Source organism: Vibrio chagasii, assembly GCF_024347355.1.
In the GTDB taxonomy this organism is placed as follows: Bacteria; Pseudomonadota; Gammaproteobacteria; order Enterobacterales; family Vibrionaceae; genus Vibrio; species Vibrio chagasii.
Genome location: NZ_AP025465.1, coordinates 3,171,935 through 3,229,605 on the forward strand (window position 1 = coordinate 3,171,935; position 57,671 = coordinate 3,229,605).

Below are 57,671 nucleotides of genomic sequence, written 5' to 3' on the forward strand. Positions count from 1 at the left end.
GCAAACTCAGCCAAGGTCGCGCGCTGATGTTGTCCTTCATCTACGTGCAAGGCATGGCGCTAACTTACACCCTACTGGGTTTGGTGGTTGCCTCTGCGGGTATGCAATTCCAAGCTGCGATGCAACATCCTTATGTGCTGATTGCGTTGAGCGTTCTATTCGTAGCATTAGCGATGTCGATGTTCGGCGTATATAACCTACAACTGCCGAGCAGTGTCCAAACTTGGCTGAATAACCAAAGCAACAAGCAGCAAGGTGGCAATACCTTGGGCGTGTTCGCGATGGGTGCTATCTCTGGCTTGGTATGTTCACCTTGTACTACGGCACCACTCTCGGGTGCGCTGCTGTATGTTGCTCAAAGTGGCGACCTATTTACCGGTGCGATTGCTCTGTATGCATTAGCTATGGGTATGGGCATTCCGCTAATCTTGGTTGCGGTATTTGGCAATAAGCTACTGCCAAAAGCAGGCAGCTGGATGGATAAAGTGAAGGTCGTATTCGGCTTTATCTTGTTGGCAGCACCAATCTTCCTACTAGAACGCATCATCCCAGAACTATGGGCAACGGTGCTTTGGTCTGCCCTTGGCTTCATCGCCTTCGGTTGGTTGTATCACAGCAAGAACGCACTGCCATTTGGTGGTTGGAAGCAGAGCGCTGTGGGCATCATCGCAATGCTTGGTCTGTTTGCTTCTGCTCAACCTGCACTAAATTACTGGTTTGCAGAAAAGAGCGTTGTAGTGGAACAACAGATCCAGTTTGCTCGAATTAACACCGTTGAAGAGCTTGAAATCCAGCTCATCGAAGCGAAGAAACTAGGCAAGCCAGTGATGCTCGACTTCTACGCCGATTGGTGTGTGGCGTGTAAAGAGTTTGAGAAGTACACCTTCCATCAAGCAGACGTCGAGAACAAACTGTCTGACTTCGTGTTACTTCAAGCAGACGTGACGCGAAACATGCCTCAAAACATTGAATTGCTGAAGCAACTGCAAGTACTTGGCTTACCAACCATTGAGTTCTGGGATAGCGAGGGTAACCATGTTCCAAATGCTCGTGTGACTGGTTTTATGCCTGCCGATGTATTCCTAAAACACATGCAAGACCACCAGCTATAACGGCAACATTGGTCGGAATGTAACACCAAACAAAGCCGCACCGCCCCTCATAACGAGATGGCAGTGCGGCTTTTTTGTGATTATAGGAAACACTTTCCAAGAACAGGGATAAAAGTCGATATGGTTCAGACTTTTAATGCATAGATATTGTCCACATACTCAATCAGGATGATAATAAATATTAACTAAATTGTTAAAAGTATGGACGTCATGGACTCGACCTACACCATCATCATTGCAGATGACCACCCTCTCTTCCGCAACGCCCTATTTCAGTCGGTTCATATGGCGATCAGCGGTGCGAACCTACTTGAGGCCGACTCTCTCGACGCGTTACTGACTCTGCTTAAAAAAGAAGATGAACCCGACCTGCTGCTGCTCGACCTAAAAATGCCGGGAGCCAATGGAATGTCTGGTCTGATTCAACTTCGTGCGGAATACCCAGATCTACCGATTGTCGTGATCTCAGCGAGTGAAGACGCTAGCGTTGTCACTCAAGTGAAAAGCCATGGTGCGTTTGGCTTTATTCCAAAGTCGAGTGACATGCGTGAATTGGTGAGTGCACTCAATCAAGTGCTGAATGGCGACCCCTTCTTCCCTGAAGGGCTGATTACCAACAATACTGCCTGTAGCGACCTTGCGGAAAAAATTGCCACACTGACGCCTCAGCAATACAAGGTATTAGGGATGCTTTCTGACGGCCTGCTGAACAAGCAAATCGCCTATGAATTGAATGTTTCGGAAGCGACCATCAAAGCGCATATGACAGCCATCTTCCGTAAACTGGATGTGAAAAACCGAACTCAAGCAGTTATCTTGCTACAAGAAGTCCATAACTAGGCTTCACTCATATCCTCTTCTAAAGTCGTCTTAGGCAAACACAAACCCAGCTTGACGACTTTATGATCCTCTATCTCTGCAACCACCCAATTGATGTCATGCCACTCGAAGCTATCGCCCAATACTGGGTGCGCGCCAAGCTCGCGATCAGCCAATTGTTTTAACGTCATGTCGCGCTCTTCTTCCGAGCCAAGCTCAATGCCATAGCAGTCACTCACCGCAGCAATCGACAAGCCAACCTCAAGGAAGAAATCACCAAAGAATCGCGCAGCCTCTTCAGCCTCAGGCGCTTCACTGAACAACTCACTTAAGCTATCTAAGTCTTTGTCTTGACCAAGCACACAAAGAATATCGTTCGCTTCCAATACTGTACTGCCCGATGGATGAAGCAAGGCGTCCTGTCGAAACAGTGCGGTAATACGTGTTCCTTCCGGCATCGATAAGCGCTTAAGCGGCTCACCGACACACCACTTCTCTTCTTTCAACTTGTAGACAAACATCTCCCACTCACTGGTCGGGTAGATCTCGATACCAGTGCGTGAAACAGGTGTCGGCGTTGGAGGCAGCGTCACTTGAGCCAATCTCGCGACTTTCATTAAGCTGCCGCCTTGAACAATCAGCGACACCATAACCACGAAGAAGGCGATATTGAAATACAGCTGAGCATTAGGCAGGCCAGCCATCATCGGGAACACCGCCAAAATGATCGGCACCGCGCCACGTAACCCAACCCAAGAAACAAACCAACGCTCCTTGGTGGTAAAACGTCGAAATGGTAGCAAACCTAACCAAACCGACAGCGGACGAGCAAACAAAATCATACCGAAAGCCAATGCTAGCGCAGGCAGAGCAATGTCCATCAGTGTCGATGGTGTGACCAATAAACCCAACACCAAGAACATCACGATTTGGCTTAACCACGTCATGCCATCAAGGACATTGAGAATCGAGTGTCGAGAGCGTGTTGGACGATTACCAATAAACAAGCCCACAAGGTAAATAGACAAGATACCACTGCCGCCAAGCATGTTAGAGAAAGCAAACAGAGCCACACCGCCGCTCAGTACCAGAATCGAGTAAAGACCATCAGCCAACTGTATTCGGTTGATTAGACTCCACAGAACCCAACCGCCACCAAGACCAATAAGGGTACCAACACCAAATTGCATCGCGAAGCTTTTCAGCAGGAAGTTCATCCCCATCTCGACATCTGGGGTGCCAAGTAGTGCGATTAAGGTCACCGTTAGGAAGACCGCCATTGGGTCGTTGGTACCGGACTCTATCTCTAAGGTTGACCCAACACGCTCGTTGAGGCTCTGTCCTTTGAGCAGAGAAAATACCGCCGCAGCATCAGTCGAGCCCACAATCGCGCCCACTAGAATGCCTTGCATCAGTGATAAGTCGAATAGCCAAGCCGCCATTAAGCCGGTGAGAGTCGCAGTACAAGCTACACCTATCGTGGCTAACGACAGCGAAGGCCAAAACGCGACCTTAAAACTCGCCACCTTAGTGCGCATACCACCATCAAGCAGTATCACGGCAAGCGCGAGGTTACTCACCAAGTAAGTTAATGAATAGTCGTCAAAATTGATGCCGCCGGGGCCATCTTCGCCCGCCAACATACCAACAAACAAAAAGATCAAAAGAATCGGAACGCCCAATCGTGAGGACACTTGTGAGAAAAGCACACTGATGGCGATAAGCACGGCACCAGTTAAAAATAAGTGATTAATAGTTATTGCGTCCAATTCGTTCCCCCAAAGAATAAAACTCGTGATTAAAGCATGTCGAATTTCTGCTATTAAGCAAGAAAAGGGCTCTAAAAGCAGCGTAATTACTATAACAAACTTATATTTCCCTTCGTGTCATATGCAGGACTAAATAATGATTCTCTGTCATTTAGTTGTTAAATTTTATTACTCCCTCACTAATTCATCCCTTTTTGTTAGACCTTTGGCCAATTTAACAACCTTGTAACATCACATTTTTATATGGTTTTGTCTCCTAACTCCCATATTTCAGTGGATTAGGGCTAATACCGTCCCGACTAAAGTTGCACAGATCCCTTGACTTATCCTTGCTACATTTCAAATCGTAACATTACGTTAACACAACGACATTCTACGGAAACGGAATAAAGGAGAAGGCAATGGCGTTCGAATCTACGGAACATGCTCAAGCCTACTGGAAGGAAAACTTGGGAATTATGGGAACACTGCTCGCGATCTGGTTCGCAGTGTCTTACGGCGCAGGCATCTTATTTGTTGATGCCCTCAACACCATTCAGTTTGGCGGGTTTAAGCTCGGCTTTTGGTTCGCTCAACAAGGTTCGATATACACCTTCGTGGCGCTGATATTCATTTACGTTGTCCGCATGAATGCGCTCGACAAAAAATACAACGTACAGGAAGACTAGAGGCTAGAACATGGATATTCAAACTTGGACGTTTATTCTCGTCGGTATCACTTTCGCACTGTATATCGGCATCGCAATCTGGGCTCGCGCAGGGTCTACGAGTGAATTCTACGTTGCGGGCGGTGGTGTACACCCAGTAGCAAACGGTATGGCGACAGCCGCTGACTGGATGTCGGCAGCGTCATTCATCTCAATGGCAGGTATCATCTCATTCGTTGGTTACGACGGTGCGGTTTACCTAATGGGCTGGACAGGTGGTTATGTACTACTTGCGCTATGTTTAGCACCTTACCTACGTAAGTTCGGTCAGTTTACGGTTCCTGATTTTATCGGCGAACGTTACTACTCGAAAACAGCACGTATGGTAGCGGTATTCTGTGCAATCTTCGTATCATTCACATACGTTGCAGGTCAAATGCGTGGTGTGGGCGTAGTATTCTCTCGTTTCCTAGAGGTCGACATTAACCTAGGTATCATCATTGGTATGGGTATTGTGTTCTTCTACGCAGTACTTGGTGGCATGAAAGGCATCACTTATACGCAGGTAGCTCAATTCTGTGTCCTCATTTTCGCCTTCCTTGTTCCAGCAATCTTCACGTCAATCATGATGACAGGTAACCCGCTTCCACAAGTTGGTATGGGTTCAACGATTTCAGGCACAGACGTTTACCTACTCGATAAACTGGATGGACTGACTGAAGAGCTCGGATTTACCGCCTATACCGAAGGTAACAAGAGCATGGTGGATGTATTCTTCATCTGTGCAGCTCTAATGGTGGGTACTGCAGGTCTTCCACACGTAATCATCCGTTTCTTCACAGTACCGAAAGTACGTGATGCTCGTATCTCAGCAGGTTGGGCACTACTGTTCATCTCATTGCTATACACAACAGCACCAGGCGTTGCAGCATTCGCTCGTGTAAACATGATTGAAACGATTAACGGCCCAGACATGCAAGGTGTCGCAGCAGCAGACGCACCTAGCTGGTACAAAAACTGGGAAAGCACTGGTCTAGTAGGTTGGGAAGATAAGAACGGCGATGACAAAATGTTCTACTCGGGCGATGAGCGCAACGAGATGAAGATTAACCGTGACATCATCGTACTGGCTTCTCCAGAACTAGCAAAACTACCAAACTGGGTTGTTGCGCTACTGGCAGCCGGTGGCCTAGCAGCCGCACTATCAACAGCCGCTGGTCTACTATTGGTTATCTCAACATCGATTTCACATGACTTGTTGAAGAAAGGCTTCAGACCAAACATGACCGACAAGCAGGAGCTACTAGCCGCTCGTTTGGCAGCAATGGTCGCGATTATCGGTGCAGGTTACTTGGGTATTAACCCACCAGGCTTCGTAGCTCAGGTGGTAGCGTTTGCCTTCGGCTTAGCCGCAGCATCCTTCTTCCCAGCAATTATCCTAGGTATCTTCTACAAGAAGATGAACAAGGAAGGTGCGATTGCAGGTATGTTGACAGGTATTGCCTTCACAGCAAGCTACATCATCTACTTCAAGTTCATTAACCCAGCAGCAAGCACACCTGAAAACTGGTGGTTTGGTATCAGCCCAGAAGGCATCGGTACACTAGGTATGTGTCTAAACTTCGTAGTTTCAATTGCGGTAAACAAAGTGACTGCTGAAGTACCACAAGACGTACAAGAGATGGTTGAAAACATCCGTTACCCTAAGGGTGCTGGTGAAGCTCACGACCACTAAGCATGACCACGAAACAAAGATGTTTAGCAAAAATGAATCAGTACTTACATTGTAGGGATTAGGTACTGAATCTCAGAAAGCCGATACGTTATGTATCGGCTTTTTTCTTTTGCCTACCGTTTTATAAAAACAGAAACAAAGGGTTGTTTTTAAAATATTATTTGATAATAATTATCATTAACATCCAGTAAAGAGATGAAAATGATGATGAAAGAGCAGCAGGTTCTCTATTCGAGGTTCTACAAAGCGCAGGATCGCTTTACTTCCTCAGAGCAAGTTCACGGTCACGAGCCGTTTGTCATTCGAGACTACATCGAGTGTGCACAAACGCTTGCCGCATACTATGAAAAACACGCCGCACAAGAAAACATCTTGCTATGCGAGCTGTACCTGCGCCAAGTTTTCTTCCATCTGATTGAAGCGATTGAGTCTCCTGAGCGCAGTTTTACCTTTCGTCATATCTGCCTAGACTCAATTCACTCACCACTATTTTATCTAAAACGCCACTACTGCCAGCAACCACATGGCCAAGCGCGTTTTTTGAATCTCAGCCAGACACTACAACAAGTCCAAGCCCCACTTGGCTAACAAGGATAAAAGATGACCCTACAATATCGAATTGAAAAAGACAGCATGGGGGAAGTAAAAGTCCCAGCTGATGCACTCTACCAAGCACAAACTCAACGTGCCGCAGATAACTTCGCGTTTAGCTCCCACAAAATGCCCACCAGCTTTATCCAAGCACTGGCGTTAATCAAACAAGCTGCTGCTGACACCAATGCTCAATTAGGTTTATTGGAAGGCGATATTGCCAATGCGATCGCCGATGCGAGCCAAGAGATCATTGATGGCAAACATCTCGATCAATTCCCGATCGATGTCTACCAAACCGGCTCTGGTACTAGCTCTAACATGAACGCCAACGAAGTGATTGCAACACTCGCTTCCAGAAGTTTGCAAGGCGACGTGAACCCGAACGATCACGTCAATATGGGCCAAAGCAGTAACGATGTGGTGCCAACCGCGATCCAAGTCAGTGTCGCACTCACTGCGGAAAACAAGCTGCTACCAGCACTAAGTCACTTGTCTGAAGCACTGAGCGTTAAACAGCAAGAGCTTGCTGAGGTCGTGAAAACCGGCCGTACTCACCTAATGGATGCGATGCCGATTACCTTTGCTCAAGAGTTGGGTGGCTGGAAGTTCCAGATTGAACACGCTAAACAAGCGATTGAAAGCACCCTGCCTGCTATTAAAGCGCTTGCTCAAGGTGGAACGGCGGTTGGCACAGGCATCAATGCTGATCCCCGCTTTGCCGATAAGTTTGCAAGTAACCTGTCGCAGTCGACAAAGATCAGCTTTAACTCGAGTGAAAACTTCTTTTTTAACCTCAGCAGTCAAGACGCGATCGTTGCCTTTTCGGGTCAGCTCAAAACTGCAGCAGTTGCGATCATGAAGATCGCAAACGATCTTCGCTGGATGAACTCTGGCCCATTAGCTGGCTTAGGAGAAATTGAATTGCAGGCGCTACAGCCAGGCTCATCGATCATGCCGGGCAAAGTGAACCCTGTAATACCAGAAGCCGCAGCAATGGCCGCTGCGCAGGTGATTGGTAACGACACCACCATTACAGTAGCTGGCCAGTCTGGCAACTTCCAACTGAATGTGATGCTGCCAGTGATTGCTCATAACGTATTAGAAAGTATCGAGCTTTTAGCTAACAGCTCTGTTGCGCTGGCAGATAGAGCAATTGCGACTTTCACTGTACGCCAAGACAATCTTGATTTAGCGCTTTCAAAGAATCCAATTTTGGTGACTGCACTTAATCCTGTGATTGGTTACCTAAAGGCAGCAGATATTGCCAAGAAAGCTTACAAAGAGGGTTTACCTATCCTTGATGTTGCAGAAAGAGAAACCGATCTTAGCCGAGAAGAACTCAGCAAGCTGCTTGACCCAACTGCTCTCACTCAAGGTGGTATCGCAGGTTAAAACCAGTAACTCATAACAAGTCTACCGGATCGAAAAAGGCCTCATCAGAGGCCTTATTAGGATCTAATAATGACTTAAACTAACTCACGCGATTCAATACTGCTCTGAGTTTTAGCGGTTTCACTGGCTTGGCAATAAAGCTAAAGCTGTTGGCCTTTATCGCCGCCAACATGTCATCGGTTCTGTCGGCACTAATGATGACCCCTTCAAAGGAATCTCCAAGGCGCAAGCGACACTGTTGCAACACCTCAAGCCCTGTTCGCCCATTATCGAGGCGGTAATCAGAAAAAATCACATCGGGTTTCCAGTCACCATCGAGGCACTTCAAACTCTCGACCAAATCAACTGCCGTTTTAACCTCACAACCCCAGCGACCAATCAGGTTCTCCATACCAACCAAAATCTCTCGTTCATTATCAACACACAAGATTTTAAGGTGCTCGATGTCACTGCTCGCCACTGTCGCTGCTACTTGTACAACCGGAGCCACTTGTTCCGCTCTTGCTAAGGTTATAGAGAAAACACTGCCTTGCCCCGGCCATGAGCGCATCGATATTTGATGACCAAGCACATGAGCAATACCTTTAGAAATAGCGAGCCCCAGCCCTAAACCTTGATCGGAACGCACTTGGCTACCACGAGTGAACTCTTCGAAGATCTCTTGTTGCTTGTCTTCATCAATACCGGTTCCGTTATCCCACACATCGATTCGCACCTGCCCCCTGACTCGTCTTGCTCCGAGCACTACTTTCCCCTCTGGGTTATAGCGGAAGGCGTTAGTCAAAAAGTTCTGAATCACTCGTCTCAGCAACTTAGGGTCAGATTGAATAAACAGGGATGATGGGATCATCTTGAAATCAATTTTTTGCTGCGTCGCTAAGGCGCTAAATTCAGCATTCAAGTTAGCGAGCACATCATGCACCGCAATGGCGTGAATGTTGGTTTCCAGTTTGCCGGACTCTAATCGTGAGATATCCAACAAATCACCAATCAAGTCCTCTGCCGCACCCAGTGCACTTTCAATATGGGATGAAAGCTGCTTCACCTCTTGCTCTTTTGCTACCTCCGAAAGTGACGAAGCAAACAAGCGCGCCGCATTCAGTGGCTGCATCAAATCGTGGCTTACTGCGGCCAAGAAACGACTCTTAGATTGCGATTCTTGATCAGAAATTTGTGTCGCCTTGACCAAGCGATGGTTCAGTTTTTCGAGTTCTTGAGTTCGTTCGTGCACTCTTGATTCCAAGCTTTCATTGGCGTCTTTTAGCGCCTGTTCTGCTTGTCTGAATACCGTGATATCGGTAAAGCTCATCACAAAGCCGCCGCTCGGCATTGGATTACCTTGCACCTCAATCACGCGACCATCAGGACGAATGCGAGAAGAGGTGTGTCGTGTGCCTTGCTCCAAGTGATAAACACGGCGACGCACATGATCTTCAGGGTCACCCGGACCACACAACCCTTGCTGAGCATTGTGGCGAATCACATCGGAGATCGGCCTGCCCACTTGTATCAAACCAGCAGGGAATTCAAACAGTTCTAAGTAACGCTGATTCCATGCCACCAGCCTCATCTGTTTATCAACCACTGCAATACCTTGACCAATATGCTCAATCGCACCTTGTAGCAAGCCACGGCTGAAATCGTACAACTCAGAGGCTTCATCAACGATGGTTGCCACTTCTTCAAGCTGCATATTTCTGCCCTGCAGAGCAGAAGTGAGTACTAACTTAGCGGAGGAGGCTCCAAACACACCCGCCAGTACACGCTCAGCATGTCGAATCAAGCTTGCTGGCGCTTGTTGATTAGGAAGCAGCGGTTGACCGTGTTGCTGCCAGTAACTTTGGATAGCGCTTTTCGCTCGCTTTCGACCAACAAACCGCGACGCCAGCATCTCTAGTTCAGCCACGGTTACACGGCTTTGATAAAGGCTAATGTTCTCATTTTCAGGCAGCGGCGTACCAACAAATGCCGCCGATTGTAAGCGCTCACTTAGGCTTGGCCTGGTCGAAATAGAAACCACGGCATAACACAAAGTATTGAGCACAATACTCAGGACTATCCCCCAGTTTGAACTGCTAATATCCCAACTACTGAGTAACTCTGGTGGTGTGATGACCCACAGCAGCAAGTTACTTTGACTGTCGCCAGCCAACATACTGGTTTGACTCATCAAGGTAATGAGCCAAATCACCGAGCCAACCATTAAACCGACATAAACACCCTTGCGATTACCCGGGCGCCAGTACAAACCACCAATCAGTGCCGGAGCAAATTGAGCAATCGCCGCAAACGAAAGGAAGCCAATCGCAGACAAGGAATGAATGGTATCGAGCGCCTGATAGAACAACCAAGCACCAAGTAGAAGCAATAAAATAAGCCCACGACGAATCACCAATAGCAACCCAGAGAAGTGGCGATGAGTCCTTTGGGTAAGTCGCATGCGGCGCAGCAATAGCGGCATCACTAAATCGTTCGACACCATGATCGCCAACGCGATGGTCGACACAATTACCATACCACTAGCAGCAGATGTACCACCAAGGAACGCAAGCAAGGCAATATGATTGGCGCCTTCAGCCATCGGCAGACTGATCACATACGTATCTGCAGGCATGCTCGGAAGCAGTCCTTGCCCAGCCCATGCAATTGGCAGAACGAACAGCCCCATCAAAATCAGATAAAGCGGAAATAACCAACGAGCGGTGTGCAGATCTTGAGGACGTTCATTCTCAACGACCATGGTATGGAACTGACGCGGTAAGCAGACAATCGCCAACATGGTCAAAACAGTATGGATAATTAAGGTCGGAATATTCGGCGATTCATAAGTGCTCGCCGCCACGTCGAGCAGGTCAATCTTGTCGCTGCTCATCGCCAAATACATGATAAATAGGCCAACAATCAAAAATGCCGCCAGCTTAACGATCGACTCAAACGCCACCGCCATCATCATGCCACGGTGGTGTTCCGTATTGTCTATGTGCCTTGTACCAAACAGCATGGTAAAAATGGCCAGCGCACCGACCACAAACCAAGAAACATGGTAATCCTGATAGCCAAAATCTTGAGCCAGACTCGGGGCAACGATATCCAACCCCATGGTGATACCACGTAGTTGTAAGGCGATATAAGGCAGAATACCGATCACTGCGATAACCGTCACCGCTACCGCTAAACCTTGAGATTTACCATAGCGAGCCGCAATGAAATCGGCAATTGAGGTAATATGTTCCCGCTTCGCGATCAGAATCAGTCGCGCTAAGATCCGCCACCCAAGGGTGAAGACCAAAATCGGTGCAAGATAGATGGGTAAGAAAGACCAAGGGTTATTGCTCGCCTGACCCACCGTTCCATAGAAGGTCCAAGAGGTACAATACACCGCAATAGAGAGGCTATAGATCCACGGTCGCCAACGCGATAGCCAACGAACCTGCCTGTCTCCATACCAAGCGATCAGAAATAACACGCCCAAGTAGGCTAAAGAGACTGGAATTACTACCCATCCTTGCATTGAAAACCCTTTCTTCATCCATAAAAAACCTCTCCATAAGGGAGAGGTTTCATTTAACTAAGGATGAGTCATTAACTCAATCGCATCGCTTAAATTCTGTGCTTTAGACTCTAATAATCACGATTGGTTATCAGCTATGAACTTCTGACTCGGGTTGATTAACTTCAACCACAGAGCTTCTTTCATCAAGCTTGATAAACAGGGCAATTACACCCATCGCAGCCATTCCCCAGAAGATATTCGCGCCCCACAGTTCGTAGCCCCAGCCACTTAGGGTCGTCATTAATGCGATAAAGGCGCCAAGTGGTATCGCATTGTACAGAGCCTGCAATGCCACCATTTTGTTCGACTCTTGAGACTGAATGTATTGAATAGCAGCGATGTGTGCCATGGCGAATGTCACCCCGTGCAACAGCTGAGCCACTATCAATACTGGGATCGCAGTCGTTGATGCGGTGATACCCCAACGAGCCATGACCCCGATACCAGCAATCACAAACAGAGTGCGCAATGATAATCCAGCAAACAGTCGCTTACTCAGAGCAAATACTGCCACCTCAGCAACCACAGCCAAGCTCCACAGATAACCGATGATCGCCTCAGAGTGCCCCGCCTCTTTCCAGTAAATCGCACTAAAGCTGTAATACGCAGCGTGGCTTCCTTGAAGCAGTGCCATCAATGCAAGAAACTTCACTACCGATGATTCACGTAATAGTTGACCAAGTTTAGGTCTTTCAGCCACTTGCTCTGATTCTGTCACTGGCATTACGTTCGGGGTTCTCATCGCGAACAATAAAGACACTAACACCCCTGCCAGTGCAGTATACAAAATCATATCCGTACCAAATTCAGCCACCAGATAACCAACCACGGTAGAACCCGCAATAAATGCCACTGAACCCCACAAGCGTGTACGTCCGTAGTCGAGCATCTTGAGACGGCTGTAATGGTTCGCCATTGCATCAGAAAGCGGAATAATCGGTCCATAGCAGAGGTTGAACATTACCGTTGCTAGCAGCATCAATAAAAAGCTACCACCAGTAAAGAAATGGAAACCAACAAATAATAGCGCGACAAAACTGAGGCAACGCAATGCTGGCATTAAATGCTCAACTTTATAGATACGTGGTGTTATCACAAAGTTGGCAACACAACGCGTAGCCAAACCCACACCAATCAATACGCCAATGTCCCCCGCAGAAACGCCTTGGTCTTCAAACCATAGCGCCCAAAATGGCAGATAAACACCATAGGCAAAAAAGAAACCGAGAAAATACTGGGATATCCAGCCATAAGGGGAAGGTTTAAACATAGGCAACCTATAAAAATGTGCGGAACAAGGAAGCGCCAATTATGCCTAGGTCACAAAAGATGAAAAAGGGAATTATTGCGGGGATAGTATTCCCATATTCAATTAGTTCAGATATCGCATTTCAGCAAGATATCTAAGCTCTCCAAATCGCCACTCTCTCACTTAGACTAAAGTCGTCTGGAGCTTCGCTGGTAATTTGTCACACTAAAAAGAGACTCTAACTCCCTTGCGATTGCTTATGCCTGATAAATTTAATATGCAGCACCCGCCTTTCGATAGCTTGTCTGAAGCGGAACAGTTAACGCTACGCTCAGCTTTAGATGTGGTTTACTACCGAGCTCACGAAGTGATATTGGAGGCCGACCGCCCGAGCCGCCACCTGCATATTCTGATTAAAGGGGCTGTCGAAGAGCGCGCTAGCAGTGACGGAGAGATCTATGCGCACTATGCCAATGACGATATTTTCGATGTGCGCAGCCAGTTTGAGCCTCATACCAAACATCAATATATCGCATTAGAAGATACCTTAAGTTACCTATTACCAAACGACGTTTTTCTTGAGCTATACCACGCCAACGGCCAGTTCGCCGCTTACTTTGATAGTAACCTCTCGACCCGAAAAGCATTGATTGAAGCCGCTCAGCAACAGCAGAATCTTGCTGAGTTCATACTGACCAAAGTCGACGACTCGATTTACCACCCACCACTGATACTTGAACCTGACCAACCTATCAATCAAGTCACTCAAACCCTTAAAGAACAAGGCTTAGACTCGGCCTTGGTTCATTATGAACATGATGATCCAAAAGCTTTTGGATCATCATGTTCCTTTCCGTACGGAATCGTCACACGGACCAATTTATTACACGCGGTGATGCTTGATGATCGCCCGCTCGATACACCTGTCGGCGAGATAGCAACCTACCCTGTTTTGCATGTTAATCATGGTGACTTCTTGTTTAACGCCATGATCACCATGACAAGGAATCGTGTAAAAAGGCTGATGGTTTGTGATGGGTTAAATGCGGTCGGCATGGTGGATATGACGCAAATACTCAGTGCGTTCTCCACTCACTCGCATGTTCTTACTTTGCATATCGCTCGAGCCACCAGCATTGAAGAATTGGCCATGGCCTCCAACAAGCAACGTCAATTGGTCGAAAGCCTGCTCAATAATGGTATTCGTACACGTTTCATCATGGAGCTAATTTCGGCCGTCAATGAACAGATTATTGAAAAGGCATTTGAACTGGTTATTCCCCCTGCACTACACAACCATTGCTGCCTCATCGTGCTGGGTTCAGAGGGACGCGGAGAACAGATACTCAAAACCGATCAAGACAATGCGTTGATCATTCAAGACGGATTAGAGTGGCACCAATGCCAAAACGCCATGAACGATCTCACTCATACGTTGCAACAGTTAGGTTATCCACTGTGTCCTGGCAACGTCATGGTCAACAACCCGAAGTGGGTTCACTCAGAACAAGAATGGAAACAAACTCTGACGAGGTGGGTAAAAAAAGCAACGCCAGAGACAGTGATGGATATTGCCATCATGGCGGATGCACATGCTGTTGCAGGCAATAGAGACCTGTTACTCCCCGTTAAGCAGCACTTGAGTGATTTGATGCTCGGACAGGAATTGATTCTGACCGAGTTCTGCCGCCCTGCCCTTAACTTCTCAGTTCCCCTGAACCTGTTTGGTAATGTAAAGCAGTCCAAGTCCGGACTCGACATAAAACAAGGTGGTATTTTCCCTATAGTGCATGGTGTTAGAGCACTGAGCCTTGAACACGGCGTGACGGTCAATAACACCTTTGAACGCATTGAGCATCTCGTGAGTAAGAAGGTACTAGAGCAAAGTACCGCGGATAACCTCAGTGAAGCGATCAAGCAGTTTTTTAAGTGGCGTTTATCACAACGCCTGTCGCAACAGCACAGCAGCAATAAAATCGACGTCAAACTAATGGAGCGAGCAGATCGAGATCTGCTTCGTCATAGCCTGCACGTGGTTAAGAAATTCAAGCAATGGCTCGGCTACCACTATCAGATAAGGGACTAGGCGATTGCACGATGAATAGACTGGTTCGCTATTACTGGCATCACAAGCTCAAAGGCTCTCCGCATCAGCCTCTGTTTACTGCGCCTCTTCATCAAGAATATGTCTCACTCGATTGCGAAACCACCAGCCTCGACCCTAATCAGGCTGAACTGGTGACCATTGCCGCGACCAAGATCATCGGTAACCGCATCATCACCAGTAAGCCCTTCGAAGTTAGATTACGAGCCCCTCAATCGCTCGACTGCAATTCAATAAAAATCCACCGCATCCGCCATCAAGACCTCAAACACGGAATCGAAGAGAAACAAGCCCTAATTGAACTGCTAAGCTTCATTGGTAATCGTCCTTTAGTCGGCTATCACATCCGCTATGACAAAAAAATTCTCGACCGCGCCTGTTTAAAACAACTCGGATTTCCGCTGCCTAACCGATTAATCGAAGTGAGCCAACTCTATCAAGACAAACTCGAAAGACAGCTGCCCAATGCCTATTTCGACCTCAGCATGGATGCAATTTGTCGCCAGCTCGACTTACCAATTCCAGTCAATAAACATGATGCATTACAAGATGCTATCTCTGCTGCGCTGATCTTTGTCCGCCTGAAACATGGTGATCTGCCCCGCTTCAACTCTTCGTACACCTAATTCAACCCTTGCAGCTAGACATAGAGAGCAACATCTCAAAAATGAACTTAACTCGCTAGTTTGTAAGTGAAAAGCGGCGTCTCATCCTAAAGTCTAATTGTGGAAATCGCCGTCCTAGCCGAGAGTGATAACACAAAGACGGTTCTATAATAGACCTAGAAACTGAACACAAAGGAAGTTGCCAGTTCATTAGGAATGTAGGCACAAGGAGAGATGCAATGAGTGAAGCCCACGTTTATCCGGTAAAAGAAAATATTAAATCAACCACACACGCGGATAATGACACTTACCTAGCCATGTACCAACAATCTGTTTCTGACCCAGAAGGCTTTTGGGGTGAACACGGAAAAATCGTGGATTGGATTAAACCTTTCACACAAGTAAAAAATACCTCTTTCGACCCAGGCCACATCGATATTCGCTGGTTTGAAGATGGCACATTGAATGTGTCGGCGAACTGTATTGACCGCCACCTTGCTGAGCGCGGTGATGAAGTCGCCATCATCTGGGAAGGCGATGACCCTGCAGATGATAAAACCCTAACTTTTAATGAACTGCACAAAGAAGTATGTCTGTTCTCTAACGCTCTAAAAGAGCAAGGCGTACGTAAAGGCGATGTGGTTTGTTTATACATGCCTATGGTTCCTGAAGCTGCAGTTGCTATGCTGGCGTGTACTCGTATTGGTGCGGTTCATACCGTGGTATTTGGTGGTTTCTCACCAGAGGCACTGTCAGGTCGTATTATCGATTCGAATGCTAAAGTCGTGATCACAGCCGATGAAGGCGTGCGTGGCGGCCGAGCTGTTCCTCTTAAGAAAAACGTCGACGAAGCACTGACCAACCCAGAAGTGAAAACCATCGAAAAAGTGATGGTGCTTAAGCGTACTGGCGGTGAGGTTGCATGGCATGAGCACCGTGATATTTGGTGGCATGAGGCGACAGCAAACGTGTCAGCAGACTGCCCACCAGAAGAGATGAATGCGGAAGACCCACTATTCATCCTTTATACATCAGGCTCAACAGGCAAACCGAAAGGTGTAATGCACACTACCGGTGGTTACCTTGTTTACGCAGCGATGACCTTTAAATACGTATTTGATTACCAAGAAGGCGAAACCTTCTGGTGTACTGCAGATGTGGGTTGGATTACTGGCCACACATACCTTGTATACGGACCACTGGCTAACGGCGCTAAGACAATCCTGTTTGAAGGTGTACCAAACTACCCGAACACAAGTCGAATGAGTGAAGTGGTGGATAAGCACCAAGTCAACATTCTTTACACTGCACCAACGGCTATTCGTGCATTGATGGCGAAAGGCAATGAAGCGGTTGAAGGCACCTCTCGTGACAGTTTGAGAATCATGGGCTCAGTAGGTGAACCCATTAACCCAGAAGCGTGGGAGTGGTACTACAAAACGATTGGTAACGAGCAGTCTCCTATTGTTGATACATGGTGGCAAACCGAAACGGGCGGTATCCTAATTGCCCCACTACCAGGCGCTACCGACCTAAAACCGGGTTCAGCGACTCGTCCATTCTTCGGTGTACAACCTGCGCTAGTAAATAACATGGGTAATATCATTGAAGGCGCAACCGACGGCAACCTAGTCATTCTAGACTCGTGGCCAGGTCAAATGCGTACTGTTCATGGCGATCATGACCGCTTCGAACAGACTTACTTCTCTACGTTTAAAGGCATGTACTTCACCAGTGATGGCGCTCGTCGTGATGAAGACGGCTACTACTGGATTACTGGTCGTGTTGATGACGTGCTGAACGTATCTGGTCACCGTATGGGTACTGCAGAGATTGAGTCAGCGCTCGTTGCATTCGATAAGATTGCAGAGGCTGCGATTGTCGGTATTCCTCACGACATCAAAGGCCAAGCGATTTACGCTTACATCACGCTTAATGATGGTGATTTCCCAACCGCAGAGCTTCATAAAGAAGTGAAAGACTGGGTGCGTAAAGAGATAGGCCCTATTGCGACACCAGACGTGCTGCACTGGACCGATTCATTACCGAAAACCCGTTCAGGTAAGATCATGCGTCGTATCCTGCGTAAGATCGCAACGGGCGATACTGGCAACCTTGGTGATACTTCAACGCTAGCAGACCCAAGTGTGGTTGATAAGCTGATTGCAGAGAAAGCTGAATTGGCATAATAGCTGTCACACCAGAATCACTGTTTAAAACAGATCATTTCCAAACCGTCACCTATGTGGCGGTTTTTTTATGACTGATCTTGCTCTCAAATATCCACACCACAATTAAGGTAATAACGCTTTTTTGTTAAGTTGGTAACAATTTCACTTGCTATCAATAGGAGATTAGACCAGTAAATTGCTGCGATTTGCGCTGAATTAGCTATAATCTGGTTCTAATTTTTAAATTTGGGTTTTTCTCACTGGAAATTAACCCCAAATTTTCAATAAAATGGCAACATTCAAGGTCGTAATCACGATAAAGGAAGATAGCCCCACGATGTCTACAAAGTTTCGCATTCTAGTTTTAAATGGCCCAAACCTTAACCTGTTAGGCCTAAGAGAACCGGCACACTACGGCTCTCAAACACTTGAGCAGATTATTAGCTCACTAACAGAGCAAGCGAAAACACAAGATGTTGCGCTATCTCACTTACAGTCAAATCGTGAGTATGAACTGATCGAAGCTATCCATAATGCATATCAAGATATTGATTTCATTATCATCAACCCAGCGGCCTTTACACATACCAGTGTGGCGTTGCGTGATGCACTACTTGGCGTAGCGATCCCATTTATTGAAGTGCACCTATCGAATGTTCATGCACGTGAACCTTTTAGGCACCACTCTTACCTCTCAGATAAAGCCGAAGGGGTAATCTGTGGCTTAGGCGCACAAGGCTACCAATTTGCTTTGACTGCTGCGATTCACAAGTTGCAGTCAAAATAACGAACATAACCGAACTAATAGACACCAGCTCTAGTCATAGAGCATAGTTAATTAACAAAAGAGAAAGAAACGATGGATATTCGCAAAATCAAAAAGCTAATCGAATTGGTTGAAGAGTCTGGTATCGCAGAACTAGAAATCTCTGAAGGTGAAGAGTCAGTACGCATCAGCCGCAACGGCACTGCACCTGTAGCAGCACCAATTCAATACGCAGCAGCTCCGGCTCCAGCAGCGGCACCAGCTCCTGCAGCAGCTCCAGCTCAAGCGGCAGCTCCAGAAGCAGCAGAAGCTCCAGCAGCACCTGCAGGTCACCAAGTTCTTTCTCCAATGGTTGGTACGTTCTACGGCGCACCAAGCCCAGACGCAAAACCATTCGTAAAAGTTGGTCAACAAGTTAACGCTGGCGACACACTATGTATCGTTGAAGCAATGAAGATGATGAACCAAATCGAAGCTGATAAGTCTGGTGTTGTAACTGCAATCCTTGTTGAAGACGGCCAACCAGTTGAGTTCGACCAAGCTCTAGTAATTATCGAATAATAGAGAAGCCTCATTATGTTAGATAAATTAGTAATCGCGAACCGTGGTGAGATTGCACTACGTATTCTGCGAGCATGTAAAGAGCTAGGCATTAAAACGGTTGCTGTTCACTCAACAGCTGACCGTGACCTTAAGCACGTACTGCTAGCAGACGAAACCATTTGTATCGGCCCTGCTCGTGGTATCGATAGCTACCTAAACATCCCTCGTATCATCAGTGCAGCTGAAGTTACAGGCGCTGTTGCTATCCACCCTGGCTACGGCTTCCTATCTGAAAACGCAGACTTCGCTGAACAAGTTGAACAAAGCGGTTTCATTTTCGTTGGTCCTAAAGCAGAAACTATCCGCATCATGGGTGACAAAGTTTCAGCAATCACGGCAATGAAGAAAGCAGGTGTACCTTGTGTACCTGGTTCTGACGGCCCGCTAAACGACGACGAAGCAGCAAACAAAGCACATGCTAAGCGCATTGGCTACCCAGTGATCATCAAAGCGTCTGGCGGCGGCGGTGGTCGTGGTATGCGTGTTGTTCGCACTGAAGGTGAACTAACAGAAGCAATCGCAATGACACGTGCTGAAGCAAAAGCATGTTTCAACAACGACATGGTTTACATGGAGAAATTCCTAGAAAACCCACGTCACGTTGAAGTACAAGTAATTGCTGACGGTCAAGGCGGTGCTATCCACCTTGGTGAGCGTGACTGTTCAATGCAGCGTCGTCACCAGAAAGTTGTTGAAGAAGCACCAGCTCCAGGTATCACTGAAGAGATGCGTAAATACATCGGTGAACGTTGTACTCGTGCATGTCTAGAAATCGGCTACCGCGGTGCAGGTACATTTGAATTCCTATACGAAAATGGCGAATTCTACTTCATCGAAATGAACACTCGTATTCAAGTAGAGCACCCAGTAACAGAGATGGTAACTGGCGTTGACCTAATCAAAGAGCAACTTCGTGTTGCTGCTGGTCAACCTCTATCTTTCACGCAAGACGATATCAAGATCAAAGGTCACGCGATCGAATGTCGTATCAACGCGGAAGATCCAGAGAAGTTCCTACCTTCACCAGGTAAGATTGAGCGCTTCCACGCTCCTGGTGGTATGGGCGTTCGTTGGGACTCTCACATCTACACTGGCTACACAGTTCCACCACACTACGATTCAATGATCGGTAAGCTAATCACTTATGGTGAGAACCGTGACGTTGCGATTTCTCGTATGAAGAACGCACTAGGTGAAATGATTGTAGAAGGCATCAAAGTAAACATCTCTCTACAAGAGTCGATTATGAACGACGAAAACTTCCAACACGGTGGTGCAAACATCCACTACCTTGAGAAGAAACTTGGTCTTCAATAGAAACTAGCCTCGTGTAATTTGTTCTTAAATGGACAAAATAAAATGCTCACTTTGGTGGGCATTTTTGTTTTTAAGCGTCCAAAAAACGCAATCAATATTCCCCATTATATTCCTTGGGGTTTTGGTGAATTTGCTCATATTTTCTGCTAGACTCGCCATCCAATTTTTCTCATATAGAAGATTCAGCCATGCCTTGGATTCAAATCAAGCTTAATGCTACCAATGAAAATGCCGAACAAATTGGCGACATGTTAATGGAAGAGACTGGTGCTCTTTCTGTAACTTTCCTGGATGCACAAGATACCCCTGTATTTGAGCCTCTGCCGGGTGAAACTCGCCTTTGGGGTGACACTGACATTCTTGCGCTTTACGACGCTGAGATTGATACAGGTGTCGTTCTAGCGCAGATTAAAGCAAGCAACATGTTCCCTGCAGACTTTGCTCATAAAGTTGAGCAAATTGAAGACAAGGATTGGGAACGTGAATGGATGGACAACTTCCACCCAATGAAGTTTGGTGAGCGTTTATGGATCTGCCCAAGCTGGCGCGATATCCCTGAACCTGACGCGGTAAACGTAATGCTAGACCCTGGCCTTGCATTCGGTACTGGTACTCACCCAACAACAGCATTGTGTCTTGAGTGGCTTGAAGGATTAGATCTTTCAGGCAAAACCGTAATCGACTTCGGTTGTGGCTCAGGCATCCTAGCGATCGCAGCGATCAAACTAGGCGCAGCAAAAGTTATCGGGATCGACATTGATCCTCAAGCACTACTTGCATCAAAAGACAACGCAGAGCGCAATGGCGTTGCTGAGCAACTTGAGGTGTTCTTGCCACAAGATCAGCCTGAAGGTTTACTAGCAGACGTTGTTGTTGCCAACATTCTTGCCGGTCCACTGCGCGATCTTTCAGGCATCATCAAAGGCCTAGTTAAGCCAAATGGTGTGCTTGCGATGTCGGGTGTTTTAGATACACAAGCGGAAGATGTTGCGACTTATTATCGTGATGAGCTTCACATTGATCCGATTATCGAGCAGCAAGAGTGGTGTCGAATCTCTGGTCGCAAGCAAGGCTAGACAAGACTTTGGGCGCTAATTGATTGAATTTTATGCAAATTACAAAAACAAATTGTAAATGCTCAAATATTAGTCTTTTCACGCAGCGAAAAAATGCGTAAAATGCGCGCCCTTGCTGGTACAGAACTGTGATGACGTTTTGAAAATCGGAAATTATCAACTTAAGAACAATCTAATCGTCGCTCCAATGGCTGGCGTAACGGATAGACCATTCCGTGAGTTGTGTCTTCGCTACGGTGCGGGGATGGCAGTCAGTGAAATGATGTCCTCCAATCCCAAGGTTTGGAAAACGTCGAAGTCTCAGCAGCGTATGGTACATGAAGGCGAATCGGGCATTCGTTCAGTACAAATCGCTGGTGCAGATCCACAGCTTATGGCCGAGGCTGCGCAATTCAATGTCGATAACGGTGCGCAAATCATCGATATCAATATGGGTTGCCCAGCAAAAAAAGTGAATAAGAAGCTTGCGGGCTCTGCCCTACTTCAGTATCCAGACCTCATTGAAGAGATCTTGAAAGCTGTGGTAAACGCAGTCGACGTTCCAGTAACGTTAAAGACTCGTACAGGCTGGGATACAGATAACAGAAACTGTGTCCAAATCGCTAAAATAGCCGAAGACTGCGGCATACAGGCACTTGCCCTTCACGGGAGAACTCGCGCTTGTATGTACAAAGGTGAGGCAGAATACAAACACATTAAAGCGGCGAAACAAGCTGTATCTATTCCGGTTATTGCTAACGGTGATATCGATAGCCCGGAAAAAGCTAAGTTTGTGCTGGAGTACACCGGCGCTGACGCTTTAATGATTGGTCGTCCTGCCCAAGGTCGTCCATGGATTTTTAACGAAATCCTACACTATTTGGAAAACGGCACCACGATGGACCCACTCCCGGTTTCGGAAGTGAAAGACATCATGCTTGGCCATGTTCACGCTCTACATGAATTTTATGGAGAGTTTTTAGGCCCTCGCATTGCTCGTAAGCATGTGGGTTGGTACCTAAAAGAACATGAACAAGCGAGTGAGTTTCGCCGTACCTTCAACGCACTCGAAGCAGGTGATCTGCAGCTTGAGGCGTTAGAAGGTTATTTTGATAACGTTGCACCATAATTACGAGAAGAGCTAGACCGAATATGTTCGAACAAAATCTGACTTCAGAAGCATTGACAGTGACTACAGTAACATCACAAGACCAAATCACGCAGAAACCACTACGTGATTCAGTGAAAGCATCATTGAAAAACTACCTTGCTCAATTAAACGGTCAAGAAGTCAGCGAGTTATACGAACTAGTATTAGCTGAAGTTGAACAGCCACTACTAGACACCATCATGCAGTACACTCGCGGTAACCAAACTCGCGCAGCAACTATGATGGGTATCAACCGCGGTACTCTTCGCAAGAAACTTAAAAAATACGGCATGAACTAATCGTTCTTTCGTAATTAATTGAATTGAAAGCCAAGCTCATTGATTGAGTTTGGCTTTTTTTTGGCTTGTAGATTGGAGAACGAAGAAATGGGTAATGAGGGATAGGCTTCCCTTTAAACAGAGAGCCTATCAGCTACAACAACGTCCTTTTTCAACATTTTCTGAATCTAGTGCAGCCAGAATCGAACAATGGCTAGCGTTGTCATCTATGTGGCCACAACACGCATCGTTAATCTTTTTAAGCGCAGTGCGAATCTTGGTTAACTCAGTAATCTTCTCATCAATCATCTCCAACTTGGCGGTAGTGATGGACTTCACTTCGGCACAGCTATGTTGCGTCGCTTCCAAGCGAATCTCGAGCAATTCTTTAATCTCATCTAAACTCAGCCCCAACTCTTTAGATTTGAGAATAAAGGTCACCTGTTTTTGGTTATTTTCATCATATAGGCGATAACCCGATTCACTACGGCTCGCAGGAGCAATCAAATTATTTTTTTCATAAAAGCGTAAGGTATCGGCTGTCACACCGCATCGTTTCGCTAATTCACCGATCTGAAACATGTTTTTCCCTAATCCTTCGTCCATTTCACAATTAACCTTATCGTTACTTTTTAGGCTGAAATGGCACTTTTCATAATTATTTTTGAGATGCCAAACGATTGCGCGAGCTTTTTTGTAATAAATTAGTTAGAATCTGCGCCATCAAATTTGGAGTTGGTTATCTTATAGCTTAATCGTAAGACTAACCTCAAAGGTCTTTACCAAAACTGGCCAATATTTTATCTCTTACTGGAATCTAGAATAATCCACGCTGAGAAGATAGAAACAAGTTCTTTTTTGGCAAATATCTTTATTTTAACCCCATGAATTTGAGGAAGATGGAAGCATGAATAACGCTCGTCCAATTCGCCGCGCTCTAATCAGCGTATCAGACAAAACTGGTATCGTTGAATTTGCACAAGCTCTTGCTAACCGTGGTGTAGATATCCTATCTACCGGTGGCACTGCTCGCCTGCTTGCTGAAAAAGGCATCTCTGTTACAGAAGTATCTGACTACACTGGTTTCCCAGAAATGATGGACGGCCGTGTTAAGACTCTGCATCCAAAAGTTCATGGTGGTGTTCTAGGCCGTCGCGGCCAAGACGATGACGTGATGGAAACTCACGGCATCAATCCTATCGATATGGTTGTTGTAAACCTATACCCATTCGCAGAAACCGTTGCAAAAGAAGGCTGTACCCTTGCTGATGCTGTTGAGAACATCGACATCGGTGGTCCAACAATGGTTCGCTCTGCAGCGAAAAACCACAAAGACGTAACTATCGTTGTTAACGCTCACGACTACGACCGCGTTGTCGCTGAAATGGACGCGAACGAGAAGTCTCTAACACTAGAAACTCGTTTCGACCTAGCTATCGCAGCATTCGAACACACAGCTTCTTACGACGGCATGATCGCTAACTACTTCGGCACTATGGTTCCATCTTACGGCGAGAACAAAGAAGGCGACGAAGATAGCAAATTCCCTCGCACGTTCAACCAACAGTTCGAGAAAAAACAAGACATGCGCTACGGTGAGAACAGCCACCAAGCAGCAGCATTCTACGTTGAAGCAAACCCTGAAGAAGCATCAGTTTCTACTGCTCGCCAAATCCAAGGCAAAGCGCTTTCTTACAACAACATCGCCGACACTGACGCAGCACTTGAGTGTGTGAAAGAGTTCGACGAACCAGCATGTGTCATCGTTAAGCACGCTAACCCATGTGGCGTAGCACTAGGTGAAGACATCCTAGAAGCTTATGACCGTGCATTCAAAACAGACCCAACGTCTGCATTTGGTGGCATCATCGCATTCAACCGTGAGCTAGACGCAGCAACAGCAACCGCTATTACTGAGCGTCAATTCGTTGAAGTTATCATTGCTCCTTCTGTTTCTGCTGAAGCAGTAGAAATCGTAGCGGCTAAGAAAAACCTTCGCCTACTTGAGTGTGGTGAGTGGACAACTAAGACGACTGGCTTTGACGTGAAACGCGTTAACGGCGGCCTACTGGTTCAAGACCGCGACCAAGGCATGGTGTCTGAAGATGACCTTAAAGTGGTTTCTAAGCGTCAACCAACCGCTGAAGAGCTAAAAGATGCCCTATTCTGCTGGAAAGTAGCGAAGTACGTGAAATCTAACGCGATCGTTTACTCGAAAGGCGACATGACTATCGGTGTGGGCGCAGGCCAAATGAGCCGTGTTTACTCTGCGAAAATCGCTGGCATCAAAGCTGCAGACGAAGGTCTACAGGTTGAAGGTTGTGTGATGGCATCAGATGCATTCTTCCCATTCCGTGACGGTATCGACGCGGCGGCAGAAGCGGGCATCAAATGTGTTATCCAACCAGGCGGCTCTATGCGTGATGACGAAGTTATCGCAGCAGCAGACGAGCACGGCATGGCGATGATCTTTACGGGCATGCGTCACTTCCGCCACTAGAAAGAAAAGATACGAGAGCGCTTCGCTACGGGAAACGAGAACGCTGCGCTCCGAGATGAGCAACACTATCATTTAGTGTTGCTCAGACATTTTCTAGTTCTACTACTATCAATTTTGATTGAAGGTTTAAAACATGAATGTATTGATTATTGGTGCCGGTGGTCGTGAGCATGCACTAGGTTGGAAAGCAGCACAAAACCCAAACGTTGAAACAGTATTCATCGCTCCAGGTAACGCAGGTACTGCACTTGAGCCAAAACTTGAAAACGTAAACATCGGCGTTGAAGACATCGCTGGTTTAGTGGCGTTTGCTCAAGAGAAAAAAATCGAACTGACTATCGTTGGCCCTGAAGCGCCATTGGTTATTGGTGTGGTTGACGCGTTCCGCGAAGTAGGTCTGCCTATCTTTGGTCCAACTCAAGCGGCAGCACAGCTGGAAGGCTCTAAAGCATTCACTAAAGACTTCCTAGCTCGTCACGACATCCCAACAGGTTCTTACGCGAACTTCACTGAGATTGAGCCAGCTATCGCTTACGTTCGTGAGCAAGGTGCACCAATCGTAGTTAAAGCTGACGGCCTTGCGGCTGGTAAAGGCGTTATCGTCGCGATGACTCTTGAAGAAGCAGAAGACGCAATCAAAGATATGCTAGCAGGCAACGCATTTGGCGAAGCAGGCAGCCGCGTGGTTATCGAAGAGTTCCTTGAAGGCGAAGAAGCAAGCTTCATAGTAATGGTTGACGGCTCTAGCGTTCTACCTATGGCCACCAGCCAAGACCACAAACGTGTTGGCGACAAAGACACTGGCCCTAACACGGGCGGCATGGGTGCTTATTCTCCAGCTCCTGTAGTAACACCTGAAATCCACAACCGTATCCTTGAAGAAGTTATCTACCCAACGGTACGTGGCATGGACGCAGAAGGCGCACCTTACACTGGTTTCCTTTACGCTGGTCTAATGATCGATGCTGACGGCACTCCGAAAGTTATCGAATACAACTGCCGCTTCGGCGATCCAGAAACACAACCTATCATGATGCGCATGGAGTCAGACCTTGTTGAGCTTTGCCTAATGGCTATCGACGAGAAACTAGACGAAGCAGAATCTAAGTGGGATCCACGTGCTTCAATTGGTGTTGTTCTTGCGGCTGGCGGCTACCCTGCTGACTACGCAAAAGGTGACGTAATTTCACTACCAACAAGCGAAGTTGAAGGCCAAAAGGTTTTCCACGCAGGTACTGCAAATAACGAAGCTGGCGACGTGGTGACAAACGGTGGTCGTGTACTTTGTGCAACAGCGCTGGGTAACACGGTTTCTGAAGCTCAGGAGCGCGCATACGCGTTAACGAAGCAAGTGAGCTGGAATGATATGTTCCACCGCAATGACATTGGTTACCGTGCGATTGCGCGCGAGCAAGAGCAGTAATCAAGATTGTCACTCGCTTACTATCCAATAACAGTAAGTAAATGACAGCAGCGAAGAACGAAAAAGGCGCCTTAGTGGGCGCCTTTTTTATTGTCCAACGTACACATGTACAGACTAAAGAGCATTTGGCCTACAGTAGGCCAAATGCTCTTAATGATTTATTCGCTGCTCTTCAGCAATGATGGTCTTACGACACAATCGTGGCTTTCTTCCGCTAACATCAATAGCTCTTCTACAGTGATTTTTCCGAGTGAATCACTACCAAGAAACGCAGCATAGCTTTCTACTGACGCTAAGCGATTAATCACAAAGTTTGGTAAGGCTTGATTAATATCGATACTTGAAAACTCTTTACCCGAGCAAGTTTCGAAAGATTGACCATTCCAATAGCCTTGGATCAACTTGAAGCCTTCGTCATTCTGCTTAGCCGTGGTATCTAAGGCCTGTGAGGCTTCATTCTTGTAAGTTTCAAGCTGCTTAGCGCGGATTGGTAGGATTTTACCGTCAATACGGTACTGCTGATACACAGCTTCGCCTGATTTGTTGAAACGGACATGAACCCGAAATGGAGCCAGTTCATTTGATGCGTTGCGCTGCTCACCTTCACGAATAAATTCACGAAGCACAACATCCGACCATGCATAGTCAGTTTGATACCAGCCATAATCACCCATAGTGACGTAGTCTGCTGAAGTATGAGGTTGTGTGAGCTTGTTAGTCACCCAGTAGAAACTTGTCGCGTCGCCCATGACTTGGCCGCCGGTGTAGGTTTCAAATTGCTCTAGGTTTTTGCGAGGGCTTGTTGAAGAACAGCCAATGAGAAATGTAGATAACAGTGAAACGAGAAGAAATGCTTTTTTCATAAAAACCTGTACCGAGGTGGAATACGACTACCTCGGTACAGTTTAGATTATTTCACTGAATCTTTCAGCGCTTTACCTGCAACAAATGCTGGGACGTTTGCAGCAGCGATTTGGATCTCATCACCAGTTTTTGGGTTACGACCAGTGCGAGCTGCACGGTGGTTTACTTTAAAAGTACCAAAACCAATTAGCTGAACTTGATCGCCATCTTTAAGAGCATCTGTTACACCACCAAGAGTCGCTTCTAGAGCAGCTTTAGCTTGTGCTTTAGAAAGGTCCGCTTTTTCAGCAATAAAGTCGATTAATTGAGTCTTGTTCATTTTAGGTTTCCCTTCTTTGTATTTTTGAATTCAATTCACTCTAAAACATAAATGCCCCATCTGGCAAAGGTTTGTCGTCGATCTTTGACTCTAATGCCGTAGTTTTAGCCATAATATGAGTAATAACTCACAATTTGTTACTGATTTATTTAAGCAAGCCCTTGTTTAAAAGGGGCTGAGCGCAAAATTAATGATGACCTAGCCACTACTTTTTCTCTATAATCCACGCTGAATCGCTGATAAAGCGTACAATTTAATTTAAGGGCAAACATGCTGCTGCTAACTATTTACGTCTCCATCGCCATTGGAGTTTCTTTCATTTGTTCTGTTTTGGAAGCTGTACTTTTGAGTATTAGTCCGAGCTACATCGCTCAACTAAAACAAAATGGGCATCCTGCAGCAGAGTCATTAGACAAACTGAAAACAGACATCGACCGCCCACTGGCGTCAATTTTAACGCTTAACACCATCGCGCACACAATCGGTGCTGCGACAGCAGGTGCACAAGCGGCGGTGGTTTTTGGTAGCCAATGGCTAGGTGTATTCTCTGCCGTGCTAACTCTAGGTATTTTGGTACTGTCTGAGATTGTTCCAAAAACTATTGGTGCAACTTACTGGCGTCAACTTGCGCCAGCATCGGCGAGCGTGCTTCGTTGGATGGTGTTCTTCCTAACACCGTTTGTTTGGTTCTCTGAGCAGATCACTAAGCGCCTAGCTCGTGGTCACGAAGCACCAAAAATGCGTGATGAATTGTCTGCGATGGCGATTTTGGCAAAAGAGAGTGGTGAATTTGCAGAAGGCGAATCGAAAATCCTAAGCAACCTACTTGGCATTCAAGATGTACCTGTGACGCAAGTAATGACACCGCGACCAGTAGTATTCCGTGTCGATGCTGAGATGAGTATCAATCAGTTCCTAGCGGATCATAAAGATACGCCATTCTCACGTCCGTTGGTTTACAGCGAGCAGAGTGACAACATCATCGGTTTTGTGCACCGCTTAGAGCTGTTTAGGCTTCAACAAGCTGGCAGCGGAGAGAAATCTCTAGGCGATGTGATGCGCCCTATTCATGTATTACTGAATAACTTGCCGTTACCAAAAGCGTTTGACCAAATGATGGCTCAACGTTTACAGCTATCTCTCGTGGTTGATGAGTACGGCACAATCCAAGGCATCATTACCCTAGAAGATATCTTTGAACACCTTGTTGGCGAAGAGATCGTTGACGAAGCGGATAAGACGACCGACATGCAGGAACTGGCATTTCAGCGTTGGGAAAAGTGGAAAGAGACCCACGGTGTGATCGAAAACCGCGACGAAGAAGACGAGCTAGAGCAAGAAGCTTCAGCAGAAGACGATAACTCAGATGCAAAACCAGCGGATGAAGAGCAAACGTCAAAAGCAGATAAAAAAGACGCTTAATCGTAATTTGCTATCAATAGATACAACAAAGGCTCCTTTGGGCTGTCTCTTGATCACAAGTCTGGTTAATCAAGAGACTTGGCGAGTTCATACCCTTCAAGGATGGTTTGTAACCTAAGCCATCCTTGCCATAACGTCTTTATAGAAGCGCGACCTGTTCGCTTGGTATTCTTCCAACCACCTAACCGAGCAATACCGTTGTAAGCCCATGATATATTAGGCGCTTCTTTCGGTAGTTTTTTGCTCTCCAACTTGAGCCACATTAACTTCCACGCTTTGCCTTTTAATACCTGCTCACAACTGCTCTTAGATAACTCGTCTGATTCATTCATAAACCTCAACTGGAGTAACCGAGTCGCGATAAAAGCCAAAACGACGCTGAGCCTTTCTAAGTTATCCTTACTTTGCATTCTCAGTTGCTCAACTTCAGTCCCTTCACTTTTCCAGACTTTATGAAAATCTTCTATCAGCCAGCGCCGCTCATAATAACTGACGATTTTGAGTGCCTCTTCCTTGCTCGTTATCGGCTCTGAAGTCAGTAAGTGCCATGCGAGCTTATTACCACTCTCTCCTTGTTCTATACATCCCACGTAGTAAAGCGGAATGTTATCGAACTCTTTCTTGTTAGCAGGAGACTTGAGTGTCACGGGGGCATATTTGATATCTAAATGAGCCTTGCGAGCTTTACGACCGCCTTTTTGCGGTATTTCGAGCACTTTCTCTCCGGCTGATAACAGGGTAGAAGCATAGCTATAAAGACGATTATCGTGCTCTTCAATACAGCGGCTTTGCATTGAGCGAACGAGGAACCTTTGTTGTTGCTCTCGCTTGTAAGTGAGGTATTCAAATAGGTCGGCTTCTCTATCGCACACAGAAATGACATCCGAAATTTTATCGCCAAGTCGCTCAGCGACATGGCGAGAGGCTTGTTCCCACTTATAACTTTCTTTCTCTTTGTATGGTCGAGTCGCATGCTGGTGCCTTTGACCTCGCTTTTCTATATCACGAGTCCAGCGCTGTTGTTCAATTAAACCAATAACAGATTGAGTGTCGGGAGCAAAAAGTAAGGTTGAGTGTACAAACATGGCGCGATGTCGATTGCCTTGATTAGAGTGCCCGAGTTCATCTCGAATGCTGCGATGGGAGTAACTGAGAGAAGTGGTGTCTTCTAAGGCAAGAAGTGTTTGTTGCTCTAATGCTTCTTGTGCGGTGACATAAAAACCCGCTTCTGCGATATCTTCTGCTTTGATTTGCTCATTACGGATGAAGCGATAAGCCCCTTCCATTTCAGCAGGGGATATAATGAGTTTCGAGACGGGTACGCCAGGCTGCTCGGCCAGTGAGGCTGCGAGAGCAACGAGTCTTTGAGTGCGTCTAGGGTCATTAAGGTGGGCTTGACCGAACTGTTTTTGTGCCCAAAGGGTTGGCTCTATATAGGTCATGATAATCATCCTTGTCATTGCTTAGATGATCAGATCATGAAACCTAAAAATAGTTCAAAAAAAATCCCCAAGCGTGGCTTAGGGATTTGTGTATAAGAGACAGCCTTTGGGAGCCTTTGTTTTTATTCGTACTTTGGTGCGATGTTGAATTACAGAGCAACACCAATGTTACTAACGGGTTCTTCACGCAGTTCATGACGTAGGTCTTTAATCAACTCGATGTCACGTTCCGTCGTTTCACGCAATGGTCGGAAGATAGCCCACTGAACGTCCCACTCTTCACATACCGCTTCGTTTTCTTTCTGGTTTTCGTTAGTCACTTCTTCAGCACCTTGAGCAAACTCAAGCTCAGCAACCGTCTTCACCGACTGTTGGCTCACTTTAATCACAGCTTCAAACATGTGCTCGCGGTCAAGCAGGCCATGAACAAGCGTTGCCAAACCTTGGCAAGCGTCCATTGCAGGGTAAACACCATAGAAGTCAAAATCGTCTGCGCTAGGGAAAAGCTCTTCAACTTTCTCTAATTGGCGTTCAAAGTTCACCTTTGCCGTTTTTACCGTTAGGATTTCCCAAATGCTATCCAAAACATCACGATAGATGCGAGCTTCGGCAAATTCTGTATTCTCACAAAACATGGCATAGTTAGGGTACATACGCTCACACAGACACGCCATAAAGGTAATTTGTTGCCAAGGTTCTAACTTTTCAAGACGAACCTGCAGTGGATTCTGAAGCATAGTCACTCAATAATTGCAGAAAAAGACAGCGAAAGTGTACTTGATAAACTCTGGGGGGAAAAGGTAAGCCGATGAACAATTTTACGAATAAGCTCTATATTATGACTGAGCATGACGATACCTATACGCAACTGATTCTAAACCGGGATTTACCCGACCTAGAAATCACTCAAAACCCCGAGTTAGCTGAGATTATATTAGGGTCGCCTCCCCTGATAGCCGAGCGTCTTAACGAGTTTAAAACGCTTGAGTGGGTACAAAGCACCTACGCTGGCATCAATAAGCTCACTCAACCAGAACTTCGTCAGGATTACACGCTAACCAATGTAAAAGGTATCTTCGGCCCTGCTATCTCGGAGTACGTTTTAGGTTACGCAATCAGCCACTTTAGACACTTTCCTCACTACCACCAGCAACAACAGCAACGAAACTGGCAGCCACAGCTTTATTCTAGCCTAACTGACAAAACTATGGTGATTTTAGGCACAGGGTCTATCGGCAGCCATTTAGCAAAAACCGCTGCGGCGTTTGGCATTCATACCATTGGTGTCAATCGTACTGGTATCCCATCGAAGCAAGAAACCTTTAAAGACACTTTCCATATCAATGAACTTGAGCCGGCTCTCAAGCAAGCAGACATTGTGGTCAACACCTTGCCATCGACCGCTGAAACCTATCAACTGCTCAACCAAATGACCCTTAGCTATTGTTCTAACGTGCTGCTATTTAATGTTGGCAGAGGCGAAAGCATCGACAACAAAGCGCTGTTGCTGGCGATTAAAAACCGTTGGGTTGAGCATGCATTTCTTGATGTGTTTGAAAGCGAGCCCCTTTCGCAAGATCACCCTTTCTGGAAGCTACCACAAATCACCATTACGCCACATATCGCTGCACTCAGTGAACCGAGACAAGTGGTAGAGATCTTTGCTGAGAATTACCAACAGTGGCGAGATGGTTTTACCCTAAACCATGTCATTGATTTTGATAAAGGCTACTGATGTCCTCTTCGCTACTTACAGAGATACGACAATGCACTGCATGTGAGCCTAACCTCTCACACGGTGCCAACCCTGTCATTCAAGCACATCCAAACGCGCGCTTGTTAATCATTGGTCAAGCGCCGGGTATCAAGGTGCATGAGTCATCCATCCCATGGAATGATACCAGTGGGGAAAGATTAAGAGAGTGGCTAGGGATAGGCAGCGATACCTTTTATGACGAACAAAAGGTCGCGATTGTACCTATGGGTTTCTGCTACCCAGGTAAAGGAAAGAGTGGCGATCTACCACCACGCAAGGAGTGCGCAGAGCTCTGGCATAACAAAGTACTGCAATCACTGCCCAATATTCAAATGACACTTTTGATTGGTCAGTACGCGCAAAACTATTATTTAAAGGAAAGAACCACCAAAACACTGACAGAGACCGTCAAAAACTGGCAGGTTTGGGCACCAGAGTTTTTACCACTTCCCCACCCTTCACCACGTAATAATATCTGGCTCAAGAAGAACCCATGGTTTGAAAATGAGGTCATTCCTTACATCCGCAAACACATCTCAGAGCATTTGGCCTACTATGACCCAAATACTTAATGAGCTGCACACCGTCGAAATTAAACGAGTATAGAATTACCAATCTGAAGGCAATAAAAAAGCGCTGCTGGTTACCCAGCAGCGCTTTCAATCATCTTACTCAGAACTACTTATGGTAAGGCTTAGACAGCTCGTGAACAGCGTCAACGAACACACCAGCATTTTCTGGCGGCACATCTAAGTGAATACCGTGGCCTAGGTTAAATACGTGGCCAGTACCCGCATCACCAAAGCCTTCAAGGATAGTCGATACTTCTTCACGGATACGCTCTGGAGAAGCGTAAAGCATTGAAGGATCCATGTTACCTTGCAGAGCAACCTTATCACCCACACGCTTAACTGCGTCTTGGATGTTGATAGTCCAGTCTAGGCCAACTGCATCACAGCCCGTTGCTGCGATCTGCTCTAGCCACATGCCACCGTTCTTAGTGAATAGTGTTACTGGTACACGACGGCCATCGTTTTCACGGATCAGACCGTCAACGATTTTGTGCATGTATTGCAGTGAGAATAGGTTGTAATCACGAGGAGTCAGTACACCACCCCATGTATCAAATACCATTACCGATTGAGCACCCGCTTTGATTTGCGCGTTTAGGTATTCGATAACACTGTCAGCCAGCTTATCTAGAAGTAGGTGCAGCGTTTGTGGTTCTGCATACATCATCTTCTTGATCTTAGTGAACGCTTTAGAGCTTCCACCTTCAACCATGTAAGTCGCTAGAGTCCATGGGCTACCAGAGAAACCAATCAGTGGCACTTCGCCTTTCAGATCTTTACGGATCTGACGTACTGCGTTCATTACGTATTGAAGCTCACCTTCTGGATCTGGCAGGCCAATTTTTTCTACGTCAGCTTTACACGTGATAGGACGCTCAAACTTAGGACCTTCACCTGTTTCAAAGTACAAACCTAGGCCCATAGCATCAGGGATCGTTAGGATGTCAGAGAACAAGATTGCCGCATCAAGCGGGAAACGACGTAAAGGTTGAAGGGTTACTTCTGATGCAAGTTCCGCGTTTTTGCACAAAGACATGAAATCGCCTGCTTCAGCACGCGTTGCTTTGTACTCTGGAAGATAGCGGCCAGCTTGGCGCATCATCCATACCGGTGTGTAATCAACAGGCTGCTTTAAAAGTGCGCGTAAATAGCGATCGTTCTTTAATTCGGTCATTCCGTTAAATTCCAATTCAATCTTGTCTAGTTTTGATAGCAAGTATTCTAACACTGATTGAGGGGTAAAAGCTGTGTGCTTTGCAACCTAGATCAAGTTATTAACTTTTAAATCAATGCTTAATTTGCACCCAATTAAGGGAGCATGTTAAAAATTTGTTCGCTAGCGAAAATTACAATTATAACACCTGAGTAGTCACTACTCAGCATCTCATAACGACATCTTACTTACCCCCTCCACTTGTGGAGGGTTTTTTTTAGCTTTTGACCACCCATAGGCCAAATACTACTGTAGGCAATTTAGTGCTCCAATATTTGTTCAGCTGCGCCTGCTTTAATCACGTCATCAACCGTTTTCTCTATCAGTTGTCTGGCAATGGTGCCCACTGGCGCCACATCTGGCAGAGTCGTCACGTCAAACCATTGCGCGTCAGATAGCTCGCTATAATCTGGCTTGAGCGTACCACCAGCATAGTCAGCAAGAAATCCCATCATCATGCTCGACGGGAACGCCCAGGGTTGGCTGCCAAAATAGCGAATATTATCCACATCAATCCCCGTCTCCTCTTTCACTTCACGAGCAACACACTGTTCTAAGGTCTCTCCGACCTCTAGAAAGCCCGCTATAACGGTATACATGCCCGTTTTATGTCTTGGGTGCTGCGCGAGTAATATCTTGTTGTCGTTTCGTACAGCGACAATGATGCATGGGAAAATGCGCGGGTAATGCAGAGTACGACAGTCTCCACACTGCATCGCCACTTGATTGTGGTTTAGGTGATTGCGACCACCACACTGCGGGCAGAAACGCATGCTCTGGGTCATATGGCTATATTGGATGGCTTTACTTGCAGTAAGAAAACTCGATTCAGGCCAGTGCAATAACTCTCTTAGGTTGACCATCGTCAGCTCACGCTCAACATCACAGTCGTTCAACCAATACACTTTGCGACCTTGATGCTGACCAATGCAGATTGCGTGCTCAACACTGAGCCCTAGCTCGTCGGCAGAGCCGAAAGGAAACTGGTCATTATCAACCCAAATATCACTACCGGAAACGACGCACCAATAAGCTTGCTCTGTCATTTTCTTATCACTTTTTTTTAACATCCCTATGCCTCATTGCTTGCAGTTCGTTCATTTTACTGGCAATCTAATTTCATACTAGAGTTGTGGCAGAGAATATTTCAAGCTATTACTTTTAGTAGATATCGATAAACGGACCCTGCTTAGGCAATTTCAATGATCACAAGGTTGTGATCAGATCATGAGGACATGGTCATGCTAAATAAATTTAAACAAATACAAGAACAATGGGGTGGCTCAAGCGAGGTCATCGATCATTGGCTCGAAACTCGACAAGCTCTCATCGTCGAATATTGCAAGCTAGGTGCCTTGCAGCCAGCTAGCAACGGGCAATCAAACGTTGTTGAACTCCCTTCTCCTAAAGAAATAAGCTCATTCTGCGATCATGTTGTCGATTATATCTCAGAAGGCCATTTTAAGATCTACGATATGGTCATGAAGAAATGGCAAGCAACAGGCTTTAAAACCAATGACGAGATTGATACAACTTACGCGAAGATCGTACTCACAACCGAGCCGCTTCTAGAGTTCAATGATAAGTACGTTAAAGTAAGTGCAAACGATGAGTTGCCTAGCTTCGAAGGAGATATGTCGAAGGTAGGTGAACTACTCGAAGTGCGTTTTGAAGTAGAAGATAATCTTATCCAGCTTATTGCAGACAGCTTAGCGATTCCACCAGGCGCTTAGTTAACTGAACCCTTAAGAAGCTTGCCTCTGTGCAAGCTTTTTGTTTTGCCCATAATTCCCCTGCCCACTCAACTTTGTTGAAGCCTAAGTACCACCAGCAAACCACCAATCCGTATCTACGACTCATCCACGATGATCCTCTTTCCACCAATGCTTGTGATTCACCGGCTAGCATCAGTAAAAGCACGCCTAAACCCATACACCAATAACCCAAACGCCAGATACAAAAAAGGCACCCGAAGGTGCCTTTTTGTTATCTCTTAGAAATTACTCTTCTGAAGAGAAGCCTGCATTTAGAAGTGCTGCAAGGTTGTCAGTAGCTTGTTCAGCTGATGGACCTTCCTGCTCTTCTTCACGCTTAGCTTGACGCTCTTGGTGGTATGCGAAACCAGTACCAGCTGGAATCAGACGACCAACAATTACGTTCTCTTTCAGACCGCGAAGGTCATCACGCTTACCAGAAACCGCAGCTTCTGTTAGTACGCGAGTCGTTTCTTGGAACGATGCAGCTGAGATGAATGACTCAGTTGCAAGAGACGCTTTAGTAATACCTAGTAGATCACGTTCGAAACGTACTAGTTCTTTACCTTCAGCTTCTAGCTTACGGTTAGCAATCTTCACGTTGTGGTACTCAACTTGTTCGCCAGGTAGGAACTGAGAGTCACCAGAATGTGTGATTGTACACTTACGTAGCATTTGACGAACGATAGTCTCAATGTGCTTATCGTTAATCTTAACGCCTTGTAAGCGGTAAACTTCTTGAACTTCGTTCGCGATGTACTGAGTTACTGCGTGGATACCACGTAGACGCAGGATATCGTGTGGAGTTTCAGGACCGTCGGCGATTACATCACCACGTTCAATCTTCTCACCTTCGAACACGTTCAATTGACGATGCTTAGGAATCATCTCTTCGTAAGTGTCACCACCTTCACGAGTGATTACTAGACGACGCTTACCTTTCGTTTCTTTACCGAAAGACACAGTACCTGTGTGCTCAGCAAGGATCGCAGGCTCTTTTGGCTTACGAGCTTCGAATAGGTCTGCTACGCGTGGTAGACCACCGGTGATATCTTTGTTACCGCCAGATTTCTGAGGGATACGAGATAGTGTGTCACCAATGCCAACTTCAGCGCCATCTTCAATGTTTACAATCGCTTTACCAGGTAAGAAGTAGTGAGCTGGCATTTCAGTACCAGGGATCATTACATCGTTACCTTGCTCGTCAACAAGTTTGATAGCTGGACGCATATCTTTACCTGCTGCTGGACGAGCCGCTGCGTCTGTAACTTCAGAAGAAGAAAGACCTGTTAGATCATCCGTTTGACGAGAAACAGTTACGCCATCGATCATATCAACGAACTGGATGCGACCTGCCACTTCAGTGATGATTGGCATAGTGTGCGCTTCCCAGTTAGCTACAACTTCGCCAGCTTCTACTGCGTCGTTGTCCGCTTTGCTCAGTACAGAACCGTAAGGAAGTTTGTGCTTCTCTTTAGTACGACCGAACTCATCAATAATCGTCATCTCAGATGCACGAGAAGTGATAACTAGCTTCTTGTCTTTGTTGATTACGAACTTAGCGTTGTGAAGTTTCACAGTACCAGTTGTCTTAGCTTGGATGCTGTTCTCTGCTGCTGCAGTAGATGCCGCACCACCGATGTGGAACGTACGCATCGTTAGCTGTGTACCCGGTTCACCGATAGATTGTGCAGCGATAACACCAACTGCTTCACCTTGGTTCACTAGGTGACCACGTGCTAGGTCACGACCGTAACACTGTGCACAACAACCGAAGTCTGCATCACAGGTAACAACAGAGCGCACTTTCATGCTATCTACAGAGTTGTCTTCCATGATCTGACACCACTTCTCATCAATCAGAGTATTACGTGGGATCAGTACATCTTCAGTACCAGGCTTAAGAACGTCTTCAGCTACTACACGACCTAGAGCAAGCTCAGAAAGTGCAACTTTAACGTCACCACCTTCGATGTGAGGCATCATGTCGATACCTTCGTGCGTGCCACAGTCATGTTCGTGTACTACAACGTCTTGAGCAACGTCTACTAGACGACGAGTTAGGTAACCCGAGTTCGCTGTTTTCAGTGCCGTATCCGCAAGACCCTTACGAGCACCGTGCGTTGAGATAAAGTACTGAAGGACGTTTAGACCTTCTTTAAAGTTCGCAGTGATCGGCGTTTCGATGATTGAACCATCTGGACGCGCCATCAGACCACGCATACCTGCTAGCTGACGAATCTGAGCTGCAGAACCACGTGCGCCCGAGTCGGCCATCATGTAGATGCTGTTGAACGATTCTTGCTGTTCTTCTTCGCCGTCACGGTTGATAACTGTTTCAGAAGATAGGTTATCCATCATTGCTTTCGCAACGCGGTCATTCGTAGATGCCCAGATATCGATAACTTTGTTGTAACGCTCACCCGCAGTAACAAGACCAGATTGGAATTGCTCTTGGATTTCGCGAACTTCTTCTTCAGCAGATTCAATTTCATCGTATTTCGCTTGAGGTACAACCATATCGTCGATACCTACAGAAACACCTGAAAGTGCAGCGTATGCAAAACCTGCGTACATGATTTGGTCAGCGAATACTACTGTGTCCTTAAGACCAAGCTTACGGTACGCTTCGTTAAGTAGGTTAGAAATTTGCTTCTTACCTAGCTTTTGGTTAACGATGCTGTACGGTAGGCCAGCTGGAACGATTTGCCATAGCATTGCACGGCCAACTGTTGTGTCAACCAGCTTCGTTTCAGTAGTGCTGTTACCATCTTCGTCTACTACGGTCTCAGTGATACGAACTTTAACGCGAGCGTGAAGCTCAGCAGTCTTAGTACGGTATGCCTTCTCAGCCTCTTCAGGGCCAGCAAGGTACATACCTTCGCCTTTCACGTTGATCTTTTCACGAGTCATGTAGTAAAGACCCAATACAACGTCCTGAGAAGGTACGATGATCGGATCACCTGACGCTGGCGACAGAATGTTGTTTGTCGACATCATCAGTGTACGTGCTTCAAGCTGTGCTTCTAAAGTTAGAGGCACGTGTACCGCCATTTGGTCACCATCGAAGTCGGCGTTGTATGCCGCACACACTAGTGGGTGAAGCTGAATCGCTTTACCTTCGATTAGTACTGGTTCAAACGCTTGGATACCTAGACGGTGAAGTGTAGGTGCACGGTTAAGTAGTACTGGGTGTTCGCGGATAACTTCGTCTAGGATATCCCAAACGATAGCTTCTTCGCGCTCTACCATCTTCTTAGCAGCTTTGATTGTCGTAGCCATGCCACGAGTCTCTAGCTTGCTGTAGATGAACGGCTTAAATAGCTCAAGTGCCATCTTCTTAGGAAGACCACACTGATGTAGACGAAGGTATGGACCTACTGTGATTACAGAACGGCCAGAGTAGTCTACACGTTTACCTAGAAGGTTCTGACGGAAACGACCTTGTTTACCCTTGATCATATCAGCAAGAGATTTCAGAGGACGCTTGTTCGAACCTGTGATTGCACGACCACGACGACCGTTATCTAGAAGTGCATCAACAGACTCTTGCAGCATACGCTTTTCGTTACGTACGATGATGTCCGGAGCAGCTAGCTCTAGAAGACGCTTCAAACGGTTGTTACGGTTGATCACACGACGGTAAAGGTCGTTCAGATCTGAAGTCGCAAAACGACCGCCATCTAGTGGTACTAGAGGACGTAGATCTGGCGGAAGAACCGGAAGTACAGTCAGAATCATCCATTGCGGATCGTTACCCGATGCAATGAACGCTTCAACTAGCTTCAGGCGCTTAGTGATCTTCTTACGCTTAGTTTCAGAGTTAGTTGTTTCCAACTCTTCGCGCATTTCTTCCACTTCTTGATGAAGGTCCATTGTTGCAAGCAGATCTTTGATCGCTTCTGCACCCATCTTAGCAGTGAATTCATCACCCCACTCTTCTAGGCGATCTAGATACTCTTCTTCAGTAAGCATCTGAGATTTTTCTAGATCAGTCATACCTGGTTCAGTTACTACGTACATTTCGAAGTAAAGAACACGTTCGATATCACGTAGAGGGATATCCATTAGTAGACCGATACGAGACGGTAGCGATTTTAGGAACCAGATGTGAGCAACTGGTGAAGCAAGCTCGATGTGGCCCATACGGTCACGACGAACTTTAGTTTGTGTAACTTCTACGCCACACTTCTCACAGATAACACCACGGTGTTTCAGACGCTTGTATTTACCACAAAGACATTCGTAGTCTTTAACTGGACCAAAAATACGCGCACAGAACAGACCATCGCGTTCAGGTTTGAACGTACGATAGTTGATCGTTTCAGGTTTTTTAACTTCACCGAAAGACCATGAACGGATCATGTCTGGTGAAGATAGACCGATTTTGATTGCATCAAATTCTTCGGTCTTATGCTGCGCTTTTAGAAAGTTTAATAAGTCTTTCACAATCAGCTCCTGTAAGGAGTTAAAAGGGGCTCACCCGCAAAAGTGAGCACCTTCAACCAAATAATCTCTTTTCTTTAGAAAGAAAGAAGGGATTACTCTTCGTCTTCTAGCTCGATGTTGATACCTAGCGAGCGAATCTCTTTCAACAGTACGTTGAACGATTCTGGCATGCCAGGTTCCATGCTGTGGTTGCCATCTACGATGTTCTTGTACATCTTAGTACGGCCGTTAACGTCATCCGACTTAACTGTTAGCATTTCTTGAAGCGTGTAAGCAGCACCGTATGCTTCTAGTGCCCATACTTCCATCTCACCGAAACGCTGGCCACCGAACTGAGCTTTACCACCAAGTGGTTGCTGAGTTACTAGGCTGTACGAACCAGTAGAACGAGCGTGCATCTTGTCATCAACAAGGTGGTTCAGTTTCAGCATGTACATGTAACCTACAGTTACAGGACGCTCAAACGAGTCACCAGTACGACCATCAAACAGTTTAAGCTGACCAGATTCTGGCAGATCACCCAGTTTAAGTAGTTCTTTGATTAACGCTTCAGAAGCACCATCGAACACAGGAGTAGCAATCGGTAGACCGCCACGTAGGTTCTTGATCAGTGTACGAACTTGATCATCAGACAGTTCAGCAATATCAACTTTCTGACGAGTATCACCAAGATCATAAACCTTCTGTAGGAACTCACGGAACTTATGAAGTTCTTGTTGTTCCTTAACCATTTGGTTGATCTTGTCACCGATACCTTTCGCTGCCAGACCTAAGTGTACTTCTAGGATCTGACCGATGTTCATACGCGATGGTACACCCAGTGGGTTAAGTACGATGTCTACAGGCTGACCTTTCTCATCGTATGGCATGTCTTCAACAGGGTTAATCTTAGAGATTACACCTTTGTTACCGTGACGACCCGCCATCTTATCACCAGGCTGGATACGACGTTTAACCGCTAGGTAAACTTTAACAATCTTAAGAACGCCAGGCGCTAGATCATCACCTTGAGTGATCTTACGACGCTTAGTTTCAAACTTCTTATCGAAGTCTGCTTTTAGCTCATCCCACTGCTCAGCAAGTTGCTCAAGCTGTGTTTGTAGCGCATCGTCTTCTAGAACTTGCTCTAGCCATTGCTTACGACCGATCGTATCAAGTTTAGCTTCAGAGTAACCACCAGACAGAAGTACAGCTTTAACACGGTTAAGAAGGCCACCCTCAAGAATTTGGAACTCTTCAGTTAGGTCTTTCTTAGCTTCTTTAAGCTGCATCTGTTCGATTTCAAGTGCACGCTTGTCTTTCTCTACGCCATCGCGAGTGAAGACTTGTACATCGATGATAGTACCCGAAACAGAGTTTGGTACACGTAGAGAAGTATCTTTAACATCAGATGCTTTCTCACCGAAGATTGCACGTAGTAGCTTCTCTTCAGGAGTCAGTTGAGTTTCACCTTTAGGTGTTACTTTACCAACTAGGATGTCGCCACCCTTAACTTCAGCACCAATGTAAACGATACCTGACTCGTCTAGTTTAGACAGAGCAGACTCACCTACGTTTGGAATATCAGCTGTGATCTCTTCAGAGCCCAGCTTAGTATCACGAGCCACACAAGATAGTTCTTGGATGTGGATTGTCGTGAAACGGTCTTCTTGAACTACGCGCTCAGATACTAAGATCGAGTCTTCAAAGTTGTAACCGTTCCAAGGCATGAACGCGATACGCATGTTTTGACCAAGTGCTAGCTCACCAAGGTCTGTTGAAGGACCGTCAGCTAGTACGTCGCCACGTGATACAGGTTCACCCGGTAGCACTGTAGGACGTTGGTTGATACATGTGTTCTGGTTTGAACGCGTGTACTTAGTTAGGTTGTAGATGTCGATACCAGCTTCGCCAGGTACTAGCTCATCTTCGTTAACCTTAACTACGATACGAGAAGCGTCCACAGACTGAATCATACCGCCACGTTTAGCAACCGCCGTAACACCAGAGTCAACTGCGATGTTACGTTCGATACCAGTACCTACTAGAGGCTTATCAGCCTTAAGTGTTGGTACCGCTTGACGTTGCATGTTCGCACCCATCAATGCACGGTTCGCATCATCGTGTTCTAGGAACGGGATAAGCGATGCAGCGATAGATACTACTTGGTTTGTCGCAACGTCCATGTAGTCAACGTGGTCGCGTGGGTGAAGACCAGATTCACCTTTTTGACGAGCAGTGATTAGCTCATCAGCGAACGTACCTTCTTCAGTAAGAACGGTGTTCGCCTGCGCGATTACAAATTGACCTTCTTGGATTGCAGACAGGTAATCAACTTCGTCTGTTACTACGCCATCTACTACACGACGGTACGGAGTTTCTAGGAAACCGTAATCGTTACAACGTGCAAATGCAGACAGTGAGTTAATTAGACCGATGTTTGGACCTTCAGGCGTTTCGATCGGACATAGACGACCGTAGTGAGTTACGTGAACGTCACGTACTTCGAAGCCTGCGCGCTCACGAGTAAGACCACCAGGACCTAAAGCAGAGATACGACGCTTGTGCGTAACTTCTGACAATGGGTTGTTTTGGTCCATGAACTGTGAAAGCTGTGAAGAGCCAAAGAATTCTTTAACTGCAGCTGAGATAGGCTTAGCGTTGATTAGATCTTGAGGCATGATTGCATCAAGGTCACCAAGGCTTAGACGCTCTTTAACGGCACGTTCTACACGAACTAGACCAACACGGAATTGGTTTTCTGCCATTTCACCTACAGAACGGATACGACGGTTGCCAAGGTGGTCGATATCGTCCACTTCGCCTTTACCGTTACGGATGCCGATCAGTTTCTTCATCACTTCGATGATGTCTGATTCATCCAGAGTACCGCGCTCTTCTTCTTCTTCACGCTCGATAGAGCTGTTGAACTTCATACGGCCTACAGTTGATAGGTCGTAGCGTTCTTCTGAGAAGAATAGGCTTTCGAATAGAGACTCTGCAGCTTCTTTCGTTGGTGGCTCGCCAGGACGCATCATGCGGTAGATTTCTACCAATGCAGAGATGCGATCTACTGTGCTATCTGCACGTAGAGTGTCTGACATGAATGGACCATGGTCTAGGTCATTCGTGAACAGTACTTCTAGAGCTTTGTGACCTGCTTGAGATAGGTTAGCAAGTGCCTCTAGGCTGATCTCTTGGTTCGCGCCAACGATGATCTCGCCAGTTGCTTCGTTGATGTAATCTTTAGATGCAACTTTACCAACGATGTACTCTACAGGTACTTCGATGTGCTCAACGCCATCTTTCTCAAGTTGACGAATGTGGCGAGCAGTAACACGACGACCAGTCTCAACGTAAACTTTACCGTTTGCTTCGATGTCGAATGACGCAGTTTCACCACGTAGACGATCAGGAACCAACTCCATAAGAAGAGTTTGGTCTTTCACTTCGAAGTTCACCTTGTCGAAGAACAGATCTAGGATCTCTTCAGTTGACTTACCTAGTGCACGAAGGATGATTGAAGCTGGTAGCTTACGACGACGGTCGATACGTACGAATAAGTTATCCTTAGGATCGAACTCAAAGTCTAACCATGAGCCACGGTAAGGAATTACACGTGCGTTATAAAGAACTTTACCAGATGAGTGGGTCTTACCCTTATCACTGTCGAAGAACACGCCTGGGCTTCGGTGCAGCTGGGATACGATAACCCTCTCGGTACCATTAATTACGAAAGTACCATTGTCTGTCATAAGCGGAATTTCGCCCATGTAGACTTCTTGTTCTTTAATGTCTTTTACAGTACCTGCTGGCGCATCTCGATCAAAGATAACTAGACGTAGTTTAACGCGTAGTGGCTTTGAGTAAGTTACACCACGGATTTGACATTCTTTAACATCAAAAACTGGCTCACCAAGACGGTAGCTAACGTATTGCAGCTCAGAATTGCCGTTGTAGCTCTGAATTGGGAATACAGAACGAAAAGCAGCCTCAAGACCGTATTGACCTTCTGGATCCTGTTCGATGAATTTATCGAAAGAATCAAGCTGGATCGATAACAGGTATGGAATGTCCAAAACTTGTGGACGAGTACCAAAGTCCTTACGGATGCGCTTTTTCTCGGTATAAGAGTAAACCATGGGGTTCCTCAGCTCGCTGATAAGTGACCCAAACTACCCAAAACACTCCTCGGAGGGGGTAGTGACTAACAGCTGTTTAATGTAGTGAACAATCATATCGAAAACATGACTGTTTTTTTGCTCGGGTTATGACGCTTAAACAGCGGAAAATTCGTCATAGCCCTACAGCGCAAAAAGGCCGGTGGTTAAATAACCACCAGCCATTAGCCTTGCGGCTAAGAAATTAAGTAATAATTACTTAACTTCAACAGAAGCGCCAGCTTCTTCTAGCTGTGCTTTAAGAGCTTCAGCTTCAGCTTTGTCAACGCCTTCTTTTAGAGGTGCTGGAGCTGAGTCTACAAGACCTTTAGCTTCTTTAAGACCTAGGCCAGTTGCGCCACGTACAGCTTTGATAACTTGTACTTTGTTAGAACCAGCAGAAGTTAGGATAACGTCGAATTCAGTTTGCTCAGCAGCAGCATCGCCGCCAGCAGCGCCACCAGCTACAACTGCAGCAGCAGCTGATACGCCGAATTTCTCTTCCATAGCTTCGATAAGCTCAACAACTTGCATTACAGACATTTCTGCAACTGCGTCTAGGATTTGCTCGTTAGTAATAGACATAACAATTCTCTTTTAAGTCAACAATAAGTTTAATTTGCAACCAGTGAAAAGCAAGGCTTAAGCCGCTGCTTCTTCTTTTTGGTCACGTAGTGCAGCGATAGTACGAACCAGCTTGCCAGCAGAAGCTTCTTTCATGCACATCATTAGGCGTGCGATAGCTTCGTCGTAAGTTGGTAGTGTCGCTAGTACTTCAGCATCAGTAACTGCGCCTTCAAATGCAGCAGCTTTGATCTCGAAATCTTTGTTCTCTTTAGCGAAGTCTTTGAAAAGACGCGCTGCAGCACCTGGGTGCTCGTTAGAGAACGCGATCAGAGTTGGACCAGTGAAAGTGTCAGTTAGACACTCGTAGTCTGTACCCTGAACCGCACGACGTGCTAGTGTGTTACGAACAACTTTCATGTAAACACCCGCTTCGCGAGCTTGTTTACGTAGAGAAGTCATTGCGCCAACTTCAACGCCACGAGAATCAGCTACAACTGCAGAAAGTGCACCATTAGCTGCTTCGTTGACTTCAGCAACAATTGCTTTTTTGTCTTGAAGATTTAAAGCCATTTGGATTAACCTCTGGTTGTGATTACAGCACCCATTACAGTGTGTAATGAGCGTTTACGATGCTAATAAATATGAATCACTTCATTTAAATTAGGCACCGCCTACGTAGGTTTTATTAAGCTGTAGCTCCGAAAAGTACAGCGCCTACGGTCTTGGGATAGATAATTTGAATTGCTTCAAATCACCCAACCACAAATATTAGGCGCAGAAGTATACACTAAATCTGCGCCTAAGCAAATTAGTTTGCTTGAGTGTTCAGGCTAGCCTGATCAACAGCAACACCAGCACCCATAGTAGTAGAGATGCTTACTTTCTTCAGGAAAGTACCTTTCGCTGAAGAAGGCTTAGCTTTCTTAAGAGCAACTAGAAGAGCTTCTAGGTTCTCTTGAAGCTGGTTAGCTTCGAAAGATGCTTTGCCGATAGTAGTGTGGATGATGCCGTTCTTGTCGTTACGGTAACGAACCTGACCAGCTTTAGCGTTCTTAACCGCTTCAGCAACGTTAGGAGTTACAGTACCAACTTTAGGGTTTGGCATAAGGCCGCGTGGACCTAGGATAGTACCTAGTTGACCAACAACACGCATTGCATCTGGAGAAGCAACAACAACGTCGAAGTTCATTTCGCCTTTCTTCACTTGCTCAGCAAGATCTTCCATACCAACAACATCTGCGCCAGCTGCTTTAGCTGCTTCTGCGTTTGCACCTTGAGTGAACACAGCAACGCGGATTTCACGGCCAGTACCGTGAGGTAGCACAGTTGCGCCACGTACGTTTTGGTCAGATTTACGAGCATCGATGCCTAGGTTAACAGCAACGTCTACAGACTCAACGAATTTAGCAGTCGCTAGTTCTTTAAGAAGTGCAACAGCTTCGTTGATTTCGTATTCTTTAGTCGCGTCAACTTTGTCGCGGATTACGCGCATACGCTTAGTAAGTTTTGCCATCTTATTAACCCTCTACCACTAGGCCCATTGAACGAGCAGTACCAGCGATTGAACGCTTCATTGCTTCGATGTCAGCACCAGTCATATCAGCAGCTTTAGTTTCTGCGATTTCTTGGATTTGAGCGTCAGTTACAGTACCCACTTTTTCAGTGTTTGGACGACCTGAACCAGACTTAACGCCAGCAGCTTTCTTAAGAAGAACAGCAGCAGGTGGAGTCTTAGTTACGAACGTGAAAGAACGGTCGTTGTATACAGTAATAACTACTGGAGTCGGTAGACCTTTCTCAACAGATTCTGTTTTTGCGTTGAACGCTTTACAGAATTCCATGATGTTAACACCGTGTTGACCTAGAGCAGGACCAACCGGTGGCGACGGGTTTGCCATACCAGCTGCAACTTGCAGTTTGATATAAGCTTCAACTTTCTTAGCCATGATATTTCCTAATATTTGGGTACATGCGCTAGCCGTAAGGCAAGCTCCCCATAAATTCAATTAACGCTTTTTACTTCCATAGAAGCAAAAAGGCGCGAAATTATAATCATAATTCGCGCCTTTAACAACCCTAAAAAGGTGATTTTTTATACTCTTTTATTTTGAACAAGTTGCTAGTAAGTTATCCACAACTTAGTTCAATTAATCGAGTCTTAGTCCAGTTTTTCAACCTGACCAAATTCAAGCTCAACCGGTGTTGCACGACCAAAGATCGATACAGATACCTTAATGCGGCTCTTCTCGTAATCTACTTCTTCAACAGTACCGTTGAAGTCAGCAAATGGACCATCGTTAACACGAACCACTTCACCTGCTTCGAACATAGTCTTAGGACGTGGAGCTTCGCTCGCTTTCTCTAGACGGTTCAAGATAGCATCAGCTTCTTTATCAGTGATTGGTGCTGGACGATCAGAGGTACCACCAATGAAGCCCATAACACGCGGAATGCTGCGTACTAAGTGCCATGATTCATCATTCATGATCATTTGAACTAATACGTAGCCAGGGAAGAATTTACGTTCACTTTTACGACGTTGTCCAGCACGCATTTCCACTACTTCTTCAGTAGGTACTAGCACATCGCCAAATAGTTCTTCCATGTTGTGCATTTTAATATGCTCGCGTAGCGATTGTGCAACACGACCTTCAAAACCAGAAAAGGCTTGAACTACATACCAACGTTTTTTTGGAGCTTCACTCATGAATCAGAACCCTCTACACCCCAGTCGCTAGAGAAACTAAACGGACCATAATGCCGTCAATTCCCCAAAGCACTAGAGACATAACAATACATACAGCTAAAACGATCAATGTAGTTTGCATAGTTTCTTGGCGAGTAGGCCAAACCACTTTACGAATCTCCATGCGAGATTCTTTTGCAAAATCGATCGCAGCTTTACCTTTAGTTGTTGTTGCTGCAACGCCTAGTGCGGCAGCAATCAGCACAACTACACCTGCAGCGCGAATTACAACAGACAATTCACCATACAGGTAATTACCCACAACAGCAGCGGCTAACAGTACAAAAGCGACTACCCACTTCATTGTATCTGCTGCACTTGAGCTATCAGGAGTTTCAGCGTTTGCTTTCATAAAACCAACCTGTGATAAGTCTTAAATATAGACGACAATAACCCCGCTGTTGCAGGGCACATTCCTTTGCGTTGCAGAACAACACATCTAACAGTCATTTTAGTCAAAAAGACTGTTTAATTCTTTACTAAGAGCTGAAATTGATGCCAATTCGTTCAACTCTTTTTTTAGCGCAGAAAAAGGGCATCAAATGATGCCCTTTTTACTAGTGGTTCGTCAAATCTTATGCAAAGATTTTAGCTACAACACCAGCACCAACTGTACGGCCACCTTCGCGGATTGCGAAACGTAGACCTTCGTCCATTGCGATTGGAGCGATTAGCTCAACAGTCATTTGAACGTTGTCACCTGGCATTACCATTTCTACGCCTTCTGGTAGAGTGATGTCGCCTGTTACGTCAGTTGTACGGAAGTAGAACTGTGGACGGTAACCTTTGAAGAAAGGAGTGTGACGGCCGCCTTCGTCTTTAGAAAGTACGTATACTTCAGACTCGAACTTAGTGTGTGGGTTGATAGAACCTTTAGCAGATAGTACTTGGCCACGTTCAACTTCGTCACGCTTAGTACCACGTAGAAGTGCACCAACGTTCTCACCTGCACGACCTTCGTCAAGCAGTTTACGGAACATTTCAACACCAGTACAAGTAGTAAGAGTAGTCTCTTTGATACCAACGATTTCTACTTCGTCACCTACACGTAGGATACCACGCTCGATACGACCAGTTACAACAGTACCACGACCTTGGATCGAGAATACGTCTTCGATTGGTAGTAGGAACGGTTGGTCAACTGCACGCTCTGGCTCAGGGATGTAAGAATCTAGTGCTTCTGCAAGCTCAACGATCTTGTCTTCCCACTGCTTCTCGCCGTTTAGTGCGCCAAGTGCAGAACCTTGGATAACTGGTAGGTCATCACCTGGGAAGTCGTACTCAGAAAGAAGTTCACGAACTTCCATCTCTACTAGCTCAAGTAGCTCTTCGTCATCAACCATGTCACATTTGTTCATGAATACGATGATGTAAGGGATACCAACTTGACGACCAAGTAGGATGTGCTCACGAGTTTGAGGCATTGGACCGTCAGTCGCAGCAACAACTAGGATACCACCGTCCATTTGCGCAGCACCAGTGATCATGTTTTTAACATAATCCGCGTGTCCTGGGCAGTCTACGTGTGCGTAGTGACGTGATGGAGTGTCGTACTCAACGTGAGAAGTAGCGATTGTGATACCGCGCTCACGCTCTTCTGGAGCGTTATCGATAGATGCGAAATCTTTAGCAACACCACCGTACACTTTTGCAAGTGTAGTACAGATAGCAGCAGTTAGAGTTGTTTTACCGTGGTCAACGTGGCCGATAGTACCAACGTTTACGTGCGGTTTCGTACGTTCAAATTTTTCTTTAGACATGGGGTGTCCCTCTAGGTACGGATTAGGTGGCTTAAAATAAGACCACGCAACCAAAAAAAATGGTTTTCTTTATTAAAGGAGAAGAAGCTTTAGACTGGTGCTAATACCCAGAGTCGAACTGGGGACCTCACCCTTACCAAGGGTGCGCTCTACCGACTGAGCTATATCAGCACACAAAATGAGTTGGAGCGTGCAGCGGGAATCGAACCCGCATCATCAGCTTGGAAGGCTGAGGTAATAGCCATTATACGATGCACGCAACACGTAACTCTGTTTGAGCTATTTAACCTTTAGAATATGGTGGAGAGGGACGGATTCGAACCATCGAAGGCAGTGCCAACAGATTTACAGTCTGCTCCCTTTGGCCACTCGGGAACCTCTCCAAATTTTTGAGCTTTCTCTCGTAGCCTTAAAGGAAGGGAGAAAGTGGTGCCGACTACCGGAATCGAACTGGTGACCTACTGATTACAAGTCAGTTGCTCTACCTACTGAGCTAAGTCGGCACAAGTGGGGCGCATTTTATTGAATGATTTTCCACCTTGCAATAGCAAATTGAAAAAAAGTGCAAAATTCTCTGCTCAAACTTCGACATACGACTATTTAGCTCAAGGTTTCCGTCTTTAACCCGCATCTAGTACAGGAAGATATTTTATTTATCTAGCGCTTGATGTATTTTCCATGCACTTGTTTTGTTATCCACTATAGAGTTTTGTATGAGCCCATTCATGTCATTTGACCGTACACACTGGTCTGAACTAAGGAATTTAGTTCCGATGACACTTTCTGAGAGCGACTTAAAAGAGCTTCAAGGCATCAATGAAAAGCTCACCATGGAAGAAGCTGTGGAGATCTACCTACCGCTTTCTCGTCTATTGAACCTCTATGTGGCAGCCAGACAAAACCGCAATTCAGTACTTCACCAGTTCCTCGATAAAAAAGAGAAAGCACCACCATTTATTATTGGTATTGCTGGCAGTGTTGCGGTAGGTAAAAGTACAACCGCCCGTCTACTTAAGGCCCTGCTCTCTCGTTGGGAAAACCACCCAAAAGTTGAGCTCGTCACCACTGACGGTTTCTTATATCCAAATGAAGTATTGGAAGAGAAAGGCTTGATGAGTAAGAAAGGCTTCCCTGAGTCTTATGATATTAAGCGTTTAGTTAATTTTGTCTCTGACGTTAAGGCGTGCAAAAGAAACGTCACCGCGCCAGTTTACTCGCATCTAACCTACAACATTACTGATGATGTTAAGTGTGTTGACCTACCTGACGTGTTGATCATTGAAGGCCTAAACGTATTGCAGAGTGGAATGAACTACCCACACGAGCCACACCGTGTGTTCATTTCTGACTTCCTGGATTTTTCACTCTATGTGGATGCAGACAGCCAGCAAATCAAAGAGTGGTATATCAACCGCTTTATGAAGTTTAGAGAAGGGGCATTTACCAAGCCGGGCTCTTACTTTAGTCATTACACTAAATTATCGAACCAAGCGGCATTGGATAAAGCAGAAGGGATCTGGAGTTCAATCAATGGGTTGAACCTAGAGAAGAACATCCTTCCAACCAGAGAGCGGGCGCACCTAATCCTAAGAAAAGGTGCAGATCACATGGTTGAAGAAGTACTACTAAGAAAATAGGAAGGCCTTAGCTACCCTTTCTTAGTGAGATTTCACCGCCGATATAACTTTCGATACCATTCTCGGTTTTGAGTAACACTGCACCCTGCTCATCAATACCTTGTACGACACCTTCAATTTCTCTAGGTCCAATAATCAGCTTCACATTGCGACCTAAGAAGTTATCCAAGCGGTTCCAACGCTCTACAAAATTCGACATCCCTTTCATTTCGTAATCAACTAGCGCCTTATCCCATGCGTTTATTAGGGTCTGTGCTAAATGGTTACGATCTGGGACTTGGCCATCACACACCTCTTTAAGCGAGGTCCACGGCTGACCTATACCAGAAGTTGAAGGGTCCATCGACAGGTTGAGTCCTAGCCCAATCACAATATGAGCAGCACCGCCAGATTGCCCCGACAGCTCAACTAAGATTCCCGCAAGTTTCTTATCGTTATGGTAAAGGTCATTTGGCCATTTGAGTTTCACGCCTTCAACACCCATTTCTTCCAGAGCCTCAACAACCGCAACCCCGACAACAAGACTTAGGCCCATCGCAGCTGCCATCCCAGCGTCGAGTCTCCAGTACATCGAAAGGTATAAATTGGCTCCAAATGGTGATACCCACTCCCTGCCACGACGACCGCGACCAGAGGCTTGGTATTCAGCAACACAAACCGAGCCAGATTCTAGCTCATTGGTGCGATCTAACAGGTGTTGGTTGGTCGAACCTATAATAGGGATCAGTTCAAGAGACGCGTTACTATTAGCAGCAGATAGTCGCTCATGGTCCAGCATGTCCAATCGGTCCGCTAGCTTGTAGCCTTTACCCTGTACACGGTAGATATCCAAACCCCACTCTTGAATACCCTTGATGTGCTTGCTTATAGCGGCTCGAGATACCCCAATCACCTCACCGAGGTCTTCACCAGAATGAAACTCACCATCAGCAAGGCATTTTAACAGTGCTAGCTTAGTGCTGTGCTCTCTCATACTAACGCCTCCAAAGCCTTGTCGAGATTTGTCTCACCATCTCTTCCCATAAAGCGAACCTCATGTTCCAGGCGAATATCGAATTTATCTAGCACAGATTGACGAACTCGTTCTGCTAACTTAAGCACATCAACGGCCGTCGCCTCATCATAGTTGATGATTACAAGTGCTTGATTTGGATGAACCTGAGCGCCACCTTGATTAACACCTTTAAACTGACATTGATCGATCAGCCAACCAGCAGCGACTTTGATCATATTCTCACTCGCATAGCCCACAATCGTTGGATACTCAGACTGCAAGCGATCAAAATGATCTTTACTGATCACCGGGTTTTTAAAGAAGCTGCCAGCATTACCCTGAACAGAAGGGTCTGGCAATTTACTCGAGCGGATAGCACATACTTCATTAAATATCGTTTGAGGTGAAAGTGTCTCTTCAGACAGACTTTTCAAGGGACCATAGTGATTACATGGCTGCCATGCTTTCGCTAAAATTAAGCCAATCGCGACCACAATAGCTTTGCCGTAAAGGGCGTGTTTAAAAATCGAATCTCGGTAACCAAAGAGACATTCCTCTTTGCTTAATCGCTTAACTGTATAAGTATCCAGACAAAGAATATCGACGTATTCACATATATCCTGTAGCTCAACTCCATAAGCACCAATGTTCTGGATAGGCGCTGAGCCAGAACAACCCGGAATCATGGCTAGGTTTTCTAACCCACCAAGACCTTGCTCAACGGTCCATTTAACTAAGCTTGGCCAATCCTCACCACCATTAACATGGAGTAAATGATTATTATCCGACTCCGTTAAGGTAATACCAGACAGCTTATTGATAATGACAAGGCCTGCAAAATGCTCAGTGAAAAGCATGTTACTGCCCTTTCCTAGCATCAGCTTAGGCGTAGATTGCCATTTAGGGTCCTGATAAACCGAGACCAACTCTTCAATCGTGGTCACTTCAACCAAAGCATCACAGCTTTGATCAATAGAAAAGGTATGAACGTTTTTTAAACTAGCATTGAGATGGAATTGCATGGCGATATTCAATTAACTTACACTGAGTTCATTCTACAGCAGATAAACCAGTGGCGCAGTGACTGAATGAACAATGTCATCATTACTCAATTAGACCCAGTAAAGGTTCCCCTTGTTAAACGCTTCTATAAAGAACACTACCCAACAGGGAAAGCCAATAAAAGTGAGTTAATTTATTCACTCTTACTTGATGACGAACTTTGTGGTGTCGTCCGTTTCCGTACGATAGAAGACTCGCGCTTACTGACAGGTATGGCGATCTCGAAACAACATCGCGGTAAACAGTTAGGTTCCCAGCTAATGGAGTACTGTGCAACACACACACTCACAGAGAACGATTACTGCTTTGCCTATGCGCACCTTACGAGCTTCTATAGTCGGCACCAATTTGTGCAGATCGATTCTAAACAGCTACCTAACGCCTTACGGGTTTTATATGAGCGTTATTCAAATAGCGGAAAAGATCTCATTCCTATGCAATATCAGCAAAATTGTTAGAGAATGCCCCGATTATCTAGTATTTGGGGCTATGCCTTTGGTAAAATTAAAGGTTCGCAATTTTGCATATTTTTAAGGTAAAACAGTCAATATGATTGCCAGTAGGAATCCATTCATACAGTTGCCAACCATAGCGCAGAATCCTGATAAGTTTGAAGTACTACTATCAGCGCAAGAGTTTCGAATTCGTCTACTTGATGAGATAGCTCGCGCAACGACTCGTATTAGTTTAGTCGCTTTGTATCTTGAAGATGATGAGGCTGGCCGTGAGATCCTAACTGCCTTATATGAAGCAAAACAAAAGAATCCAGATCTAAATGTGAGCGTTTGTGTTGATTGGCACAGAGCTCAACGCGGATTGATTGGTGCAGAGTCTTCTGAAGGCAATGCAGCAATGTACAAAGAGTTTGCTGAAAAATATCAGCATTCAGTTCCTGTCTACGGCATTCCTGTCCGTGGTAAAGAAGTCTTTGGCGTATTGCACTTAAAGGGCTTTATCGTTGATGACAGCGTGATATACAGTGGTGCAAGCCTCAATAATATCTACCTGAACTATCACGACCGCTACCGCTTTGACCGCTACCATGTTTTAAACAACGCAACACTAGCAGACTCAATGTTTGCTTACGTGCATGAACAAATGATCTCTGACAGCGCTGTTTACGACTTAGCTGATAAAAACAAGCCAGCTACTAAAGAGCTAAAGCCAGCGATCCGCCAGTTTCGTGCATCTCTAGCCAGATCTCAGTATCAATTTGATGGTCAGGAAGTATCACCAGAGCAAGTTGCCGTAACACCGCTAGTAGGCATCGGCAAACGACGTAATCGTCTTAACCAAGGCATCAATCAACTGGTCGCTCAGGCTAAAGACGAGATCTTCATTTGTACCCCTTACTTTAACTTTCCTCCTAGCCTAGCTAAAGAAGTGAAGAAAGCACTCAAACGTGGAGTAAAGGTCAGCATTGTGGTTGGTGATAAAACCGCGAATGATTTCTTCATCTCTCCAGAGGAAGAGTTTAAAACGATTGGTGGTCTACCATATCTTTATGAGATGAACTTACGTCGCTTTGCTAAAGCTAATGAAGCTCATATTGCAAGCCGCAATCTATCGATTCAACTTTGGCGACACGACTCTAACAGCTTCCACCTGAAGGGCATTTGGGTCGATAAGCGCTATATGCTGCTTACTGGTAATAACCTAAACCCTAGAGCTTGGAAACTAGATCTAGAGAACGGAATCTTTATTCAGGACAACTATCACCACCTAACTGGTAAGTTCCAAGCTGAAGTAGATAACATTCTTCAACACACTCAGCTTATTTGTACTTATAAGCAGTTAGACAAAGTAGATAGCTACCCAGAAGAAGTTCAAAAGCTGATTCGCAAGATCACTCGAGTAAAAGCTGACAGAGTACTTAAACAAATACTCTAGTAAACATACGCAAGATATGATTTACCAACGCCTAGCAAACGCTAGGCGTTTTTGTATCCATAAGTCGCCTCTCTGTAAGCACTTGCAAACATAGTGAGTAACTAGGTCAATCAATACTCGCACATATAATTTTAGGGGTTCAGCGCCATTGAACGCCAGAGAATAGCTTAGGCCGAAAGTAGCGAGGACTTGTTATTTGAAGAACAAAAGACCATTACCTGGAAACGACGAAGGCCTAGTAGTAAGGCTAGGCCTTCTGATAAATGACGAAAGGCGGACACACCTAGTTCGTTCTTTCTGAAACCGGTAAACCTTTTGAGAGACGCTCTCGACCAAAAGGCTAATACAGGGATTCAAAGGTAAAAAAGCCCAAGAAGTTGTGCGTGGGCTTAGTATGACTGAACTGGTATTCCATCTGACTAGTACACGAGCGGGACTCATTGGTAGAAGACCAAATTATCGCATTCTAGAAACGACGAAAGCCTAGTCGTAAGACTAGGCTTTCTAAAAGGTTTGATGTAGTTGAGTTGTCATTCTATCTATTCGCCAATTGATTACTAAATATACATTTTTGATAGATGTAAAAAGCCCTGCTATTTCTAGCAGGGCTTCTCTAATGAGTGGCGGAGTGGACGGGACTCGAACCCGCGACCCCCGGCGTGACAGGCCGGTATTCTAACCAACTGAACTACCACTCCGCAGTGGACTACTTGTCGTCGCTGACAAGTCGTTCATAATTTAAAGCCTGGCGATGTCCTACTCTCACATGGGGAAGCCCCACACTACCATCGGCGCTATTGTGTTTCACTTCTGAGTTCGGCATGGAATCAGGTGGGTCCACAATGCTATGGTCGCCAAGCAAAATTTTGCTTTTACTTTCAGTTTTTTAAAAACTGAAGGCAAAATAATCTGGAAAGCTTATTAAAAGTGTTGTCTCATCAAACTCATTCAAGCGTTTGTATTTTTGAGTCCATCAAAACCCCTTGGGTGTTGTATGGTTAAGCCTCACGGGCAATTAGTACAGGTTAGCTCAATGCCTCGCAGCACTTACACACCCTGCCTATCAACGTTCTAGTCTTGAACAACCCTTTAGGACACTTAAAGTGTCAGGGAAAACTCATCTCAGGGCTCGCTTCCCGCTTAGATGCTTTCAGCGGTTATCGATTCCGAACTTAGCTACCGGGCAATGCCATTGGCATGACAACCCGAACACCAGAGGTTCGTCCACTCCGGTCCTCTCGTACTAGGAGCAGCCCCCTTCAATTTTCCAACGCCCACGGCAGATAGGGACCGAACTGTCTCACGACGTTCTAAACCCAGCTCGCGTACCACTTTAAATGGCGAACAGCCATACCCTTGGGACCGACTTCAGCCCCAGGATGTGATGAGCCGACATCGAGGTGCCAAACACCGCCGTCGATATGAACTCTTGGGCGGTATCAGCCTGTTATCCCCGGAGTACCTTTTATCCGTTGAGCGATGGCCCTTCCATTCAGAACCACCGGATCACTATGACCTGCTTTCGCACCTGCTCGAATTGTCATTCTCGCAGTCAAGCGGGCTTATGCCATTGCACTAACCACACGATGTCCAACCGTGTTTAGCCCACCTTCGTGCTCCTCCGTTACTCTTTGGGAGGAGACCGCCCCAGTCAAACTACCCACCAGGCACTGTCCGTAATCCCGATTCAGGGACCAACGTTAGAACATCAAAACTACAAGGGTGGTATTTCAAGGACGACTCCACCACATCTAGCGACGCGGTTTCAAAGTCTCCCACCTATCCTACACATGTAGGTTCAATGTTCAGTGCCAAGCTGTAGTAAAGGTTCACGGGGTCTTTCCGTCTAGCCGCGGGTACACTGCATCTTCACAGCGATTTCAATTTCACTGAGTCTCGGGTGGAGACAGCGTGGCCATCATTACGCCATTCGTGCAGGTCGGAACTTACCCGACAAGGAATTTCGCTACCTTAGGACCGTTATAGTTACGGCCGCCGTTTACCGGGGCTTCGATCAAGAGCTTCGACCGAAGTCTAACCCCATCAATTAACCTTCCGGCACCGGGCAGGCGTCACACCGTATACGTCATCTTACGATTTTGCACAGTGCTGTGTTTTTAATAAACAGTTGCAGCCACCTGGTATCTGCGACTCTCGTCTGCTCCATCCGCAAGGGACTTCACTGATAAGAGCGTACCTTCTCCCGAAGTTACGGTACCATTTTGCCTAGTTCCTTCACCCGA

45 protein-coding genes, 5 tRNA genes and 2 rRNA genes (2 of these 52 running past the window's edge) are annotated in these 57,671 nt (G+C 46.0%); 24 read left to right on the forward strand and 28 right to left on the reverse strand.

Features of this window, described 5'->3' with window-relative positions; all coding sequences use genetic code 11:
• Together OCV52_RS14675 and OCV52_RS14680 are read left to right on the forward strand one after the other, a co-directional pair.
• On the forward strand, positions 1-1,112 hold the 3' portion of the coding sequence (locus OCV52_RS14675; RefSeq protein ID WP_137406924.1) for a protein-disulfide reductase DsbD. It extends 718 nt beyond the left edge of the window; the window shows 1,112 of its 1,830 coding nt (coding positions 719-1,830); the start codon falls outside the window, past its left edge; its stop codon occupies positions 1,110-1,112.
• A 210-nt stretch (positions 1,113-1,322) separates the two neighbouring features.
• Positions 1,323-1,952 (forward strand): response regulator, encoded by a 630-nt coding sequence (locus OCV52_RS14680; protein ID WP_137406925.1) that lies wholly within the window; start codon positions 1,323-1,325, stop codon positions 1,950-1,952.
• Here OCV52_RS14680 and OCV52_RS14685 read toward each other — a convergent pair.
• On the reverse strand, positions 1,949-3,700 hold the full coding sequence (locus OCV52_RS14685; RefSeq protein WP_137406926.1) for a potassium/proton antiporter: 1,752 nt from the start codon (positions 3,698-3,700) through the stop codon (positions 1,949-1,951). The two genes, OCV52_RS14680 and OCV52_RS14685, sit on opposite strands and share 4 nt — an antisense overlap.
• Before the next feature lie 401 nt (positions 3,701-4,101).
• Here OCV52_RS14685 and OCV52_RS14690 point away from each other — a divergent pair, with 401 nt between their 5' ends.
• From OCV52_RS14690 to OCV52_RS14705, 4 genes are all read left to right on the forward strand, one after another.
• Positions 4,102-4,368, forward strand: a complete 267-nt coding sequence (locus OCV52_RS14690; RefSeq protein WP_102425052.1) for a DUF4212 domain-containing protein — start codon at positions 4,102-4,104, stop codon at positions 4,366-4,368.
• A gap of 10 nt (positions 4,369-4,378) precedes the next feature.
• Positions 4,379-6,082, forward strand: coding sequence for a sodium:solute symporter family protein (locus tag OCV52_RS14695; RefSeq protein WP_137406927.1), 1,704 nt, complete (start codon positions 4,379-4,381; stop codon positions 6,080-6,082).
• 201 nt (positions 6,083-6,283) lie between these two features.
• Positions 6,284-6,670, forward strand: a complete 387-nt coding sequence (locus tag OCV52_RS14700; RefSeq protein ID WP_004737102.1) for a hypothetical protein — start codon at positions 6,284-6,286, stop codon at positions 6,668-6,670.
• A gap of 12 nt (positions 6,671-6,682) precedes the next feature.
• Positions 6,683-8,068 carry a class II fumarate hydratase gene (locus OCV52_RS14705; protein WP_102425547.1) on the forward strand — a complete coding sequence of 462 codons (1,386 nt, stop codon included), beginning with the start codon at positions 6,683-6,685 and terminating at the stop codon, positions 8,066-8,068.
• A 79-nt stretch (positions 8,069-8,147) separates the two neighbouring features.
• On the opposite strand, the gene OCV52_RS14710 is transcribed toward OCV52_RS14705, so the two are convergent.
• Both OCV52_RS14710 and OCV52_RS14715 read right to left on the reverse strand, forming a co-directional pair.
• Positions 8,148-11,579, reverse strand: a complete 3,432-nt coding sequence (locus OCV52_RS14710; RefSeq protein ID WP_137406928.1) for a hybrid sensor histidine kinase/response regulator — start codon at positions 11,577-11,579, stop codon at positions 8,148-8,150.
• Between the two features lie 130 nt (positions 11,580-11,709).
• On the reverse strand, positions 11,710-12,891 hold the full coding sequence (locus OCV52_RS14715) for a 3-phenylpropionate MFS transporter (RefSeq protein ID WP_137406929.1): 1,182 nt from the start codon (positions 12,889-12,891) through the stop codon (positions 11,710-11,712).
• A gap of 232 nt (positions 12,892-13,123) precedes the next feature.
• On the opposite strand from OCV52_RS14715, the gene OCV52_RS14720 reads away from it, so the two are divergent.
• From OCV52_RS14720 to fis, 9 genes are all read left to right on the forward strand, one after another.
• Positions 13,124-14,956 carry a DUF294 nucleotidyltransferase-like domain-containing protein gene (locus tag OCV52_RS14720; RefSeq protein ID WP_206383560.1) on the forward strand — a complete coding sequence of 611 codons (1,833 nt, stop codon included), beginning with the start codon at positions 13,124-13,126 and terminating at the stop codon, positions 14,954-14,956.
• Between the two features lie 11 nt (positions 14,957-14,967).
• Positions 14,968-15,600: a 3'-5' exonuclease gene (locus tag OCV52_RS14725; RefSeq protein WP_137406931.1), complete on the forward strand. Its 633-nt coding sequence runs from the start codon at positions 14,968-14,970 to the stop codon at positions 15,598-15,600.
• Positions 15,601-15,818: 218 nt separating this feature from the next.
• Positions 15,819-17,768, forward strand: coding sequence for an acetate--CoA ligase (gene acs, locus OCV52_RS14730; protein ID WP_137406932.1), 1,950 nt, complete (start codon positions 15,819-15,821; stop codon positions 17,766-17,768).
• 319 nt (positions 17,769-18,087) lie between these two features.
• Positions 18,088-18,537: a type II 3-dehydroquinate dehydratase gene (aroQ, locus tag OCV52_RS14735; RefSeq protein ID WP_102425463.1), complete on the forward strand. Its 450-nt coding sequence runs from the start codon at positions 18,088-18,090 to the stop codon at positions 18,535-18,537.
• 72 nt (positions 18,538-18,609) lie between these two features.
• A complete protein-coding gene (gene accB, locus OCV52_RS14740; protein WP_061033584.1) occupies positions 18,610-19,077 on the forward strand; it encodes an acetyl-CoA carboxylase biotin carboxyl carrier protein in 468 nt (155 codons plus the stop codon).
• Between the two features lie 15 nt (positions 19,078-19,092).
• Positions 19,093-20,436: an acetyl-CoA carboxylase biotin carboxylase subunit gene (accC, locus tag OCV52_RS14745; protein WP_063525207.1), complete on the forward strand. Its 1,344-nt coding sequence runs from the start codon at positions 19,093-19,095 to the stop codon at positions 20,434-20,436.
• 188 nt (positions 20,437-20,624) lie between these two features.
• Positions 20,625-21,512 (forward strand): 50S ribosomal protein L11 methyltransferase, encoded by an 888-nt coding sequence (prmA, locus tag OCV52_RS14750; protein WP_137406933.1) that lies wholly within the window; start codon positions 20,625-20,627, stop codon positions 21,510-21,512.
• Positions 21,513-21,651: 139 nt separating this feature from the next.
• Positions 21,652-22,620 (forward strand): tRNA dihydrouridine synthase DusB, encoded by a 969-nt coding sequence (gene dusB / locus OCV52_RS14755; protein WP_008219544.1) that lies wholly within the window; start codon positions 21,652-21,654, stop codon positions 22,618-22,620.
• A gap of 23 nt (positions 22,621-22,643) precedes the next feature.
• A complete protein-coding gene (gene fis / locus OCV52_RS14760; RefSeq protein ID WP_004729744.1) occupies positions 22,644-22,940 on the forward strand; it encodes a DNA-binding transcriptional regulator Fis in 297 nt (98 codons plus the stop codon).
• Between the two features lie 129 nt (positions 22,941-23,069).
• On the opposite strand, the gene zntR is transcribed toward fis, so the two are convergent.
• Positions 23,070-23,501 carry a Zn(2+)-responsive transcriptional regulator gene (gene zntR / locus OCV52_RS14765; RefSeq protein WP_063525205.1) on the reverse strand — a complete coding sequence of 144 codons (432 nt, stop codon included), beginning with the start codon at positions 23,499-23,501 and terminating at the stop codon, positions 23,070-23,072.
• 325 nt (positions 23,502-23,826) lie between these two features.
• Between zntR and purH the strand changes: the two genes are divergently transcribed.
• A complete protein-coding gene (gene purH, locus OCV52_RS14770) occupies positions 23,827-25,419 on the forward strand; it encodes a bifunctional phosphoribosylaminoimidazolecarboxamide formyltransferase/IMP cyclohydrolase (protein ID WP_137406934.1) in 1,593 nt (530 codons plus the stop codon).
• A 133-nt stretch (positions 25,420-25,552) separates the two neighbouring features.
• On the forward strand, positions 25,553-26,842 hold the full coding sequence (gene purD / locus OCV52_RS14775; protein ID WP_137406935.1) for a phosphoribosylamine--glycine ligase: 1,290 nt from the start codon (positions 25,553-25,555) through the stop codon (positions 26,840-26,842).
• A gap of 158 nt (positions 26,843-27,000) precedes the next feature.
• On the opposite strand, the gene OCV52_RS14780 is transcribed toward purD, so the two are convergent.
• Positions 27,001-27,705 (reverse strand): DUF1481 domain-containing protein, encoded by a 705-nt coding sequence (locus OCV52_RS14780; RefSeq protein WP_137406936.1) that lies wholly within the window; start codon positions 27,703-27,705, stop codon positions 27,001-27,003.
• 47 nt (positions 27,706-27,752) lie between these two features.
• Positions 27,753-28,025 (reverse strand): nucleoid-associated protein HU-alpha, encoded by a 273-nt coding sequence (hupA, locus tag OCV52_RS14785; RefSeq protein ID WP_004729753.1) that lies wholly within the window; start codon positions 28,023-28,025, stop codon positions 27,753-27,755.
• 270 nt (positions 28,026-28,295) lie between these two features.
• Here hupA and OCV52_RS14790 point away from each other — a divergent pair, with 270 nt between their 5' ends.
• Entirely contained in the window at positions 28,296-29,447 is a 1,152-nt protein-coding gene (locus OCV52_RS14790) for a CNNM domain-containing protein (RefSeq protein ID WP_116871564.1), read from the forward strand.
• Positions 29,448-29,512: 65 nt separating this feature from the next.
• Here OCV52_RS14790 and OCV52_RS14795 read toward each other — a convergent pair whose 3' ends face one another.
• Both OCV52_RS14795 and OCV52_RS14800 read right to left on the reverse strand, forming a co-directional pair.
• Positions 29,513-30,889, reverse strand: a complete 1,377-nt coding sequence (locus tag OCV52_RS14795; RefSeq protein WP_102265919.1) for an IS4 family transposase — start codon at positions 30,887-30,889, stop codon at positions 29,513-29,515.
• Between the two features lie 149 nt (positions 30,890-31,038).
• Positions 31,039-31,626 carry a YjaG family protein gene (locus OCV52_RS14800; RefSeq protein WP_061033578.1) on the reverse strand — a complete coding sequence of 196 codons (588 nt, stop codon included), beginning with the start codon at positions 31,624-31,626 and terminating at the stop codon, positions 31,039-31,041.
• 71 nt (positions 31,627-31,697) lie between these two features.
• Between OCV52_RS14800 and OCV52_RS14805 the strand changes: the two genes are divergently transcribed.
• A complete protein-coding gene (locus tag OCV52_RS14805) occupies positions 31,698-32,624 on the forward strand; it encodes a D-2-hydroxyacid dehydrogenase (RefSeq protein WP_137409042.1) in 927 nt (308 codons plus the stop codon).
• A complete protein-coding gene (locus OCV52_RS14810) occupies positions 32,624-33,217 on the forward strand; it encodes a uracil-DNA glycosylase family protein (protein WP_137409043.1) in 594 nt (197 codons plus the stop codon). Before OCV52_RS14805 ends, OCV52_RS14810 begins: the two co-directional genes overlap by 1 nt.
• A 106-nt stretch (positions 33,218-33,323) precedes the next feature.
• On the opposite strand, the gene hemE is transcribed toward OCV52_RS14810, so the two are convergent.
• A complete protein-coding gene (gene hemE, locus OCV52_RS14815) occupies positions 33,324-34,391 on the reverse strand; it encodes a uroporphyrinogen decarboxylase (RefSeq protein WP_061034321.1) in 1,068 nt (355 codons plus the stop codon).
• Positions 34,392-34,690: 299 nt separating this feature from the next.
• Positions 34,691-35,500: an NAD(+) diphosphatase gene (gene nudC, locus OCV52_RS14820; protein ID WP_137409044.1), complete on the reverse strand. Its 810-nt coding sequence runs from the start codon at positions 35,498-35,500 to the stop codon at positions 34,691-34,693.
• A 165-nt stretch (positions 35,501-35,665) separates the two neighbouring features.
• Between nudC and rsd the strand changes: the two genes are divergently transcribed.
• Entirely contained in the window at positions 35,666-36,163 is a 498-nt protein-coding gene (gene rsd, locus OCV52_RS14825) for a sigma D regulator (RefSeq protein WP_105057680.1), read from the forward strand.
• Between the two features lie 267 nt (positions 36,164-36,430).
• Here rsd and rpoC read toward each other — a convergent pair whose 3' ends face one another.
• From rpoC to OCV52_RS14890, 13 genes are all read right to left on the reverse strand, one after another.
• Positions 36,431-40,633: a DNA-directed RNA polymerase subunit beta' gene (gene rpoC, locus OCV52_RS14830; RefSeq protein WP_061034323.1), complete on the reverse strand. Its 4,203-nt coding sequence runs from the start codon at positions 40,631-40,633 to the stop codon at positions 36,431-36,433.
• Between the two features lie 92 nt (positions 40,634-40,725).
• Positions 40,726-44,754, reverse strand: coding sequence for a DNA-directed RNA polymerase subunit beta (rpoB, locus tag OCV52_RS14835; RefSeq protein WP_008224041.1), 4,029 nt, complete (start codon positions 44,752-44,754; stop codon positions 40,726-40,728).
• Positions 44,755-44,988: 234 nt separating this feature from the next.
• Entirely contained in the window at positions 44,989-45,357 is a 369-nt protein-coding gene (rplL, locus tag OCV52_RS14840) for a 50S ribosomal protein L7/L12 (protein WP_061034324.1), read from the reverse strand.
• Between the two features lie 57 nt (positions 45,358-45,414).
• On the reverse strand, positions 45,415-45,909 hold the full coding sequence (rplJ, locus tag OCV52_RS14845) for a 50S ribosomal protein L10 (protein WP_004737075.1): 495 nt from the start codon (positions 45,907-45,909) through the stop codon (positions 45,415-45,417).
• Between the two features lie 238 nt (positions 45,910-46,147).
• On the reverse strand, positions 46,148-46,852 hold the full coding sequence (gene rplA, locus OCV52_RS14850; protein ID WP_061034325.1) for a 50S ribosomal protein L1: 705 nt from the start codon (positions 46,850-46,852) through the stop codon (positions 46,148-46,150).
• Positions 46,853-46,856: 4 nt separating this feature from the next.
• Positions 46,857-47,285, reverse strand: coding sequence for a 50S ribosomal protein L11 (gene rplK, locus OCV52_RS14855; RefSeq protein WP_026084318.1), 429 nt, complete (start codon positions 47,283-47,285; stop codon positions 46,857-46,859).
• A gap of 212 nt (positions 47,286-47,497) precedes the next feature.
• The gene (gene nusG / locus OCV52_RS14860) at positions 47,498-48,046 is read right to left on the reverse strand and encodes a transcription termination/antitermination protein NusG (RefSeq protein ID WP_032549909.1); all 549 of its coding nucleotides are present in this window, start codon (positions 48,044-48,046) and stop codon (positions 47,498-47,500) included.
• 13 nt (positions 48,047-48,059) lie between these two features.
• Positions 48,060-48,437: a preprotein translocase subunit SecE gene (gene secE, locus OCV52_RS14865; RefSeq protein ID WP_004737071.1), complete on the reverse strand. Its 378-nt coding sequence runs from the start codon at positions 48,435-48,437 to the stop codon at positions 48,060-48,062.
• Positions 48,438-48,660: 223 nt separating this feature from the next.
• On the reverse strand, positions 48,661-49,845 hold the full coding sequence (gene tuf / locus OCV52_RS14870) for an elongation factor Tu (protein ID WP_105057636.1): 1,185 nt from the start codon (positions 49,843-49,845) through the stop codon (positions 48,661-48,663).
• Positions 49,846-49,940: 95 nt separating this feature from the next.
• A tRNA-Thr gene (locus OCV52_RS14875) sits at positions 49,941-50,016 on the reverse strand.
• Between the two features lie 13 nt (positions 50,017-50,029).
• Positions 50,030-50,104, reverse strand: a tRNA-Gly gene (locus tag OCV52_RS14880).
• A 39-nt stretch (positions 50,105-50,143) separates the two neighbouring features.
• Positions 50,144-50,228: transfer RNA gene (locus tag OCV52_RS14885), tRNA-Tyr, on the reverse strand.
• A gap of 44 nt (positions 50,229-50,272) precedes the next feature.
• Positions 50,273-50,348, reverse strand: a tRNA-Thr gene (locus tag OCV52_RS14890).
• A 210-nt stretch (positions 50,349-50,558) separates the two neighbouring features.
• Between OCV52_RS14890 and coaA the strand changes: the two genes are divergently transcribed.
• Positions 50,559-51,482 carry a type I pantothenate kinase gene (gene coaA, locus OCV52_RS14895; RefSeq protein WP_105057681.1) on the forward strand — a complete coding sequence of 308 codons (924 nt, stop codon included), beginning with the start codon at positions 50,559-50,561 and terminating at the stop codon, positions 51,480-51,482.
• Positions 51,483-51,489: 7 nt separating this feature from the next.
• Here the strand turns inward: coaA and birA are convergent, their stop codons facing one another.
• Together birA and murB are read right to left on the reverse strand one after the other, a co-directional pair.
• A complete protein-coding gene (gene birA / locus OCV52_RS14900) occupies positions 51,490-52,455 on the reverse strand; it encodes a bifunctional biotin--[acetyl-CoA-carboxylase] ligase/biotin operon repressor BirA (protein WP_137409161.1) in 966 nt (321 codons plus the stop codon).
• Positions 52,452-53,498 carry a UDP-N-acetylmuramate dehydrogenase gene (murB, locus tag OCV52_RS14905; protein WP_137409160.1) on the reverse strand — a complete coding sequence of 349 codons (1,047 nt, stop codon included), beginning with the start codon at positions 53,496-53,498 and terminating at the stop codon, positions 52,452-52,454. The genes birA and murB overlap by 4 nt, the downstream gene beginning before the upstream one ends.
• A gap of 66 nt (positions 53,499-53,564) precedes the next feature.
• Between murB and OCV52_RS14910 the strand changes: the two genes are divergently transcribed.
• Both OCV52_RS14910 and pssA read left to right on the forward strand, forming a co-directional pair.
• Positions 53,565-53,996 (forward strand): GNAT family N-acetyltransferase, encoded by a 432-nt coding sequence (locus tag OCV52_RS14910; RefSeq protein ID WP_137409159.1) that lies wholly within the window; start codon positions 53,565-53,567, stop codon positions 53,994-53,996.
• A gap of 91 nt (positions 53,997-54,087) precedes the next feature.
• A complete protein-coding gene (pssA, locus tag OCV52_RS14915; protein WP_137409158.1) occupies positions 54,088-55,428 on the forward strand; it encodes a CDP-diacylglycerol--serine O-phosphatidyltransferase in 1,341 nt (446 codons plus the stop codon).
• Between the two features lie 621 nt (positions 55,429-56,049).
• Here pssA and OCV52_RS14920 read toward each other — a convergent pair.
• The 3 genes from OCV52_RS14920 to OCV52_RS14930 all read right to left on the reverse strand — a co-directional run.
• A tRNA-Asp gene (locus OCV52_RS14920) sits at positions 56,050-56,126 on the reverse strand.
• Positions 56,127-56,171: 45 nt separating this feature from the next.
• Positions 56,172-56,287: ribosomal RNA gene (gene rrf, locus OCV52_RS14925) — 5S ribosomal RNA — on the reverse strand.
• Positions 56,288-56,422: 135 nt separating this feature from the next.
• Positions 56,423-57,671: ribosomal RNA gene (locus tag OCV52_RS14930) — 23S ribosomal RNA — on the reverse strand (it continues 1,642 nt past the right edge of the window).

Excerpts from the sequence above, each read along its gene's own strand:
- OCV52_RS14680 (WP_137406925.1), top strand. The coding sequence starts at position 1,323 with ATGGACTCGACCTACACCATCATCATTGCAGATGACCACCCTCTCTTC.
- OCV52_RS14690 (WP_102425052.1), top strand. The coding sequence starts at position 4,102 with ATGGCGTTCGAATCTACGGAACATGCTCAAGCCTACTGGAAGGAAAAC.
- OCV52_RS14695 (WP_137406927.1), top strand. The coding sequence starts at position 4,379 with ATGGATATTCAAACTTGGACGTTTATTCTCGTCGGTATCACTTTCGCA.
- OCV52_RS14700 (WP_004737102.1), top strand. The coding sequence starts at position 6,284 with ATGATGATGAAAGAGCAGCAGGTTCTCTATTCGAGGTTCTACAAAGCG.
- OCV52_RS14705 (WP_102425547.1), top strand. The coding sequence starts at position 6,683 with ATGACCCTACAATATCGAATTGAAAAAGACAGCATGGGGGAAGTAAAA.
- OCV52_RS14710 (WP_137406928.1), bottom strand. The coding sequence starts at position 11,579 with ATGCAAGGATGGGTAGTAATTCCAGTCTCTTTAGCCTACTTGGGCGTG.
- OCV52_RS14715 (WP_137406929.1), bottom strand. The coding sequence starts at position 12,891 with ATGTTTAAACCTTCCCCTTATGGCTGGATATCCCAGTATTTTCTCGGT.
- OCV52_RS14725 (WP_137406931.1), top strand. The coding sequence starts at position 14,968 with ATGAATAGACTGGTTCGCTATTACTGGCATCACAAGCTCAAAGGCTCT.
- acs (WP_137406932.1), top strand. The coding sequence starts at position 15,819 with ATGAGTGAAGCCCACGTTTATCCGGTAAAAGAAAATATTAAATCAACC.
- aroQ (WP_102425463.1), top strand. The coding sequence starts at position 18,088 with ATGTCTACAAAGTTTCGCATTCTAGTTTTAAATGGCCCAAACCTTAAC.
- accB (WP_061033584.1), top strand. The coding sequence starts at position 18,610 with ATGGATATTCGCAAAATCAAAAAGCTAATCGAATTGGTTGAAGAGTCT.
- accC (WP_063525207.1), top strand. The coding sequence starts at position 19,093 with ATGTTAGATAAATTAGTAATCGCGAACCGTGGTGAGATTGCACTACGT.
- prmA (WP_137406933.1), top strand. The coding sequence starts at position 20,625 with ATGCCTTGGATTCAAATCAAGCTTAATGCTACCAATGAAAATGCCGAA.
- fis (WP_004729744.1), top strand. The coding sequence starts at position 22,644 with ATGTTCGAACAAAATCTGACTTCAGAAGCATTGACAGTGACTACAGTA.
- zntR (WP_063525205.1), bottom strand. The coding sequence starts at position 23,501 with ATGTTTCAGATCGGTGAATTAGCGAAACGATGCGGTGTGACAGCCGAT.
- purH (WP_137406934.1), top strand. The coding sequence starts at position 23,827 with ATGAATAACGCTCGTCCAATTCGCCGCGCTCTAATCAGCGTATCAGAC.
- purD (WP_137406935.1), top strand. The coding sequence starts at position 25,553 with ATGAATGTATTGATTATTGGTGCCGGTGGTCGTGAGCATGCACTAGGT.
- OCV52_RS14780 (WP_137406936.1), bottom strand. The coding sequence starts at position 27,705 with ATGAAAAAAGCATTTCTTCTCGTTTCACTGTTATCTACATTTCTCATT.
- hupA (WP_004729753.1), bottom strand. The coding sequence starts at position 28,025 with ATGAACAAGACTCAATTAATCGACTTTATTGCTGAAAAAGCGGACCTT.
- OCV52_RS14790 (WP_116871564.1), top strand. The coding sequence starts at position 28,296 with ATGCTGCTGCTAACTATTTACGTCTCCATCGCCATTGGAGTTTCTTTC.
- OCV52_RS14795 (WP_102265919.1), bottom strand. The coding sequence starts at position 30,889 with ATGACCTATATAGAGCCAACCCTTTGGGCACAAAAACAGTTCGGTCAA.
- OCV52_RS14800 (WP_061033578.1), bottom strand. The coding sequence starts at position 31,626 with ATGCTTCAGAATCCACTGCAGGTTCGTCTTGAAAAGTTAGAACCTTGG.
- OCV52_RS14805 (WP_137409042.1), top strand. The coding sequence starts at position 31,698 with ATGAACAATTTTACGAATAAGCTCTATATTATGACTGAGCATGACGAT.
- OCV52_RS14810 (WP_137409043.1), top strand. The coding sequence starts at position 32,624 with ATGTCCTCTTCGCTACTTACAGAGATACGACAATGCACTGCATGTGAG.
- hemE (WP_061034321.1), bottom strand. The coding sequence starts at position 34,391 with ATGACCGAATTAAAGAACGATCGCTATTTACGCGCACTTTTAAAGCAG.
- nudC (WP_137409044.1), bottom strand. The coding sequence starts at position 35,500 with ATGTTAAAAAAAAGTGATAAGAAAATGACAGAGCAAGCTTATTGGTGC.
- rsd (WP_105057680.1), top strand. The coding sequence starts at position 35,666 with ATGGTCATGCTAAATAAATTTAAACAAATACAAGAACAATGGGGTGGC.
- rpoB (WP_008224041.1), bottom strand. The coding sequence starts at position 44,754 with ATGGTTTACTCTTATACCGAGAAAAAGCGCATCCGTAAGGACTTTGGT.
- rplL (WP_061034324.1), bottom strand. The coding sequence starts at position 45,357 with ATGTCTATTACTAACGAGCAAATCCTAGACGCAGTTGCAGAAATGTCT.
- rplJ (WP_004737075.1), bottom strand. The coding sequence starts at position 45,909 with ATGGCTTTAAATCTTCAAGACAAAAAAGCAATTGTTGCTGAAGTCAAC.
- rplA (WP_061034325.1), bottom strand. The coding sequence starts at position 46,852 with ATGGCAAAACTTACTAAGCGTATGCGCGTAATCCGCGACAAAGTTGAC.
- rplK (WP_026084318.1), bottom strand. The coding sequence starts at position 47,285 with ATGGCTAAGAAAGTTGAAGCTTATATCAAACTGCAAGTTGCAGCTGGT.
- nusG (WP_032549909.1), bottom strand. The coding sequence starts at position 48,046 with ATGAGTGAAGCTCCAAAAAAACGTTGGTATGTAGTTCAAGCCTTTTCT.
- secE (WP_004737071.1), bottom strand. The coding sequence starts at position 48,437 with ATGAAAGCAAACGCTGAAACTCCTGATAGCTCAAGTGCAGCAGATACA.
- tuf (WP_105057636.1), bottom strand. The coding sequence starts at position 49,845 with ATGTCTAAAGAAAAATTTGAACGTACGAAACCGCACGTAAACGTTGGT.
- coaA (WP_105057681.1), top strand. The coding sequence starts at position 50,559 with ATGAGCCCATTCATGTCATTTGACCGTACACACTGGTCTGAACTAAGG.
- birA (WP_137409161.1), bottom strand. The coding sequence starts at position 52,455 with ATGAGAGAGCACAGCACTAAGCTAGCACTGTTAAAATGCCTTGCTGAT.
- murB (WP_137409160.1), bottom strand. The coding sequence starts at position 53,498 with ATGCAATTCCATCTCAATGCTAGTTTAAAAAACGTTCATACCTTTTCT.
- OCV52_RS14910 (WP_137409159.1), top strand. The coding sequence starts at position 53,565 with ATGAACAATGTCATCATTACTCAATTAGACCCAGTAAAGGTTCCCCTT.
- pssA (WP_137409158.1), top strand. The coding sequence starts at position 54,088 with ATGATTGCCAGTAGGAATCCATTCATACAGTTGCCAACCATAGCGCAG.